At 71.0% G+C, this 57,671-nt stretch carries 41 protein-coding genes (1 of these 41 running past the window's edge); 10 read left to right on the top strand and 31 right to left on the bottom strand.

What is annotated here, in order from left to right:
- Window positions 1-264: 264 nt before the first annotated feature.
- The 3 genes from ACIQRL_RS28945 to thyX all read right to left on the bottom strand — a co-directional run bounded on the left by ACIQRL_RS28945 (window position 265) and on the right by thyX (window position 3,952).
- Window positions 265-1,950, bottom strand: coding sequence for a ribonuclease J (locus ACIQRL_RS28945; protein ID WP_355842070.1), 1,686 nt, complete (start codon window positions 1,948-1,950; stop codon window positions 265-267).
- Between the two features lie 153 nt (window positions 1,951-2,103).
- Window positions 2,104-3,003 (bottom strand): 4-hydroxy-tetrahydrodipicolinate synthase, encoded by a 900-nt coding sequence (dapA, locus tag ACIQRL_RS28950; RefSeq protein WP_401337062.1) that lies wholly within the window; start codon window positions 3,001-3,003, stop codon window positions 2,104-2,106.
- A gap of 211 nt (window positions 3,004-3,214) precedes the next feature.
- On the bottom strand, window positions 3,215-3,952 hold the full coding sequence (thyX, locus tag ACIQRL_RS28955; protein ID WP_401337064.1) for an FAD-dependent thymidylate synthase: 738 nt from the start codon (window positions 3,950-3,952) through the stop codon (window positions 3,215-3,217).
- A 241-nt stretch (window positions 3,953-4,193) separates the two neighbouring features.
- Between thyX and ACIQRL_RS28960 the strand changes: the two genes are divergently transcribed.
- Window positions 4,194-4,433 carry a hypothetical protein gene (locus ACIQRL_RS28960; RefSeq protein WP_401337065.1) on the top strand — a complete coding sequence of 80 codons (240 nt, stop codon included), beginning with the start codon at window positions 4,194-4,196 and terminating at the stop codon, window positions 4,431-4,433.
- Window positions 4,434-4,522: 89 nt separating this feature from the next.
- Window positions 4,523-5,080 carry a hypothetical protein gene (locus ACIQRL_RS28965; RefSeq protein ID WP_401337067.1) on the top strand — a complete coding sequence of 186 codons (558 nt, stop codon included), beginning with the start codon at window positions 4,523-4,525 and terminating at the stop codon, window positions 5,078-5,080.
- A gap of 383 nt (window positions 5,081-5,463) precedes the next feature.
- Here the strand turns inward: ACIQRL_RS28965 and ACIQRL_RS28970 are convergent, their stop codons facing one another.
- The 5 genes from ACIQRL_RS28970 to rpsO all read right to left on the bottom strand — a co-directional run bounded on the left by ACIQRL_RS28970 (window position 5,464) and on the right by rpsO (window position 10,972).
- Window positions 5,464-5,916: a hypothetical protein gene (locus ACIQRL_RS28970; RefSeq protein WP_401337068.1), complete on the bottom strand. Its 453-nt coding sequence runs from the start codon at window positions 5,914-5,916 to the stop codon at window positions 5,464-5,466.
- A 32-nt stretch (window positions 5,917-5,948) separates the two neighbouring features.
- Window positions 5,949-6,701, bottom strand: coding sequence for a 4-hydroxy-tetrahydrodipicolinate reductase (gene dapB, locus ACIQRL_RS28975; RefSeq protein ID WP_401337070.1), 753 nt, complete (start codon window positions 6,699-6,701; stop codon window positions 5,949-5,951).
- A 26-nt stretch (window positions 6,702-6,727) separates the two neighbouring features.
- Window positions 6,728-8,107, bottom strand: coding sequence for a M16 family metallopeptidase (locus ACIQRL_RS28980; RefSeq protein ID WP_401337072.1), 1,380 nt, complete (start codon window positions 8,105-8,107; stop codon window positions 6,728-6,730).
- Window positions 8,104-10,320, bottom strand: a complete 2,217-nt coding sequence (locus ACIQRL_RS28985; protein ID WP_401337074.1) for a polyribonucleotide nucleotidyltransferase — start codon at window positions 10,318-10,320, stop codon at window positions 8,104-8,106. Before ACIQRL_RS28985 ends, ACIQRL_RS28980 begins: the two co-directional genes overlap by 4 nt.
- Window positions 10,321-10,681: 361 nt before the next feature.
- Window positions 10,682-10,972 carry a 30S ribosomal protein S15 gene (rpsO, locus tag ACIQRL_RS28990; protein WP_081219736.1) on the bottom strand — a complete coding sequence of 97 codons (291 nt, stop codon included), beginning with the start codon at window positions 10,970-10,972 and terminating at the stop codon, window positions 10,682-10,684.
- A 263-nt stretch (window positions 10,973-11,235) separates the two neighbouring features.
- Between rpsO and ACIQRL_RS28995 the strand changes: the two genes are divergently transcribed.
- A complete protein-coding gene (locus tag ACIQRL_RS28995) occupies window positions 11,236-11,532 on the top strand; it encodes a DUF397 domain-containing protein (protein ID WP_401337076.1) in 297 nt (98 codons plus the stop codon).
- 425 nt (window positions 11,533-11,957) lie between these two features.
- Window positions 11,958-16,076 carry an SCO5717 family growth-regulating ATPase gene (locus ACIQRL_RS29000; protein WP_401337078.1) on the top strand — a complete coding sequence of 1,373 codons (4,119 nt, stop codon included), beginning with the start codon at window positions 11,958-11,960 and terminating at the stop codon, window positions 16,074-16,076.
- Window positions 16,077-16,244: 168 nt separating this feature from the next.
- Here the strand turns inward: ACIQRL_RS29000 and ACIQRL_RS29005 are convergent, their stop codons facing one another.
- From ACIQRL_RS29005 to rimP, 9 genes are all read right to left on the bottom strand, one after another.
- Window positions 16,245-17,198 carry a bifunctional riboflavin kinase/FAD synthetase gene (locus ACIQRL_RS29005; RefSeq protein ID WP_401337079.1) on the bottom strand — a complete coding sequence of 318 codons (954 nt, stop codon included), beginning with the start codon at window positions 17,196-17,198 and terminating at the stop codon, window positions 16,245-16,247.
- Window positions 17,199-17,398: 200 nt separating this feature from the next.
- Window positions 17,399-21,559, bottom strand: coding sequence for a serine protease (locus ACIQRL_RS29010; protein ID WP_401337081.1), 4,161 nt, complete (start codon window positions 21,557-21,559; stop codon window positions 17,399-17,401).
- Between the two features lie 341 nt (window positions 21,560-21,900).
- On the bottom strand, window positions 21,901-22,806 hold the full coding sequence (gene truB / locus ACIQRL_RS29015; RefSeq protein WP_401337083.1) for a tRNA pseudouridine(55) synthase TruB: 906 nt from the start codon (window positions 22,804-22,806) through the stop codon (window positions 21,901-21,903).
- Complete coding sequence (gene rbfA, locus ACIQRL_RS29020) at window positions 22,803-23,252, bottom strand: 30S ribosome-binding factor RbfA (protein ID WP_261709639.1); 450 nt, start codon at window positions 23,250-23,252, stop codon at window positions 22,803-22,805. The genes truB and rbfA overlap by 4 nt, the downstream gene beginning before the upstream one ends.
- 33 nt (window positions 23,253-23,285) lie before the next feature.
- Complete coding sequence (locus ACIQRL_RS29025) at window positions 23,286-23,579, bottom strand: DUF503 domain-containing protein (protein WP_328553090.1); 294 nt, start codon at window positions 23,577-23,579, stop codon at window positions 23,286-23,288.
- 270 nt (window positions 23,580-23,849) lie between these two features.
- Window positions 23,850-27,014: a translation initiation factor IF-2 gene (infB, locus tag ACIQRL_RS29030; RefSeq protein WP_401337085.1), complete on the bottom strand. Its 3,165-nt coding sequence runs from the start codon at window positions 27,012-27,014 to the stop codon at window positions 23,850-23,852.
- A gap of 149 nt (window positions 27,015-27,163) precedes the next feature.
- Window positions 27,164-27,442 carry a YlxR family protein gene (locus tag ACIQRL_RS29035; RefSeq protein WP_401337087.1) on the bottom strand — a complete coding sequence of 93 codons (279 nt, stop codon included), beginning with the start codon at window positions 27,440-27,442 and terminating at the stop codon, window positions 27,164-27,166.
- Window positions 27,443-27,543: 101 nt separating this feature from the next.
- A complete protein-coding gene (gene nusA, locus ACIQRL_RS29040; protein WP_365873415.1) occupies window positions 27,544-28,542 on the bottom strand; it encodes a transcription termination factor NusA in 999 nt (332 codons plus the stop codon).
- A gap of 2 nt (window positions 28,543-28,544) precedes the next feature.
- Window positions 28,545-29,042, bottom strand: a complete 498-nt coding sequence (gene rimP / locus ACIQRL_RS29045) for a ribosome maturation factor RimP (protein ID WP_401337089.1) — start codon at window positions 29,040-29,042, stop codon at window positions 28,545-28,547.
- A 263-nt stretch (window positions 29,043-29,305) separates the two neighbouring features.
- Between rimP and ACIQRL_RS29050 the strand changes: the two genes are divergently transcribed.
- The 3 genes from ACIQRL_RS29050 to ACIQRL_RS29060 are packed head-to-tail and all read left to right on the top strand — an operon-like array spanning window position 29,306 to window position 31,371.
- Window positions 29,306-29,896 carry a hypothetical protein gene (locus ACIQRL_RS29050; protein WP_401337091.1) on the top strand — a complete coding sequence of 197 codons (591 nt, stop codon included), beginning with the start codon at window positions 29,306-29,308 and terminating at the stop codon, window positions 29,894-29,896.
- Window positions 29,893-30,375 carry a ferritin-like domain-containing protein gene (locus ACIQRL_RS29055; protein WP_401337093.1) on the top strand — a complete coding sequence of 161 codons (483 nt, stop codon included), beginning with the start codon at window positions 29,893-29,895 and terminating at the stop codon, window positions 30,373-30,375. Before ACIQRL_RS29050 ends, ACIQRL_RS29055 begins: the two co-directional genes overlap by 4 nt.
- A 39-nt stretch (window positions 30,376-30,414) precedes the next feature.
- Window positions 30,415-31,371, top strand: coding sequence for an aminoglycoside phosphotransferase family protein (locus ACIQRL_RS29060; protein WP_401337502.1), 957 nt, complete (start codon window positions 30,415-30,417; stop codon window positions 31,369-31,371).
- A gap of 368 nt (window positions 31,372-31,739) precedes the next feature.
- Here the strand turns inward: ACIQRL_RS29060 and ACIQRL_RS29065 are convergent, their stop codons facing one another.
- From ACIQRL_RS29065 to ACIQRL_RS29100, 8 genes are all read right to left on the bottom strand, one after another.
- The gene (locus ACIQRL_RS29065) at window positions 31,740-33,431 is read right to left on the bottom strand and encodes a proline--tRNA ligase (RefSeq protein ID WP_401337095.1); all 1,692 of its coding nucleotides are present in this window, start codon (window positions 33,429-33,431) and stop codon (window positions 31,740-31,742) included.
- A 71-nt stretch (window positions 33,432-33,502) separates the two neighbouring features.
- A complete protein-coding gene (locus ACIQRL_RS29070) occupies window positions 33,503-34,072 on the bottom strand; it encodes a GNAT family N-acetyltransferase (protein ID WP_401337096.1) in 570 nt (189 codons plus the stop codon).
- A gap of 61 nt (window positions 34,073-34,133) precedes the next feature.
- The gene (locus ACIQRL_RS29075) at window positions 34,134-34,982 is read right to left on the bottom strand and encodes a GNAT family N-acetyltransferase (RefSeq protein WP_401337098.1); all 849 of its coding nucleotides are present in this window, start codon (window positions 34,980-34,982) and stop codon (window positions 34,134-34,136) included.
- Between the two features lie 587 nt (window positions 34,983-35,569).
- Window positions 35,570-36,727 (bottom strand): flavodoxin-dependent (E)-4-hydroxy-3-methylbut-2-enyl-diphosphate synthase, encoded by a 1,158-nt coding sequence (gene ispG / locus ACIQRL_RS29080; protein WP_401337100.1) that lies wholly within the window; start codon window positions 36,725-36,727, stop codon window positions 35,570-35,572.
- Window positions 36,728-36,895: 168 nt separating this feature from the next.
- Window positions 36,896-38,200, bottom strand: a complete 1,305-nt coding sequence (locus tag ACIQRL_RS29085) for a M50 family metallopeptidase (RefSeq protein WP_401337102.1) — start codon at window positions 38,198-38,200, stop codon at window positions 36,896-36,898.
- A complete protein-coding gene (dxr, locus tag ACIQRL_RS29090; protein ID WP_401337103.1) occupies window positions 38,197-39,453 on the bottom strand; it encodes a 1-deoxy-D-xylulose-5-phosphate reductoisomerase in 1,257 nt (418 codons plus the stop codon). Before dxr ends, ACIQRL_RS29085 begins: the two co-directional genes overlap by 4 nt.
- 192 nt (window positions 39,454-39,645) lie before the next feature.
- A complete protein-coding gene (gene secA / locus ACIQRL_RS29095; protein WP_401337105.1) occupies window positions 39,646-42,420 on the bottom strand; it encodes a preprotein translocase subunit SecA in 2,775 nt (924 codons plus the stop codon).
- A 161-nt stretch (window positions 42,421-42,581) separates the two neighbouring features.
- Window positions 42,582-44,513, bottom strand: coding sequence for an acyl-CoA dehydrogenase family protein (locus ACIQRL_RS29100; protein ID WP_401337107.1), 1,932 nt, complete (start codon window positions 44,511-44,513; stop codon window positions 42,582-42,584).
- A gap of 452 nt (window positions 44,514-44,965) precedes the next feature.
- On the opposite strand from ACIQRL_RS29100, the gene ACIQRL_RS29105 reads away from it, so the two are divergent.
- Together ACIQRL_RS29105 and ACIQRL_RS29110 are read left to right on the top strand one after the other, a co-directional pair.
- Complete coding sequence (locus ACIQRL_RS29105) at window positions 44,966-45,979, top strand: LacI family DNA-binding transcriptional regulator (RefSeq protein ID WP_401337109.1); 1,014 nt, start codon at window positions 44,966-44,968, stop codon at window positions 45,977-45,979.
- 159 nt (window positions 45,980-46,138) lie between these two features.
- Window positions 46,139-48,181: a TIM-barrel domain-containing protein gene (locus ACIQRL_RS29110; RefSeq protein ID WP_401337111.1), complete on the top strand. Its 2,043-nt coding sequence runs from the start codon at window positions 46,139-46,141 to the stop codon at window positions 48,179-48,181.
- Window positions 48,182-48,277: 96 nt separating this feature from the next.
- Here ACIQRL_RS29110 and ACIQRL_RS29115 read toward each other — a convergent pair whose 3' ends face one another.
- The 6 genes from ACIQRL_RS29115 to ACIQRL_RS29140 form a co-directional block, all read right to left on the bottom strand.
- Entirely contained in the window at window positions 48,278-48,994 is a 717-nt protein-coding gene (locus ACIQRL_RS29115) for a hypothetical protein (RefSeq protein ID WP_401337113.1), read from the bottom strand.
- A 39-nt stretch (window positions 48,995-49,033) separates the two neighbouring features.
- Window positions 49,034-51,406 (bottom strand): glycosyl hydrolase family 95 catalytic domain-containing protein, encoded by a 2,373-nt coding sequence (locus ACIQRL_RS29120; RefSeq protein ID WP_401337115.1) that lies wholly within the window; start codon window positions 51,404-51,406, stop codon window positions 49,034-49,036.
- Window positions 51,403-53,409 carry a beta-galactosidase gene (locus ACIQRL_RS29125; RefSeq protein WP_401337116.1) on the bottom strand — a complete coding sequence of 669 codons (2,007 nt, stop codon included), beginning with the start codon at window positions 53,407-53,409 and terminating at the stop codon, window positions 51,403-51,405. Before ACIQRL_RS29125 ends, ACIQRL_RS29120 begins: the two co-directional genes overlap by 4 nt.
- 156 nt (window positions 53,410-53,565) lie before the next feature.
- Window positions 53,566-54,501, bottom strand: coding sequence for a carbohydrate ABC transporter permease (locus ACIQRL_RS29130; RefSeq protein WP_401337118.1), 936 nt, complete (start codon window positions 54,499-54,501; stop codon window positions 53,566-53,568).
- The gene (locus ACIQRL_RS29135) at window positions 54,498-55,562 is read right to left on the bottom strand and encodes an ABC transporter permease (RefSeq protein WP_401337120.1); all 1,065 of its coding nucleotides are present in this window, start codon (window positions 55,560-55,562) and stop codon (window positions 54,498-54,500) included. The genes ACIQRL_RS29130 and ACIQRL_RS29135 overlap by 4 nt, the downstream gene beginning before the upstream one ends.
- A 26-nt stretch (window positions 55,563-55,588) precedes the next feature.
- Window positions 55,589-57,268, bottom strand: coding sequence for a Tat pathway signal sequence domain protein (locus ACIQRL_RS29140; RefSeq protein ID WP_401337122.1), 1,680 nt, complete (start codon window positions 57,266-57,268; stop codon window positions 55,589-55,591).
- Window positions 57,269-57,630: 362 nt separating this feature from the next.
- Between ACIQRL_RS29140 and ACIQRL_RS29145 the strand changes: the two genes are divergently transcribed.
- A protein-coding gene (locus ACIQRL_RS29145) for a glycoside hydrolase family 3 C-terminal domain-containing protein (protein ID WP_401337124.1) crosses the window boundary here: on the top strand, window positions 57,631-57,671 show its beginning. Its footprint extends 2,872 nt past the window's final position; 41 of the gene's 2,913 nt are visible here — the first part of the coding sequence; it begins with the start codon at window positions 57,631-57,633; the stop codon falls past the right edge of the window.

Consider the following 57,671-nt stretch of genomic DNA (forward strand, 5'->3'; position numbering starts at 1 on the left):
TCCCTTTCCGGCGAGTCCGACTCTATCAGAACCTTTCGGGCCCGATTTCCTCGGTGCTTTCCAGGTAATCCGCTTTCGCGTTTCCCTTTCCAGCGACTCCGACTTTATCAGAATCTCTGAGTCGGAATTCCCGCCCCGTTCGGGGACTGGCTCCGGAGCACGAAGCTTCCGGGTTCCCGTTCAGGCGGAGACGCAAACGTACTGGAGCGGAGCGCCCCGATGCAAATCGAGGCGCCCCGCTCCTGGTTGGGGCTCTGCCGGACGTCAGACCTCGACGACGACCGGGAGGATCATCGGGCGCCGGCGGTAGGTGTCGGACACCCACTTGCCCAGCGTGCGGCGGATGAGTTGCTGCAGCTGGTGGGGCTCGACCACACCGTCCTGGGCCGAGCGCTCCAGGACTTCCCTGATCTTCGGGATGACATCGACGAAGACCGAGTCGTCGATACCGGAACCGCGTGCCTGCACGTGCGGGCCGGCCGTGAGCTTGCCGGTGCTGGCGTCCATCACCACGAAGACCGAGATGATGCCCTCGTCGCCGAGGATCTTCCGGTCCTTGAGCGCGGGCTCACCGACGTCACCGACCGAGAGGCCGTCGACGTACACGTATCCCGCCTGGACCTTGCCGGAGATCTTCGCCTTGCCCTCGATCAGGTCGACGACGACGCCGTCCTCGGCGATCACGATCCGGTCGTGCGGGACGCCGGTCAGGGCGCCGAGCTCGGCGTTGGCACGCAGGTGGCGCCATTCGCCGTGGACCGGCATCAGGTTGCGCGGCTTGCAGATGTTGTAGAAGTACAGCAGCTCGCCCGCGGAGGCGTGGCCGGAGACGTGCACCTTGGCGTTGCCCTTGTGGACGACGTTCGCGCCCCAGCGGGTCAGGCCGTTGATGACGCGGTAGACCGCGTTCTCGTTGCCCGGGATCAGCGAAGACGCCAGGATCACCGTGTCGCCCTGGACGATCCGGATCTGGTGGTCGCGGTTCGCCATCCGGGAGAGGGCGGCCATCGGCTCACCCTGGGAGCCCGTACAGACGAGGACGATCTCGTGGTCCGGGAGGTCGTCGAGCGTCTTGACGTCGACCACCAGGCCCGGCGGGACCTTCAGATAGCCGAGGTCCCGCGCGATACCCATGTTGCGGACCATCGAGCGGCCGACGAAGGCGACCCTGCGACCGTACTCGTGGGCGGTGTCGAGGATCTGCTGGATGCGGTGGACGTGGCTGGCGAAGCTCGCCACGATGATCCGCTTGCTGGCACCGGCGAAGACCTGGCGCAGCACGTTCGCGATGTCGCGCTCGGGCGGGACGAATCCCGGGACCTCGGCGTTCGTGGAGTCCGAGAGGAGGAGGTCGATGCCCTCCTCGCTCAGCCGGGCGAACGCGTGCAGGTCCGTGAGGCGGCCGTCCAGCGGGAGCTGGTCCATCTTGAAGTCGCCGGTGTGGACGACCATGCCCGCGGGGGTGCGGATGGCGACCGCGAGGGCGTCCGGGATGGAGTGGTTGACCGCGACGAACTCGCAGTCGAAGGGGCCGATCCGCTCGCGGTGGCCCTCGGCCACTTCGAGCGTGTAGGGCCGGATGCGGTGCTCCTGGAGCTTCGCCTCGATGAGCGCGAGGGTCAGCTTGGAGCCGATCAGCGGGATGTCCGGCTTCTCGCGCAGGAGGAACGGGACGCCGCCGATGTGGTCCTCGTGGCCGTGCGTGAGCACGATGCCCTCGATGTCGTCGAGGCGGTCCCTGATGGACGTGAAGTCCGGCAGGATCAGGTCGATTCCGGGCTGCTCCTCCTCGGGGAAGAGCACTCCGCAGTCGACGATCAGGAGGCGGCCGCCGTACTCGAAGACCGTCATGTTCCGGCCGATCTCGCCGAGGCCACCGAGCGGGGTGACCCGCAGGCCGCCCTTCGGGAGGACCGGCGGTGCGCCGAGTTCAGGATGCGGATGACTCAAAAGACTCTCCTCACCACGGACGCCACGTACCTGGCAAGGCACGTGGCGCGCGTGACGTTCGTGCAGTAGCTGTTGTGTGTGGGGTGCAGACCGATGGCCTGCGGATCATGCGTCTTCAGTTGTGTCGTACGTATTCGGTTGTGAAGTCTGTGGTTAGAGCTCTACCCCGCCGGCGCCAAGATCGATCTTGAGCTGGGTGGTCTCCTCGGGCGACAGTTCGACCATCGGGGCGCGCAGCGGACCGGCGGGCAGGCCCTGGAGGGCGAGCGCGGCCTTGGTCGTCATGACGCCCTGGGTGCGGAACATGCCGGTGAAGACGGGGAGCAGCTTCTGGTGGATCTCGGTGGCCTTGTGGACGTCGCCCGAGAGGTACGCGTCGAGCATCGCGCGCAGTTCCGGGGTGACCACGTGGCCGACTACGGAGACGAAGCCCACCGCGCCGACGGAGAGCAGCGGCAGGTTCAGCATGTCGTCGCCGGAGTACCAGGCGAGGCCGGAGCGGGCGATGGCCCAGCTGGCCCGGCCGAGGTCTCCCTTGGCGTCCTTGTTCGCGACGATACGCGGGTGCTCGGCGAGCCGCACCAGAGTTTCGGTGTTGATCGGGACGCCGCTGCGGCCGGGGATGTCGTAGAGCATGACCGGCAGTTCGGTCGCGTCGGCGATGGCCGAGAAGTGCCTGTACAGGCCCTCTTGCGGGGGCTTGTTGTAGTACGGCGTCACGGTGAGCAGGCCGTGCGCGCCGGTCTTCTCGGCGTCGCGGGCCAGCTCGATGCTGTGGCGGGTGTCGTTCGTGCCGACGCCGGCGACGATGTGGGCGCGGTCGCCCACCGCCTCGATCACGGCGCGTACGAGATCCGATTTCTCCGCGTTGCTGGTGGTCGGGGACTCACCGGTGGTGCCGTTGATGATCAGGCCGTCGTTGCCTGCGTCCACCAAGTGGGTGGCGAGCCGCTGAGCGCCGTCGAGGTCGAGTCCGCCGTCCGCCGTGAAGGGCGTGACCATGGCGGTGAGGACCCGCCCGAAGGGGGTCTGCGGAGTGGAGGTCGGAGCCATGGGTAACACGCTACTCGCTGCTCAACGCGTGGTCTGCCCTCGGGAGACACGACAAAGCCTGACAAAGGTGGAACCCGGCACTGCCTGCTCGGGGGTTCAAGCAGTGCCGGGTCCGTTTGATCAGGCTAGATGAACTTCGCGAAATGCCGCAATACGGACACTTCGCTCGGCTGATCCGTACATCTGTGCCGGGCCGGTGCGCGGAGGCGTGTTACGGCGCCACGCGCCCGTTGGCGTTGTAGGCCGCGTGTGTGAGCGGCATGAGCCTGGCCCACTCCGCCTCCATCTTCTCGCCGACCATCTCGATCTCCCGCTGCGGGAAGGACGGGACCTTGGCGAGCTCGTGCTGGGTGCGCAGGCCGAGGAAGTGCATCAGGGAACGGGCGTTGCACGTGGCGTACATCGAGGAGAAGAGCCCGACCGGAAGGGTGGCACGGGCGACCTCGCGGGCGACACCGGCAGCCAGCATCTCCTGGTACGCCGCGTACGACTGGCGGTAGGACTCCTCCATGGCGGCGGTGACGGTCCCGTACTGCTCGGGGGTGCCCTGGACGAACTCGTACTTGCCGGGGCGCCCCTGCTGGACCAGCTTGCGGTCCTCAGCGGGAACGTAGAAGACGGGCTCCAGCTCCCTGTAACGGCCCGACTCCTCGTTATAGGACCACCCGACACGGTGCCTCATGAACTCCCGGAAGACGAAGATCGGGGCGCTGATGAAGAAGGTCATCGAGTTGTGCTCGAAGGGGCTGCCGTGCCGGTCCCGCATCAGGTAGTTGATCAGGCCCTTGGAGCGCTCCGGGTCCTTCTGCAGCTCTTCCAGCGACTGCTCCCCGGCGGTTGAGACACGGGCGGCGAACAGCACGTCGGCGTCGGAGGCCGTGTGCTTGATCAGCTCGACGGTGACATCGCCGCGGAAGCTGGGCTTGAGGTCGGCTGGGGTGTCGGTCACGTGCGGAGGGTCCTTCCCATCACTGGCTCGGGCGGCGACCACTCTACGGCCCGGCACCGACAACTGGGCGTTCGCTACCGTGCCGCGACATCGGGCGGCGAAGTTCTGCGAATTCGGTGATTCCGGGCACCTCTTGGGGCGTTCGGCCGTCTGTATGAGTGAGACTGACCTGTTCGAGCATTTCGAGCCGCTTGTCACCGCATCACCGCATCCCGCGACCCCCAGAGGAGAAGCACCGCCCATGTTCCGTCGGCGCGAGCCCGTCCCGTTCGCCTTCACCGCCGAAGCCGACCAGTTCCGCAGCAATGTCGCTCCCCCGCCCCGGGAGCGGTCCTCCGCCGGGCAGATAGCCGGCCGGTGGCTCATCGGCCTCACCGTGATCGCCGGGCTCGCGGGGTCCCTGGTCCTCGGAATGCCCGCCCTGTCACAGGATGGGTCACCTGCGCAGACGCAGCATTCCGAGGCGTCGGACGGCCGCTGACCCTTCCGGACCCCCAAGGGTGGTGAGCCGGCAACCGGGTGGATAACCTCACCGGCACAGCCCATGCGTGGATTGAGTGAGGATCAGTCGTGCCCCTGCCCTTCCTGACGGCGGACCGCGCCTTTGACGAGGCGGCGGAGGATGTCGCGCTGCCCTTCGACGACCGCGACCGCTGGCGGCGCCCCTACCGGCCCGGCCCCTGGCGGGTGGGCGCGGCCGCGCTCGTCCTGCTGCTCGCCTCGTACGTGCTCGTCGCGGCCGTGATAATCGCCGTCGCCGGGACGCTGCCCGGCGCCGTGGCCTGCATGGCCGTGGCGACCGTCGTCATCGTGTGCGCGCTGCGGCTGCTGCGCATGGGGGTGTGGGTCAGCGCCCGAGGGCTGCGCCGGGTGGGTTTCTTCGTCACGCACACGACGCGGTGGGAGCAGGTCGTGGCGGTGCGCACGGTGCAGCAGCCGGTGCGCTGGCTGGGACTGCCGCGCACGGTTCAGGGCCAGGCCCTGACGCTCGTGAGCCGGAGCCGCGCGTCCGGAGACGTGCCGCCCCTGATGACCACGCACAACGCCGACTTCCTGGCGCGGACCGAGGCCTTCGACCGCGCGGCCGACGTCGTCGAGGTGTGGGCGGACGAGTACCGGCGGGCCTGAGCCCGTCGCCCCCGGGCACCTGGCCAGGTTCCGCGTCAGACTCGGCTCCGCGCCGGGCGCCGGCTCCACGTCAGTCCCCGGCTCCGTGTGCGGCCCTCGCTCCACGTCAGGCCCCGGCTCCGCGCAGGGCAGGTGCTCCCCAGCGCGGCGTCTGCTCCGCGCGTGCCCGCGGCGGGCGCGGGCCCCGGGTCGGGGGCTCCCGCTCCGCACATCGCCCCGGGCACGGGCACGGACACCGGCACCGGCACCAGCACCAGCACCAGCACCAGCACCAGCACGCTGCCTCGGCGCCCCGGTAGCCCCGGTAGCCCCGGGCGCACCTCTGTTCCATGACGAAGGGCCGGCCCGCGCACTGCGGGCCGGCCCTTCGTCGTACGACCTGGTCAGGCTTCCAGGGTGCGGCCCTCGTGCAGGGCGATGGCCCGCTGCATGGCCTTGCGGGCGCGCGGGGTGTCCCGGGCGTCGTGGTAGGCGACGGCGAGGCGGAACCAGTTGCGCCACTCGTCCGGGGCGTCCTCGGTCTCGGCCTTGCGGCGGGCGAAGACCTCGTCGGCCGAGTCCCGGTCGATGCGGCCGCCCTCGGTGCGCCGCAGCTCGTCGACGGGCAGCCCGCCCTCGGCGTCGAGCACGGCGGCGAGCCGGTTGGCCTTCCTGACGAACTGGGTGTTCATCCAGAGGAACCAGACGCCGATGACCGGCAGGATGAGCACCGCGACACCGAAGGTGACGGTGATCAGGGTGCCGTTCTGGATGAGCAGCACACCCCGGCTGCCGACCAGGACGAAATAGACGACCAGGACGGCGGCCGTGATGGCATAGGTGATCTTCGCGCGCATGTCTGCCGGCTAACTGTCGTACGTTCCCCGGCTCAGCCGAGGTCCAGGAAGTGTTCCAGGCCGAAGGTGAGGCCGGGAGTGGTCACCACGCGGCGCGCGCCGAGCAGGATGCCCGGCATGAAGCTGCTGTGGTGGAGGGAGTCGTGGCGGATGGTCAGGGTCTCGCCCTCGCCGCCCAGCAGGACCTCCTGGTGGGCGAGGAGACCGCGCAGCCGGATCGCGTGCACCGGCACGCCGTCGACGTCGGCGCCGCGGGCGCCGTCCAGGGCGGTCACCGTGGCGTCGGGCTGCGGGGCGCTGCCCGCGCGCTCCCGGGCCGCGGCGATGAGCTGAGCGGTGCGCGTGGCGGTGCCGCTGGGGGCGTCCACCTTGTTCGGGTGGTGCAGCTCGACGACCTCGACGGACTCGAAGTACGGCGCGGCGACCTCGGCGAACTTCATCGTCAGTACGGCCCCGATGGAGAAGTTGGGCGCGATGAGCACGCCGGTCTCCGGGGACGCGGCCAGCGAGGTGCCGAGCTGCGCGAGCCGCTCCTCGGTCCAGCCGGTCGTCCCGACCACGGCGTGGATGCCGTGCCGGACGCAGAAGTCGAGGTTGCCCATCACCGAGGCCGGAGTGGTCAGCTCGACCACGACCTGGGTACCCGCGTCGACGAGCGTCTCCAGCTTGTCGCCGCGGCCCAGCGCGGCCACCAGCTCCATGTCCTCGGCGGCCTCGACGGCTCGTACCGCCTCGGCTCCGATCCGGCCCTTGGCACCGAGGACCGCCACGCGCAGCTTGCTCATTGCTTCGTTCCTTACCGAGACGGGATTCAGGCGACGGCGTCGTGCAGCCGGGACGCCTGCTTGTCCTTGAGCGGGCCGATGACCGCCAGCGAGGGCCGCTGTCCCAGGACGTCCCTGGCGATCGAGCGGACCTCGTCCGGGGTGACCGACGCTATCCGGGCCAGCATGTCGTCGACCGACATCTGCTCGCCCCAGCACAGCTCACTCTTGCCGATCCGGTTCATCAGCGCGCCGGTGTCCTCCAGGCCGAGGACCGTGGAGCCCTGGAGCTGGCCGATGGCGCGGCCGATCTCGTCGTCCGAGAGACCGTGCTCGGCGACCTGGTCGAGTTCGTCGCGGCAGAGCTTGAGGACGTCGTGGACCTGGCTCGGGCGGCAGCCCGCGTAGACGCCGAAGAGGCCGCAGTCGGCGAAGCCCGAGGTGTACGAGTACACGCTGTAGGCCAGTCCGCGCTTCTCGCGGACCTCCTGGAACAGGCGCGAGGACATGCCGCCACCGAGGGCGGTGTTCAGCACGCCGAGAGCCCAGCGGCGCTCGTCGGTGCGGGCCAGGCCCGGCATGCCGAGGACGACATGCGCCTGCTCGGTCTTGCGGCCGAGCAGTTCGACGCGGCCCGCGGTGCGGATGCCGCGCCGGCCGTCGCGCGGGGCGATGGGGGCCGCCTCGGCGTTCTTGAAGGCGCCGGCCTTCTCGAAGGCGGCGCGGACCTGGCGTACGACCTTGTTGTGGTCGACGTTGCCCGCGCAGGCCACGACCAGGTGGGTCGGGTCGTAGTGCTTCTTGTAGAAGCGGCGGATGCGGTCCGCGGTGAGGGCGTTGACCGTGTCGACCGTGCCGAGGACCGGGCGGCCGAGGGGGGTGTCGCCGAGCATGGTGTGCGCGAACAGGTCGTGCACGCAGTCGCCCGGGTCGTCCTCGGTCATCGCGATCTCTTCGAGGATCGCGCCGCGCTCGACGTTGACGTCGTCCTCGAGGATGAGCGAGCCGGTCAGCATGTCGCAGACGACGTCGATGGCGAGCGGCAGGTCGGTGTCGAGCACGCGCGCGTAGTAGCACGTGTACTCCTTGGCGGTGAACGCGTTCATCTCGCCACCGACCGCGTCGATCGCCGAGGAGATGTCCAGGGCGGACCTGCGGTTCGTGCCCTTGAAGAGCAGGTGCTCCAGGTAGTGCGTCGCGCCGTTCAGGGTCGGCGTCTCGTCGCGGGAGCCCACGTGCGCCCAGATGCCGAACGTGGCGGAGCGCACGGAGGGAAGCGTCTCGGTGACGATGCGCAGGCCGCCGGGGAGGGTGGTCTTGCGGACCGTGCCGATTCCGTTCGCGCCCTTGATCAGGGTTTGGGTACGGGCGACGGCCCGCGCCTCCGAAGAGGTGCGGGCCGTCGTCGTGGAGCTACTCGACGTCACTGGTCGGTGTCGTCCTTCTTCTCATCGTCGCCTTCGCCCTCGATCACGGGGATCAGGGAGAGCTTGCCGCGGGAGTCGATCTCTGCGATCTCGACCTGGACCTTGGAGCCCACGCCGACGACGTCCTCGACGTTCTCCACGCGCTTGCCGCCGGCGAGCTTGCGGATCTGCGAGATGTGCAGCAGACCGTCCTTGCCCGGGAGCAGCGACACGAACGCACCGAAGGTCGTCGTCTTCACGACGGTTCCCAGGTAGCGCTCGCCGACCTCCGGCATGGTCGGGTTGGCGATCGCGTTGATCGTGGCGCGCGCGGCCTCGGCCTGCGAGCCCTGCTGGGCACCGATGTAGATGGTGCCGTCGTCCTCGATCGTGATGTCGGCGCCGGTGTCCTCCTGGATCTGGTTGATCATCTTGCCCTTGGGGCCGATGACCTCACCGATCTTGTCCACCGGGATCTTGACGGTGATGATCCGGGGGGCGTTCGGGGACATCTCGTCCGGCGTGTCGATCGCTTCCATCATCACGTCGAGGATGTGGAGGCGGGCGTCGCGGGCCTGCTTGAGGGCCGCGGCCAGGACGGAGGCGGGGATGCCGTCCAGCTTGGTGTCGAGCTGGAGGGCGGTCACGAACTCCTTGGTGCCGGCGACCTTGAAGTCCATGTCACCGAAGGCGTCCTCCGCACCGAGGATGTCGGTGAGGGCGACGTAGTGCGTCTGGCCGTCGATCTCCTGGGAGATCAGACCCATGGCGATACCCGCGACGGCGGCCTTCAGCGGCACGCCGGCGTTGAGCAGCGACATGGTGGAGGCGCAGACCGAGCCCATGGACGTCGAGCCGTTGGAGCCGAGGGCCTCGGACACCTGACGGATCGCGTAGGGGAACTCCTCGCGGGTCGGCAGGACCGGCACGATCGCGCGCTCGGCGAGCGCGCCGTGGCCGATCTCGCGGCGCTTCGGGGAGCCGACACGGCCCGTCTCACCGACGGAGTACGGCGGGAAGTTGTAGTTGTGCATGTAGCGCTTGCGGGTCACCGGGGAGAGGGTGTCCAGCTGCTGCTCCATGCGGAGCATGTTGAGGGTGGTGACGCCCAGGATCTGGGTCTCGCCACGCTCGAACAGCGCCGAGCCGTGCACGCGCGGGATGGCCTCGACCTCGGCGGCCAGCGTACGGATGTCCGTGACGCCGCGGCCGTCGATGCGGACCTTGTCCTTGATGACGCGCTCGCGGACCAGCTTCTTGGTGAGCGAGCGGTACGCGGCGGAGATCTCCTTCTCGCGACCCTCGAACTGCGGGAGCAGCTTCTCGGCGGCGATCTCCTTGACGCGGTCCAGCTCGGCCTCGCGGTCCTGCTTGCCGGCGATGGTGAGCGCCTGAGCGAGCTCGCTCGTGACCGCGGCGGTGAGGGCCTCGAAGACGTCGTCCTGGTAGTCCAGGAAGATCGGGAACTCGCCGGTCGGCTTGGCGGCCTTCGCGGCGAGGTCCGACTGCGCCTTGCACAGGACCTTGATGAAGGGCTTCGCGGCGTCGAGGCCGGCGGCCACGACCTCCTCGGTCGGCGCCTCGGCGCCACCCTGGACGAGCTGGATCGTCTTCTCGGTGGCCTCGGCCTCGACCATCATGATCGCGACGTCGCCGTCCTCGAGGACGCGACCGGCGACGACCATGTCGAAGACGGCGTCCTCGAGCTCGGTGTGCGTCGGGAACGCGACCCACTGGCCGTTGATCAGCGCGACGCGGACGCCGCCGACCGGGCCGGAGAAGGGCAGACCGGCCAGCTGGGTGGACGCGGAGGCGGCGTTGATCGCCACGACGTCGTACAGGTGGTCGGGGTTGAGCGCCATGATCGTCGCGACGACCTGGATCTCGTTGCGAAGGCCCTTCTTGAAGGACGGACGCAGCGGGCGGTCGATCAGACGGCAGGTGAGGATCGCGTCCTCGGAGGGACGGCCCTCACGGCGGAAGAAGCTGCCGGGGATCTTGCCGGCGGCGTACATCCGCTCCTCGACGTCCACCGTCAGGGGGAAGAAGTCGAGCTGGTCCTTGGGCTTCTTCGAAGCGGTGGTGGCCGACAGCACCATGGTGTCGTCGTCCAGGTACGCGACGGCGGAGCCGGCGGCCTGCCTGGCCAGCCTGCCCGTCTCGAAGCGGATGGTGCGGGTGCCGAAGGAACCGTTGTCGATAACGGCCTCGGCGTAGTGGGTCTCGTTCTCCACTAGCGTTTTCTCCTCGTCTTCGTCCCGACCTGCCCGTGTGGCAGGGGGACGGTGGCGGAGAAGCGTCCTTCTGGTGCGGGCCGGTCTTCGATCGAAGCACCCGGGGTTCTTTCGCCCGGGGGCCACTACCGAGGACCGGCGGCGGCGAGGCGCGCTTCTCCTCGTTCGTTGTCGTGAGATGCCCTACCCGGCGGGTACGGCGTCGTCACGCTGTGTTCGTACGTGCGGTTTCCTGCGTATTGCGTTGTGCTACCACACTACAAAGCGTCGGTGACACTCCGCACGTAGAGAGCACCTGAGGCAGCACATACAGCAAAAGGAGCGGCTCCCAAGAAGTGGGAACCGCTCCCTTCACGGCGTCTTACTTGGCGCCGCCGGCCGCACCGCGGCGGATGCCCAGGCGGTCGACCAGCGCACGGAAGCGCTGGATGTCCTTCTTGGCCAGGTACTGAAGCAGGCGGCGACGCTGGCCGACCAGGATCAGAAGACCACGGCGGGAGTGGTGGTCGTGCTTGTGGGTCTTGAGGTGCTCGGTCAGGTCCGAGATCCGGCGCGAAAGCATGGCGACCTGGACCTCGGGGGAGCCGGTGTCGCCCTCCTTCTGACCGAACTCGCTGATGAGCTGCTTCTTCGTAGCGGCGTCGAGCGGCACGCTTACTCCTTGTAGTCTCGTGTCTGCCACCGAGTGCCCCTGGTCGAATTCTCAGGGGAGCTTCCGTTACTCGGGAGGCGGGATCCGCTGGGCGCGGCCTCCAGAGCGGAGCTCCGGGGGTGCGTACACAAACGGCCGTTTCACAGGGTACCAGCCTGGCCGGATGCTTCCGTCCGGGTCTTCGAACCTTCCCGGACGGCGCGGACCAGGCCACTAGGGTGACGGCAGAGGTCATTCGTACGTGGGGAAGGGGCCGGCGGAACATGGCCGAGGAAGCGGACAAGGACGTCAAGGCGCGCAAGGAGCGGGAGAAGGACGAGCTCTACGCGCTCGACATCTCAGGTGTCGCATGGCAGAGCGCGCCGGGCACGGAGGAGCACGAGGAGCGCGTCGAGATCGCGTACCTCCCCGGGGGCGCGGTGGCCATGCGGTCCTCGCTCGACCCGGCGACGGTCCTCCGGTACACGGAGGCGGAATGGCGGGCCTTCGTGCTGGGCGCGCGGGACGGCGAGTTCGATCTGGAACCGGCGCCGCCGACGGCGGGTCTGCCGACGGAGTAGCCGGCCGTCGGGAACGCCGGGAAGCGAAGGGCCGCGCGGAGAGGTTTCCGTGGCGGCCCTTTTGGCTGTGCCACGGTCCGACGGTCCGTTCCTGAGAGGCAAGTGGCCTTCCTGATGCCGTTGTTTGTCTGGTTTCGGGGTCAATAGTGAGCGTGCGTACGCCACTTCTGGGCAGGGTGTGCCGTAGCGGGCTGCCGCGGTGAGGTGGACAGGCCTGCCCTACGGACAGTCATGGTGATTAGGCTGGGACGGGGCGCGACGCCTGAACCCGGGGACGGGTGGCTCGCGTTACCCGGGGGGCCGGTCAATTCGGACGACCTCCTACGGACTTCGGGCGGCCTCGGTCGTCCGTGAACGTCAACGGACGACAAGCAGACGGTCGCCCCGGCTCGACTTGAGGGTGCTCGACCACACCAGGAGGAATTGTGAACAGCGATCGGGACGGGATCCGCGGGGGCTGGGCCACGCCCGGCGATGACCAGTCCGACGCCGAGTCCGCCGTCGAGACGACGGGCGAGTTCACCATCGACTACGCGCCGCCGGCCTGGTACACGCAGAACGCCTCGGGTGGTTCCGGCGATTCGGGGGGTACGGGCGACGACGCGCAGGGACCGGGCGGTTCCGGGGACTCGAACGAGTCCGAGGAGTCCGAGGAGTCCGAGGAGACGTCGGAGGGCTCGGCGGAGTCGGAGGACTTGGCAGCCTCGGGTGCCTCGATGCCCTCGGGGAATCCGACGGCTTCTGGTGGTCCCGCGGCCACGGGCGTTCCGGAGTCGGCTCCGGTCGGCTCGGCGCCCGTCGTGGGCCCCGCGGCGGTCCCGGGCGTTCCGGAGTCGGCTCCGATCGACCCGGCGCCCGTCGTGAGCCCCGCGGCGGTCCGGCCGTCCGCCGCGCAGCCCCTTGCCGCGCAGTCCCAGGCTCCGGCCGTGGCGCCTGCCTCGGACGCTGGTGGCGTGACCGCTCTGCCCAGCAACCTTCCTTCGGGTGGATTCCAGGCGCCGTGGGCGCCCGTCGACTCCCCGGTGCACGTCACCGAGCCCGCCGCCCCTTCCAACACGGCTTCCGGCGAACCGGATTCCGGGAACGGGGACCTGGAGAGCGGCGCGACCATGCGGTTCTCCTCCGCCGCGCTGAAGCGGGAGATCGCGGAGCGGGCAATTTCCGAGACCGCCGAGTCCGAGGACGCGGAGCTGGACACGCCTGCGGCCGACTCCGGCAGTGAGGATGCGCCCACCGACGATGGCGCCGGGGGCGGCGCCGAGGCCGACGGCGGTGACAGCGGCCCTGCGGTGCAGGAGGGAACCGGGTCTGAGGCCCCGAGCGCGCCCGTCGCCGCGGAGGAGGCGGACGAGGCGGACGAGGCGGACGCCGTGGTCCAGCCCGAACACGTCCTCCAGCCCGAGCAGATGGCACCTCTCCAGCCCGCGACCGGCCCCACGCCCGCGCCCGCGCCCGCGCCCGTCATCGATCCCGTGCTCGCCTACCAGTCCCTGGAGGCGGCCTCCCAGCGCGCGGGTGTGACCGAGGTACCAGGCGCACCGGTGGCGGATCGCGCCGAAACGGCCGAGGCCGTCGTCGTCTCCCCGGGTGCCGAGGGCGCCGAGGAACCGAGCGCCGCCTCGGCCCAGGTCGAGAGCGAGGTTGCCGAGGCCGGGATCGCCGAGGTCGTGGAGCCGCGGTCCGCGGACGACGAGGTCGGCGATGCCCACATGGCCGACGGGTTCCAGCGACAAGACGCCTCCCCGCAGGATGTCGAGCCCCCGGACAGTGAGCCGCAGGACAGTGAGCCGCAGGACGCGGTGCCCGTGGTCCGGCCGGAGGAGCCCGCGGGCGTGCAGGACTCGCCGCCCGCCTGGGCTCCGCCGCCGCTGCCCCAGGGTGGGCTGCCGCCCCTGCCGCCCGCCTACCAGCCCGCCGCCCCCGCACCGGCCCCGCAGTGGCCCGCCGCCACGGAGCCCGCACCGGCCGCGCAGGACCGGGCGCACCAGGCACCGGTGCCGCAGCAGGCGCCCGCCGCACCAGCCCCGGGCCGACCGTTCCAGCCCCCGGCCGCGCCGGCGCCCGCGCCCGGTCAGCCCTTCCAGCCGCCCGCGCCGACACCCTCACCCGCTCCGGGCCGGCCCTTCCAGCCCCCGGCGCCACAGCCCGTGCCCACGGCGTGGTCCTCCCCCGGCACGCCCGGTTCGGCGGGTTCCCCGCAGGGGCCCGTGCCCGCGCAGTCGGCCGCCCTCCAGAACCCCGTGCCGGCTCCGCCGCAGGCCCAGCCCTCGGGGGCGCCGGCCCCACCGGCCGAGGCGCCCGCGCAGACTCCGCCGCCGCAGGGCAGTTACGGGTTCCCGCAGTCCGGCGCTCCGGACCCGGCATCCGCCCCGCAGGCCGGCTACGGCTTCCCGCAGCCCGGCGCGCCCGCCCCGGCTCCGTCCGCCCCGCCCACCGAGGCCCCGGGCTACGGGTTCCCCCAGCAGCACACCCCGTTCCAGGACCAGCGGGACGCCCACCCCGCCGCCCCACAGGCTCCGGGATACGGGTTCCCGCAGCAGCAGGCCCCGTTCCAGGACCAGCAGGTCGCCCACCTCGCGGCCCCACAGGCTCCCGGCTACGGGTTCCCGCAGCAGCACACCCCGTTCCAGGACCAGCAGGTCGCCCACCCCGCCGCCCCACAGGCTCCCGGCTACGGGTTCCCGCAGCAGCAGGCCCCCGCCCACCAGCCACAGGCCCCCGCCCCGGAACAGCACGCACCCGCTCCGGGCTACGGGTTCCCCCAGCAGCACACCCCGTTCCAGGACCAGCAGGTCGCCCACCCCGCCGCCCCACAGGCTCCCGGCTACGGGTTCCCGCAGCCCGCCGCGCCCGCGCCGGACGCCGTACCGCCGCACGCCCCGGCTCCGGCTCCGGCTCCGGCTTCCGATGCCGTCCCTCAGCAGGGCTACGGATTCCCGCAGCAAGCGGCCGACTCGCCTGTCCCGCAGCCCGGTTACGACCTCGCGCAGTCGCAGCGGCCCCCGGCCCAGGCGGCTCCGCCGTACCCGGCACCGGCCCAGCCGCAGAGCCCGCAGCCGCAGCCCCCGTACCAGCCGGGCCCCCCGCCCGTACAGCAGCAGCCCGCCGCCCCGGTCGACCCGCGGACCGGTACCGCCTGGCCGCAGCCCGTGCGGCACGATCAGCGGCAGCCGACCAATCCCGGTGCGGCCCCGCTCGGGTACACGGCGGCGGTGGAACTGTCCTCCGACCGGCTGCTCAACAACAAGAGGCAGAAGGCCAAGAGCGGTCGTCCGGCCGCCGCGTCGTCGCGGTTCAAGCTGGGCGGGAAGAAGGAAGACGCCGAGCGGCAGCGGAAGTTGGAGCTGATCCGGACCCCGGTGCTCTCCTGCTACCGGATCGCCGTCATCAGTCTCAAGGGCGGTGTGGGCAAGACGACCACGACCACCGCGCTCGGCTCCACGCTCGCCACCGAGCGGCAGGACAAGATCCTCGCCATCGACGCCAACCCGGACGCCGGTACGCTCGGCCGCCGGGTGCGCCGCGAGACCGGCGCCACCATTCGTGACCTCGTACAGGCGATCCCGTACATCAACTCGTACATGGACATCCGGCGGTTCACCTCCCAGGCGCCCTCCGGGCTGGAGATCATCGCCAACGACGTCGACCCCGCCGTGTCCACGGCCTTCAACGACGAGGACTACCGGCGCGCGATCGACGTCCTGGGCAAGCAGTACCCGATCATCCTGACCGACTCCGGTACGGGTCTGCTGTACAGCGCCATGCGCGGGGTGCTCGACCTCGCCGACCAGCTCATCATCATCTCGACGCCGTCGGTGGACGGGGCGAGCAGCGCCAGTACGACGCTGGACTGGCTCTCGGCGCACGGGTACGCGGACCTCGTCTCGCGGTCCGTCACCGTCATCTCAGGGGTGCGCGACACCGGCAAGATGATCAAGGTGGACGACATCGTCAGCCACTTCGAGACGCGCTGTCGCGGTGTCGTGGTCGTGCCGTTCGACGAGCACCTGTCCGCGGGCGCCGAGGTCGACCTCGACATGATGCGCCCCAAGGTGCGGGAGGCGTACTTCAACCTCTCCGCGATGGTCGCCGAGGACATCGCACGGCACCAGCAGTCGCACGGGCTGTGGACGAACGACGGCAACCCGCCGCCGGTGGCCGCGCCGCCGATGCCGGGCCAGTACGTTCCGGGACAGCAGGTTCCCGGACAGTACGTCCAGGGTCAGCAGGTTCCGGGACAACAGGTTCCGGGTCAGCCCGCGCCAGGTCAGGTTCCGCAGCAGCCCCAGCCCGGACAGCCGTACGCCCAGCCGGGACAGCCGTACCCGCAGCAGCCCGGTCAGCCCTATCCGCAGGGGCCGGAGCACGGTTACCAGCAGCCGCCGCAGCCGGGGCAGCAGTTCCAGCCCGGACAGCCCTACCAGCCGAACCAGGGGCAGACCCCGCCGCCGCCGGCACCGCCTCACCCCGGTCAGCCGGGCCAGCCGGGCCAGCCGGGCCAGCCGGGCCAGCCGGGCCAGCCGGGTCAGCCGGGTCAGCAGTAAAGGGTGACCGGCCCCGTCGAGGGGCCGGTTCCCGCTCGGGCCCGCACCGTTCACGGACGGTGCGGGCTTTCGCGCGTCCGGACCGCCGTTCATCGGCACAGAGACGTCCGCCCCTGTCAGCCGTACGGCGGACAGGGGCGGACGGACCGGGGAGGAGACCGGGGAGGACTACTCCCCGTCGTACGCCTCGATCAGTTCGCGCGAGCGCTTCACGTCGTCCGTGATGGCTTCGAGCAGTGCCTCGATGGAGTCGAACCGGGCCTGGCCGCGGACGAAGGCGAGGAAGTCGACGGCGACGTGCAGACCGTAGAGGTCGAGGCCGACACGGTCGATGGCGTACGCCTCCACCGTGCGCTCGGTGCCGTCGAACTGCGGGTTGGTGCCGACGGAGATCGCGGCGGGCATGGCCTCGCCCTGGGCGTGCAGCCAGCCGGCGTAGACGCCGTCGGCGGGGATCGCGGTGTGCGGGAGGGTCTCGACGTTCGCGGTGGGGAAGCCGAGTTCACGGCCGCGCTGGGCGCCGCGGACGACGATGCCCTCGACGCGGTGCGGCCGTCCGAGGATCTCGCGCGCGCCCTCGACATCGCCCTCGGCGACGAGGCGCCGCGTGAGGGTCGAGGAGAACGGCTCGCCGCCGCCCGCCTCACCGGTCACGTACAGGTCGACGACCTCGACCTCGAAGTCGTACGTCTCCCCCTGCTCGCGCAGGAAGTCGACGTTGCCCGCGGCCTTGTGGCCGAAGCGGAAGTTGGGGCCCTCGACGACGGCCTTGGCGTGCAGCTTGTCGACGAGCACCTTCACCACGAAGTCGGCGGGCGACAGCTTCGAGAACTCGGTCGTGAACGGCAGGATGAGCAGGGCGTCCACGCCCAGTTCGGCCATCAGTTCCGCGCGGCGGTGGTGCGGGGCGAGCAAGGGCGGGTGGCTGCCGGGGCGGACCACCTCACTGGGATGCGGGTCGAAGGTGACCACGACGGAGGGAACGCCCCGCTCACGGGCGCGGTCCACGGCATGCCGGATGATCAGCTGGTGTCCGCGGTGCACCCCGTCGTAGGAACCGATGGTGACGACGCTGCGCCCCCAGTCCTCGGGGATGTCCTCCAAGCCACGCCAGCGCTGCACTGTGACCGCTCCTTGTCGAACCCGTGTCCGTGATTGCCTCATTCGCAGCTCTAAGGGTGCCATGCCGTGTGCTCCCGGCTTGCATCGGCATCGGGCTGTGACCGATTGCTCAGCCCCGCCGACTCGGTGCGGTGGGGTGTGCGGTGCGCGATGGGGCGACGGTGCCGTCCGCTGTGCGGAGTTCGGTGCGTGGGCGTGGTTCAGGCGGGGACCCTCGCGCCGGCCAGGTTCTCGATCATGCGTCGGGTGCTCGGGCCGACCATGCCGGACCACTCCTCGGGGGTGCCGCTCAGCCAGCGGGCGACCGGGACGGCGAAGCCCGGGACGCACCGGGCCAGGTCGACGAGTGCGCGGTCGAAGCCGGTGGCCCCGGCCGGTGTCCGGACGAGGAGGAGGCCGACGCGGTGCACCAGTTCACGGGTGGGCTCCTCACCCCGCCGATGGAGGCCATCGGCGGCGGCCCGCAGGACGGCGTCGAGCACGGCCGGATCCCGCTCGTGCGCCAGCAGCAGATCGAGCAGCTCGCGCCGCAGCGGGGCGGACGCCGGGTCCCCGGGCGCCGCGAGGACCTGGGCGAGCGCCGTCCGGACCTGCGCATCGCACCCCTCCAGCAGGCCGCTGACCAGGGGGAACAACACGGTCTGGGCGGCGCTTGCGTGGTCGAGGCGCCGGTCCACGTGGGCCGCCAGGTACGCAGCGGCTCCGGGGCACAGCTCCACGATCTCCCGGACCAGCGCGGCGACTCGGCGGGCCAGGGGCGCTGTGGTGACGTCGGCCAGGCAGCTCAGCAGCTCGGCCGTGTCGGGGCCGAGGCGTCGCAGCCGGTCGCGGAAAGCGGCGAGCACAGGCTCCGGGTGAGTGGTGAGCGCGGTGGCCAAGGTGCTCGGGGGCAGCCGCGCGTCGCCGGCCGCGAAGCGTTCCAGTGCCTGCGGCAGGAACTGGGCACACGTGAGCGGATCCCGTACGAGGATGCCGAACGCCCCGCCGTGCAGCGCGCGGTCGGCGGGACGGGCGAGCAGGGCGAGGGCGGCGTGACGCAGGAGCTCGCGGTCGGCGGCGGTCCCCGCGAACGGCGCCGCCCGCAGCCCGTACGCGACCGCGGCCACCCGGCGCGCCGGCTGTTCGTCGTGCGCCCACCGGTGCACCGCCCGGCAGACGGCCGAGGGTTCCTCCTCGGCCAGCACGGCCAGCAGTTCGTCGCCGCGCGGGTGGGCGCGGGTCACCAGGGCCTCGGCCAGATCGTCCGGGGCCCGCCGCCGGTGGGCGTACAGCAGCGCCTGCGCGGCCGTCGCCACGGTCGCGTCGGGGGTCGCGGGCAGGGGCCGCTCGTCGTCGAACCAGCGGGTGAGGTGGCGGTGTACGGCGGTGGGGTCGGCGGCGAGGAGACGGGAGACGGTGTCGAGGTAGCGCGGGGTGGCAGAGGCCTCGCCGGGATGCGGGGGCTCGGGTGCCGGAGGCCGGCGGGGGTCTGCGGCCACCAGACGCCTGAGCAGATCGAAGCGTTCCGCGTCCGGTACGGGCAGCGCCGCCCAGAAGGCCGGGCCGAACTCCTCCGGCACGGTCCTGCCCTCCTTCCGCCACGCCACGATCCGCGCGGTGAGCGGTCGCAGTACACCGGTGTACGGGGTCGCGTCGGGCACCCGGAGCAGAACCGTGGCGCAGAGGCGGGTGGCCCACCAGAGGGGGTCACTCCGCGGTGCGCGCCGCGATCTGTCCTGCGGAGCGCCGTGCGGTGCGCTCTGCGGTGCGCCCGCCGGATCGTCGAGGCGGTCCGGCGCCTCGGGCAGCAGATCGTCGACCGCGTGGACCAGGTCCTCCAGACGGAGCGCCAGTTCGGCGGTGCCCTGTTGACGGGCCAGCAGGAGCAGGGTCTCGACGACGGGGCCGATCCTGTGTCGGGGGACGGGCGGGGTGTCCGCCCCGGGGTCGGGCTTGGCGCAGTCAGGAACACCGGAGTCAGGCGTGGCGGACCGGGCGCGGCGAGTGTGCCGGCGGCCGGGCTCCGTGCTCCCCGTACGCCCGGAGCGGGTGTCCGGTGCGGCGCGCCCGCGGTGGACGAGGCTGTCCAGCGCCGCGTCCAGGTCGAGGTGGGTGCCCTGGATCCAGTCGGCGAGCTCCTCGTGGGCGAAGCGGTAGCCGTCGCCGGCGGGGACGAGGAGCCCCTCGGTGAGTACCGCGGACGCCCAGCCTGTGATGCCCGCGAGGCGTCCCGGGGCGGACCCCCAGGGAAAGACGGCTTCGAAGGAAGCCCGGTCCAGTTGGCCCTGCCCGGGGCCCAGACAGCGTCGGGCGGCCTCGTGCGCCTGCCCGGAGACCCGGGCGGCGAGCCGGCGCACGGCGGTGCCGTGCAGCCCGTTCGCCACGGCGAGCCGGACCGCGACGCGCAGGCACATCAGGTCGAGGTGGGCGGCGAACACGTCGTCGCGGTCGAGCGGTCGGGCCGGCAGGTCCACCGGCGCGGCCCGCACCCCGAAGAGCAGCCTGAGCACCAGCGGATGGCGGGCGTCGGCCGGCACGAGGGTGCCCTCGGGAATCCCGGCACGCGACCGGGCCCGCAGAGCCTCCTCCTCGGTCAGATCACCGAGCGGCACACAAGCGGGCAGGGCCCCACCGACGCCCACCGCCACCTGCCCACCCGCACCCGTCGGCACCTGCCCGCCCGCACCCGCCGCGACCCGCCCGCCGACCTCCGCCAACGACTGCTCGCCCGAGTGCACCGCCGATCGGGCGCCCGGGGCAGGCAACGGCTGCCCCTCGACGATCGCCGACGGCTGCCCGCCCGGGGACGCCGACGGTTGGTCACCCGTGCACGCCGACGGTTGGTCACCCGCGAACACCGGTCGACCGCCGCCCAGGTGCCGCGGCAAGCCGCCGTCCGGGTACGGCGCCGACCGGTGCCCCGGGTACGTCGGTGGACGGTCGCCAGGACGGGCCGGTGGGTGTCCGGGCGGGTGGGCCGGTGGGTGGGTGGACGCTCGGTGCAGCAGTTCCGCCGGGAATTCCGACCCCGCGCGTTCCCAGTACTCCGCCCGGCAGCCGACCACCAGCCGTGTGCCGGTCTCCGTCAGCCAGGCGGCTGTTTCCCCGGTCCAGGCGGGGAGCCGGTGGGCGAGTTCGGGTGGCATCTCCTCGGGGCCGTCGAGCAGGAGCAGCAGCGGCCGGCCGGCGCCGTGGGCCAGTTGGGCGAGCCGGTCCGGCCCGATGTCGCCGAGTTCGCCGCCGTATCCCTCGGGAGGCAGCGCACTCGCGTCGGCCGCGGATCGCCGGGCGACCGTTGTCCGGGGCACCCCGGGGCTCCGCCGGGACGTGGCCACGATCCGCCCGGCGCGCTCCAGGGCGCGCGTCGCCGCGTCCGCCACCGAGGTGTCGTCGGCGCGGAGGTCGGCGCCGCGCAGCCAGAGCGTGGGCGCCGGTTCGGGGCCCCGCAGGCGGCGGGCGGCGAGGGCGGCCAGTTCCGTCGTACGACCGCTGCCGGGCGGTCCGACCAGTCCGAGGACGAGGGCTGGGCCCCTCTCGAAGGCCGCGAACTCCCTGATGACGTCGGCCCGTTCGACGATGCCGGGGTCCGTGCCCACGGCCCCGGACGGGACCGGTGGACGGGGTCCGTCCGAGCCCACCGAGGTCGTGGTGAGTTCGAGTGCGCCCGCGAGATTCAGATCGGCGCCGTACGCGGGCACGGTCGCCGCGTTGCGGGCCAGCAGGTCGGCGAGCGGCCCCGGTGCGTCCCGCAGGGGGACGGCGAAGCCGGGCGGGCGATGGCCGGCCGGGGTCTCCCCCGGCCCGCTGCCGTCCGGGTTCCGGGGAGACAGTGCGGTGCCGACGACCGCCACCACGGCGCCGGTCGAGGCGTCGAGGACCGGTCCCCCGGCCGCTCCGCCGCCCGGCCGGAGCGCGTCCGCGCCCGCCGTGCCGATCGCCAACTCCAGTACGTCACGCAGGAGATGGACGCGACCGGCGGCCGGGTACATCGCGGCGGAGGCGCCCAGCACCCGCGCCTCGCGCCAGCCGCCCGCCGCGATCCGGACGTACGTACCGGTCGCGACGCGGTCCCGCACGGTGACGGGGAGCGGGCCGAGGCCGAGACCTTCGGTGCGTACGAGAGCCAGACCGATGCCGGGCAGCGGCGTGACGGCGTCGGCGGTCACCAGGCAGGTGCGGCCGCCGGGGGCTCGCAGGACGAGTCGGTCCAGGCCGTCGACGGCCTCGTGGCCGGTGATCACGGTGCCGTGGTGGTCGGCCGCGAATCCCGTGCCGCGTGGCCGACCCGCCAGGTCGCAGACGCGTACGAGGACGTCGTCCCGCGCCTGTCCGGCGTCGTCCGCCGCCTCTTCGTTCCCGGTCCGCGGGCCTCGCCCCGCCATACTCCGACCTCCCCCGCCGCGCTCCTGCTCCGACGGTAGGGGCGAGGTGATCAGCGGGACAGATCGTGAGGCGAACGCGCCCCCTTCTACTCCCTCGGTTCACTCCGAGCGCCTGCCCGATGGGGTGAATACGCGGGAGTGGATGGATATACACCCATGGGTGGGGGAGCCGAGGGGGGACCGTGGAGCGGCGGGCACGAGACCCCGTGATCGCCGCTCCACGGGCGGATTGTCGACCCGGCCGCCCGTGGAGGGATCGTCCGCCTGGAGGCCGCGTGGACGGATCGTCCACGCGGGCATCGCGCCTGGCGTGCGCGCGGGGCACCGGCCGGAGGGAGCCCTCAGCCGAAGACGGCCAGCGACTTCGCCTTGCCCTTCTGTTCCTCCACCAGCGCGAGGAACTGCCCTTCGGCGTCGAAGACCGCGACGGTGCCCCTGCCCGTGTACTCGTCGGGCATCTCCAGGCGGACACCGTTCAGCAGCAGCCGGGCCCGCTTGGTGTCGACGTCCCAGCGTGGGAAGGCGGCCGCGGCCGCCTCCGCGATCGGCATCACCGTCAGCTCCTCCTGGAGCTGGTCGAGGGTGCGCGCGGAGTCCAGCTTGTAGGGGCCGACGCGGGTGCGGCGCAGGGCGGTGAGGTGACCGCCGACGCCGAGGTCCGCGCCGAGGTCGCGGGCGATCGCCCGGATGTACGTCCCTGAGGAGCAGACGACGGAGACGACGAGGTCGAGCACCGGGGTGCCGTCCTCGGCGACCGCGTCACGGATGTCGTACACCGCGAACGACGAGATGGTCACCGGGCGGGCCGGGATCTCGAATTCCTCGCCCTCGCGCGCCCTCTTGTACGAGCGCACTCCGTTGATCTTGATGGCGCTGACCTTGGACGGCACCTGCATGATGGCGCCGGTCAGCTTGGCGACCCCGGCGTCGATCGCGTCGCGTTCCACACCGGAGGCATCCGTCGAGGAGGTGATGTCGCCCTCGGCGTCGTCGGTCAGCGTGTTCTGGCCGAGCCGGATCGTGCCGAGGTACTCCTTCTCGGTGAGCGCGAGGTGCCCGAGGAGCTTGGTGGCCTTCTCGACGCCGAGGACGAGTACACCCGTCGCCATGGGGTCGAGGGTGCCCGCGTGGCCGACCCGGCGTGTCCGGGCGATCCCGCGCATCTTGGCGACCACGTCGTGCGAGGTGAAGCCCGACGGCTTGTCGACAATGACAAGCCCGTCGGGCGTGTTGGGCTTCTGCGTCATTCCGCCGCGTCGTCCTCGTCGTCCTCGCCCGGCTTCTTGTACGGGTCCGCGTCACCCGCGAAGGACGCGCCGGCCGAGACCTCGCGCACCTTCTCGTCCGAGGCCCGCGCCTTGTCGAGCAGGTCCTCGATGGTCTTGGCGGTGTCCGGCAGGGCGTCCGCGACGAACGTCAGCGTCGGCGTGAACTTCACGCCCGCCGCCGCGCCGACGGCCGAGCGGAGCACGCCCTTGGCGCTCTCCAGGCCCGCGGCCGCCTCGGCACGCTGCTCGTCGTCCCCGTACACCGTGTAGAAGACGGTGGCCTCCCGGAGGTCCCCGGTGACCCGGGTGTCCGTGATGGTGACGTGAGTGCCGAGCCGCGGGTCCTTGATCCCGCGCTGCAGCTTCTTGGCCACCACCTCTCGGATGAGGTCCGCCAGCCTCTTCGCCCGCGCGTTGTCGGCCACTGGTCCGTCTCCTTCTTCGCCTTGCTTGTTTCGTCAGTCTTCGTCTGTGTGGACTCTGCGCCGTACCGACAGCAGTTCCACCTCCGGTCGCGCCGCGACCAGCCGTTCGCACCGGTCCAGTACGTCGGTCAGGTGCATGGTGTCCCCGGAGACCACCGCCAGGCCGATCTCTGCCCTGCGGTGAAGGTCCTGGTTGCCCGTCTCGGCGGCACTCACCGCGTACTTCCGCTGGAGTTCGGCGACGATCGGCCGGACGAGAGAGCGTTTCTCCTTGAGCGAGTGGACGTCGCCGAGGAGCAGGTCGAAGGACAGCGTCCCCACATACATGTGTAACCGGATGTCCCGCCGGTACGGGATAGATGGCCTGCCAATGCACTTGGCAGGGACATCAGAACCGTACAACGAACCGTCGGCTCGCTCGACGGGGTTTCCGGGCCCCCGGGCCGTTCGCCGGCCGGATAGACCGGCCGTGTGACCGACCGGGGCCGGTCACACAGTTCCCCGCGCCCCGAAGAGGGACGCGGGGAATTGCGTGATCTGGCAAAAGCCAGGCTGGCCGGCGGTGACTGCTCACCGCCGGCCAGCCTGGGAACCGCTTTACGAGCGCGGCTTCTCGCGCATCTCGTACGTCGCGATGACGTCGTCGACCTTGATGTCGTTGAAGTTGCCGAGGTTGATACCGCCCTCGAACCCTTCGCGGATCTCGGTGACGTCGTCCTTGAAGCGACGCAGCCCGGAGATGTTGAGGCTCTCCGCGATGACCTTGCCGTCGCGGACGAGTCGCGCCTTGGTGTTGCGCTTGACCTCGCCCGAGCGGACCAGGACACCGGCGATGTTGCCGAGCTTGGACGACTTGAAGACCTCGCGGATCTCCGCCGTGCCGAGCTCGACCTCCTCGTACTCCGGCTTGAGCATGCCCTTGAGGGCCGCTTCGATCTCCTCGATGGCCTGGTAGATCACCGAGTAGTACCGGACGTCGACGCCCTCGCGCTCCGCCATCTGCGCCGCGCGGCCCGCAGCGCGGACGTTGAAGCCGATGACGATGGCGTCGGAGCCGGTCGCCAGGTTGATGTCGGACTCGGTGACCGCACCCACACCGCGGTGCAGGACACGGATGTCGACCTCGTCGCCGACGTCGAGCTGGAGCAGCGAGGACTCGAGAGCCTCCACCGAACCGGACGCGTCGCCCTTGATGATGAGGTTGAGCTCCTGCACCAGACCGGCCTTGAGGGCCTCGTCCAGGTTCTCCAGGGAGAACCGGACACCGCGGCGGGCGAAGTTGGCGTTGCGCTCGCGCGCCGCCCGCTTCTCGGCGATCTGACGCGCCGTGCGGTCCTCGTCGACGACCAGGAAGTTGTCGCCGGCGCCCGGGACGTTGGTGAGACCCAGGACCAGGACGGGGGTCGACGGACCCGCTTCCTCGACGTTGTTGCCGTTGTCGTCGAGCATCGCCCGGACACGGCCGTACGCGTCGCCGACCACCATGGTGTCGCCGATGCGCAGCGTGCCGCGCTGGACCAGGACCGTCGAAACGGCACCGCGGCCACGGTCGAGGTGGGACTCGATCGCAATACCCTGAGCGTCCTGCTCCGGGTTGGCCCGCAGGTCGAGCGAGGCGTCCGCGGTCAGGACCACGGCCTCCAGCAGGGCGTCGATGTTCAGACCCTGCTTGGCGGAGATGTCGACGAACATCGTGTCGCCGCCGTACTCCTCGGCCACCAGACCGAACTCGGTGAGCTGACCGCGCACCTTGGTCGGGTCGGCACCCTCGACGTCGATCTTGTTGACCGCGACCACGATCGGCACGTCGGCCGCCTTGGCGTGGTTCAGCGCCTCGATCGTCTGGGGCATCACGCCGTCGTTGGCCGCCACCACGAGGATCGCGATGTCGGTCGACTTGGCACCACGGGCACGCATGGCGGTGAACGCCTCGTGACCGGGGGTGTCGATGAAGGTGATCTTGCGCTCTTCACCGTTGACCTCGGTCGCGACCTGGTACGCACCGATGTGCTGCGTGATACCGCCGGCCTCGCCCGCGACGACGTTCGTCTTGCGGATGGTGTCGAGAAGGCGGGTCTTACCGTGGTCGACGTGACCCATGACGGTCACGACCGGCGGACGGACCACGAGGTCGTCCTCGTCGCCCTCGTCCTCGCCGAACTCGATGTCGAAGGACTCGAGCAGCTCGCGGTCCTCCTCCTCGGGGCTGACGATCTCGAGGACGAAGTTCATCTCGTCCGCGAGGAGCTTCAGCGTCTCGTCGGAGACGGACTGCGTGGCAGTGACCATCTCGCCGAGGTTCATCATCACGCCGACGAGCGACGCCGGGTTGGCGCCGATCTTCTCCGCGAAGTCGGTGAGGGACGCACCGCGCGACAGGCGGACGGACTGTCCGTTGCCGCGAGGCAGCATCACGCCGCCGACCGACGGGGCCTGCATGGCCTCGTACTCCTGGCGCCTCTGCCGCTTCGACTTGCGACCACGACGCGCCGGACCGCCGGGACGGCCGAACGCACCCTGTGTTCCACCACGGCCGCCGGGACCACCCGGACGACCGCCGAAGCCGGGACGACCGCCGCCACCGCCACCGGGACCACCCGGACGGCCGGCGAAACCGCCGCCACCGCCACCGGGACCACCCGGACGGCCGGCGAAACCGCCGCCACCGCCACCGGGACCGGCCGGACGGCCGGCGAAGCCGCCGCCACCCGGACGACCGCCGCCGCCACCGGGACCACCGGGACGACCGCCGCCGGCACCCGGACCACGGCCACCGGGGCCGCCGCCGGGACGCGGGGAGCCCGCGGCCGGACGCTGAGGCATCATGCCGGGGTTCGGACGGTTACCGCCCGGACCGCCGCCGGGACGCGGAGCCTGCGGACGGGGCATGCCGCCCGGAGTGGGACGGGCACCGCCCGGACCGCCCTGCGGACGCGGAGCGCCGCCGGGACCGCCCTGGGGACGGGGAGCACGGTCCTGGCCGCCGGCACCCTGCGGGCGCGGGCCGCCGGGGGCGCCGGCGCCACCGGGACGCGGGGCACCGCCGGGACGGGGCGCCTGCGGGCGCGCCATACCGGTGGAACCACCAGAGGTGAACGGGTTGTTGCCCGGACGGGGACCGGCCGGACGAGCACCCGGACGCGAGGTCTGGCCGCCGGGACGCGGAGCGCCTCCCTGACGGTCGCCGCGCTCGGGACGCTCGGGACGGTCACCACGACCCTGGCCACCCTGGCCGGGGGCACCGGCCGGACGGGCACCGGGACGCGGGGCCTGGCCCGCGGGACGCGGAGCGCCCGGACGGGGACCACCGGCGGCGGGAGCCGCCGAGGGGGTCGACGGCGCGACCGGAGCCGACGGGGGCGCGGTGAACTCGGCCGCGACCGGAGCCGGAGCCGCCGGAGCGGGCTTCGGGGCCGGCTTGGGACCGGGAGTCGGGCGCGGGCCCGGGGCTGCCGGGGTGACCGGAGCAGCCGCGGACGTCTCGGCCGCGGCCGGCTTCGGGGCCGGCGGGCGCGGGGCGGCCGGACGGGCCGCCTGCGCCGGAGAGGGGGCGCCCGGCTTGGCCGGGGCAGCCTTGCGGGGGGCGGGCTTGCCGCCACCGTTGCCCTGCTGGAGGGCATCTGTCAGTTTGCGTACGACGGGGGCCTCGATCGTCGAGGACGCCGAACGGACGAATTCACCGAGTTCTTGGAGCTTGGCCATGACGACCTTGCTCTCTACGCCGAACTCCTTGGCGAGTTCGTATACCCGGACCTTAGCCACTTCGCTCCTTTTAGGTCCGGGTCTGCGTCCGGACCGTCGCTACTTCATGGGCGTACTCATCGCGTGCTCATCGAGTGCTCATCGCAATCTCGACCTACTTCCAACTCGCGGAATACCAGGGCCGCACGGGGGTTCCGCACGACGCTTTCTTACGGGTTTGCCTGCTCGACGTAGAGGCGCAGCGCCTCGGTGTCGAGCGGTCCCGGGGCGCGCAGCGCCCGTGGGATCGCCCGGCGGCGGACCGCCAGATCGAGACAGACCGGAACGGGATGCACGTACGCACCCCGGCCGGGCAGCGTACCGCGATGATCGGGGGCGCATTCGCCCTCGACCGCCACGATGCGCAGCAAGTCTCTCTTGGCCGCTCGCTCCCGGCACCCCACACAGGTGCGTTCAGGGCATGCGCGGGCTCGCGTCCGGCCAGACACTCTTGAGTCTACCTCCCCGTACCGACCTCACCCCTTTGGGGCAAGAATCGAACGGTTGTTGTCGTGATGTAAGCGATCCGCGGGCCGGATCTATTCCCGGTCTATTCCCCGCGCTGCTCGGCGGGCTGCTCGGTGTCCGGACGGATGTCGATCCGCCAGCCGGTGAGACGGGCGGCGAGGCGGGCGTTCTGGCCCTCCTTGCCGATCGCCAGCGACAGCTGGTAGTCGGGAACCGTCACGCGCGCGGAGCGGGCCGCGAGGTCGACGACCTCGACCTTGGAGACACGGGCCGGGGAGAGCGCGTTCGCCACCATGTCGGCCGGGTCGTCCGACCAGTCGACGATGTCGATCTTCTCGCCGTTCAGTTCGGCCATCACGTTGCGCACCCGGCCGCCCATCGGGCCGATGCAGGCGCCCTTGGCGTTCAGGCCGCTGCGGTTGGACCGGACGGCGATCTTCGTGCGGTGGCCGGCCTCACGGGCGATGGCCGCGATCTCGACGGAACCGTCGGCGATCTCCGGCACCTCCAGCGCGAAGAGCTTCTTCACGAGGTTGGGGTGCGTACGGGACAGGGTCACGGACGGACCGCGGACTCCCTTGGCCACCCGTACGACGTACGAGCGCAGGCGCAGGCCGTGCTCGTAGTTCTCGCCGGGGACCTGCTCCTGCACCGGCAGGATGGCCTCCAACTTGCCGATGTCGACGAGCACGTTCTTCGGGTCACGGCCCTGCTGGACCACACCGGTGACGATGTCGCCCTCGCGGCCCGCGTACTCGCCGAGGGTCGCGTCGTCCTGGGCGTCCCGCAGGCGCTGAAGAATCACCTGCTTGGCGGTGGTCGCGGCGATCCGGCCGAACCCCGACGGGGTGTCGTCGAACTCGCGCGCCTCCTGCCCCTCCTCCAGGTCCTCCGGGTCCTCCTTCGCCCACACGGTCACATGGCCGGTCTCCCGGTCGAGTTTCACGCGCGCGCGCCGACGGCTTCCCTCGGTGCGGTGGTAGGCGATGAGGAGGGCCGACTCGATCGCCTCGACCAGCAGGTCGAAGGAGATCTCCTTCTCCCGCACCAAACCCCGCAGGGCACTCATGTCGATGTCCACGGCTACGCCTCCTCTTCCTTCTTGTCCTTGCGGCTGAACTCGACCTGGACGCGGGCCTTGACGATGTCCGCGAAGGCGAGCCGCTTGGCGGTGGGCTTGCGCCCCTTCACGCCCGGCACTTCGACATCAAGACCGTCGTCCTCGACCCGCAGGATCCTGGCGAGCAGTTCTTCGTCCTCCGAAAGCTGGAACTTCACCAGGCGGTCGGTGGCACGTACGTAGTGACGGTGCTCCTTGAGCTCGCGCTCGGCACCGGGGGTTCCGACTTCGAGGGTGTACTCCCCCGCGCCCATCGCGTCCGTCTCGTCGAGCTTCGCCGAGAGCGCACGGCTCACATCGGCGATCGCGTCCAGGTCGGCACCTTCGTCCGAGTCGACGACGACGCGCAGAACACGCTTGCGGCCTACGGTCTCCACTTCGATCTCTTCCAGATCGAGGCCCTGGAAGCTCACGAGCGGATCCAGGAGTTCTCGCAGCCTCTCGCTCTGGGTCGTGCTCATCCGGGTGACTCCTCGGCCGCGTGTGCTGTTGTGGGTTGGTCGCGTGTCAGCTCAAAGGGTATCCGGTCGCGGAGGGTGTTGCCGTCCACCGGGACGCGTGTGCTCGCGCGGACAGGTCCCGAGGAGCATCCGCGAAATCGCGCCGGAGACAGACCGGAGACAGATGGGAGAGAGCCGCTGGGCGGTGATCGGCCGATGCGCGGGTACCGTGATCGCGGGCAGCTCGCCCATACTTTCGTTCGAGCCCTCCGAGGACGTCTGCCGTGTCGTTCCCCCTGCCGTCGCGCACCCCGTCGGGTCCGCGCCGAAGGACCCTGCTCGCGGCCGCCGCGGGCGCCTTCGCGCTCGCGGGCTGTTCCGCTCCCGAGCCGTCCAGCGACACGACGGGCGGCAGCCCCTCGGCCGCGGACCGGGCCCGCGCGCGGGCGGCCCGCGACAGCCTGACGCTCTCCGACCGGTACACCGCGGTGATCGCCGCCCATCCGGGCCTGGCGGAGCGGCTCGGCCCGCTGCGGGCGGAGGTCGTGCGCCATGTGACGGCGTTCGGAGGCGGCAGCGCGGGGGCGTCGGCGTCCCCGTCGGGGTCGGCGTCTCCCTCCCCCTCGTCCGCGTCCGCGCCGGCTCAGAGTTCGGCTTCGAGTTCGGCTTCGGCTTCGGCTTCGGCCAGTGCCTCCCCCGGTGTGGCGGCCCGGCCCAAGGACGCGCTCGCCGACCTCGCCACCGCCGAACTGGCGCTCGCGGACGAACGGACGCAGGCCCTGGTGGAGGTTCCCGGCGAGCTCGCCCGACTGCTCGCCTCCGTGGCGGCGGCCGGTGCGGCCCACGCGTTTCTGCTGACGAAGGCGGCGAAGTGAGCAAGCGGAACGAGCGGAACAGGACCGAGGAAGCCGAGCTCAAGGCCCTGCAGGCCGCGCTGGGCGCCGAACACGCGGCCGTCTACGGCTACGGCGTCGTCGGCGGCCGGATCGGAGCCCCCCGGCAGGCGGACGCCCGGTCGGCGTACGACGCCCACCGGGCACGCCGGGACGAACTGGCGCGAGCGGTGAAGGACATGGGCGGCACACCCGACGCCGCCTCGGCCGCGTACATGCTGCCGTTCCCGGTGACGGACACCGCCACGGCCGTACGGTTCGCGGCCGAACTGGAGGAGCGGGTGGCCGACGTGTACTCCGACCTCGTGCGCGCCGCCACCGGCGACCGGCGGCGCATGGCGGCCGGGGCGCTGCGGGAGGCCGCGGTCCGTGCGGTGCGGTGGAGCGGCGAGAGCGTAGCCTTCCCTGGGCTCGCCGAGCGGGCGGGCGCCCCGTCCGCCACGGCGCCCTCACCGACGTAACGCGACCTGGAAGGGAACCTCTCGCGCATGGACTCGCGCATGGCCTTCGAACCGCCGCAGCGCCTCCTCCGGGCGCTCGGCGAGACCCGCCGGAGCGGGCCGGAGGGGGCCGACGAGGCCGACGTGTGGCTGGAACGGCTGCCCGGGACGGCCCAACAGGCCGCCGATCTACGCGAGTTGACCGTGGAGCGGGTGCAGGCGCCGGGTGGGCGCAGCAGTCTCGTCGTCCTGGTGCGGCAGGCCGACGGCACGCCCGCCGTGCTGAAGCTGGCGCCCGGGCGGGCGCGTCCGGAGAGCGAACGGGCCGCGCTCGCCCACTGGGACGGACGCGGCGCGGTCCGGCTTCTCGACCGGGACGACACCCGCGAAGCCCACGACACCCACGGCGTCCTGCTGCTGGAGCGGCTGCACCCGGACCTGTCCGTACGGTCGCTGCCCGAGGCGAAGGCCCTGCTGGAGGCGGCGGGGACGCTGCGACGGCTGTGGGTCGAGCCGCCTGCCGGCCAGGCCTTCGAGACCGTCGCGGAGCGCACCGGGCGTCAGGCCGAGGCCATGCGGGCCACGGCGACAGCCGAGGACGCCGCCGGGGCGGGTACCGAGGTGAGGGCCCTGGTCGACGCGGCGCTCGCGGCCCGCGAGGAGTTGCTGGCCGGGCCGCCCGAGGCACGGCTGCTGCACGGCACCTTCCGGCAGAGCAAGGTGCTCGCCGGGGAGCGCGCGCCCTGGCTGGCCGTGGGACCGGACCCGGTGGTCGGCGAGTGCGCGTTCGACCTGGCCCGGCTCGTCCGTGACCGGGTCGAGGACCTCATCGCGTCGCCTTCGGGGCCGTCGAACACCCGGCGCAGGGTCAAGCGGCTCGCCGAGTCCCTGGACGTGGACCAGGAGCGGCTGCGCGGCTGGACCCTGTTCCGCGCCGTCGAGTCGGGCGTCCGGGCGGGCCGGGTCGGCCGCCTGCGCGACGCCGAACTCCTCCTGGAGTTCGCGGGCTGGCTCTGAGGGCCGTCCCGACTCCCGCTCCACTGTGGCGAGTTCGAGGCCGTCGGACGACGACCGGAGACCCGGCCGGGGTCGCGGGCCGGTCCGGCGATGGGCCCGTTTCGAATCCCCGGCGCACCACCGTCGGCACCCGCTCGGCACCACCGTCGGCACCCGCTCGGGTCCCCGTCCGGCTTCGCCAGTTCACACGTGCGCACGGCACAAGACCCGTACGCCGCACGGCACATGGCGCATGACGGCCCGTCAACGTCCCGTGTGCACGGGAAGCAGTCGGGGAGAAATGGGCCGGCGGCGCCCCCGACCTCCTCTTCGAGGGGCGGCGCCCCCGCCCCTCGAAGAGGAGGTCGGGGGCGCCCCCGGGTGAATTGCTACGCCGTCAGGCGGGCGATCGCCTCTTCGACGGTCAGTTCCTCGCGCTCGCCGGTACGACGGTCCTTCAGCTCCACGACGCCCTCGGCCGAGCGGCGGCCGGCGACCAGGATCGTCGGTACGCCGATGAGTTCGGCGTCGGTGAACTTCACGCCCGGGGAGACGCCGGCACGGTCGTCGACCAGGACGCGGACACCCGCGGCGCCGAGCTTCTCGGACACGTCGAGCGCCAGCTCGGTCTGGAGGGCCTTGCCGGCGGCGACCACGTGCACATCGGCGGGCGCGACCTCCTTGGGCCAGCACAGGCCCTGCCCGTCCGCCGACTGCTCGGCCAGCGCTGCGACCGCGCGGGAGACGCCGATGCCGTACGAGCCCATGGTCACGCGGACCGGCTTGCCCTGCTGCCCCAGGACATCGAGGCCGAAGGTGTCGGCGTACTTGCGGCCGAGCTGGAAGATGTGACCGATCTCGATGGCACGGTCCATCTTGAGGCCGGTGCCGCAGGCCGGGCAGGGGTCGCCCTCTTCCACCACGACGACGTCGAGGTAGTCGTCGACCTCGAAGTCACGGCCGGCCACGACGTTCTTCGCATGCGTGTTGATCTTGTTGGCGCCGGTGATCCAGGCCGTGCCGGGCGCGACGCGCGGGTCGGCGATGTAGCGGACCTTCTCCAGACCCTGCGGGCCCACGTAGCCGCGTACGAGATCGCCCCGGCCCTCGAAGTCCTCGGCCGTGACGAGCTCGACGACGGCCGGTGCGAGGTGCTCGCCCAGCTTGCCGAGGTCGACCTCGCGGTCGCCGGGGACACCCACGGCCACGATCTCGCCGTCGACCTTGACCAGCAGGTTCTTCAGGGTCGCGGAGGCGGGCACGCCCAGGTGCTCGGCGAGCGTCTCGATGGTCGGGGTGTCGGGGGTGTCCAGCTCCTCGACCGGGCCGTGCTCCGCGGAGACGGGCGTGAGCGTGAAGGTCACGGCCTCCGTGTTGGCGGCGTAGTCGCAGGCCGGGCAGTCCACGAAGGTGTCCTCACCGGCGGCGGCGGGCGCGAGGAACTCCTCGGAGGCCGAGCCGCCCATGGCGCCGGAGACGGCGGACACGATGCGGTAGTCGAGACCGATGCGAGCGAAGATCTTCTGGTAGGCCTCGCGGTGCAGCCCGTAGGACTCGGCGAGACCCTCGTCCGTGATGTCGAAGGAGTACGAGTCCTTCATCTGGAACTCGCGGCCGCGCAGCACGCCGGAACGCGGGCGGGCCTCGTCGCGGTACTTCGTCTGGATCTGGTAGAGCATGACCGGCAGGTCCTTGTACGAGGCCACCTGGTCCTTCACGATCAACGTGAAGATCTCCTCGTGCGTCGGGCCGAGCAGGTACTCGGCGCCCTTGCGGTCCTTGAGGCGGAAGAGGAGGTCGCCGTACTCCTCCCAGCGGGCCGAGGCCTCATAGGGCTCCTTGGGCAGCAGGGCCGGGAGGAGGACCTCCTGCGCGCCGATCGCGTCCATCTCCTCGCGGACCACCCGGGAGATGTTGTCGAGGACCTTCTTGCCGAGCGGCAGCCAGGTCCAGATGCCCGCGGCGTTGCGCCGTACGTAGCCGGCACGGACGAGCAGCTTGTGGCTGAGCGTCTCGGCGTCCGCCGGGTCGTCACGCAATGTCTTGACCATCAAACGGGACATGCGCTGGACCTGGGCCATGATTCTCGACTCCTGCTGCGTGAGGGTGATGTCTGGAGGTTAGCCGGGCAGCGGCCGTCCCCGGAAATCCGTTATCTGTGTCGCAGCGGAAGCGGGGCGCCCATCACGGCGTACGGCTTGGGTGCGCTGGGGAACAGGACCTGCCGTGCGAGGTCCTCGTAGCCGAGCGAGCGGTACAGGCCGCGGGCCGGGCTGTCGAAGTCGATCGCGGAGAGGATCGAGCGGGGTTCGGCCGCGGTGTCCGTGATGGAGGTGATCAGGGCACGGCCCACACCCCGGTTCTGGAAGCGGGGGTGGACGTGCAGTTCGGTGATCACGAAGGAGTCGTCGAGCCAGCCGTCGTGGCCCCGGCCGCGCAGATACGGTTCGACGACGGTGGACCACCAGTGCGCCCGGTCGTTGGGCATGCCGTAGACGAAGCCGACGAGCCGTCCGTCGGGCGTGGTCGCGCCGAGCGCGTGGGCTCCCGGGTAGGTGAGGTGGCGCAGCACGATCTGACGTCGTACGGCGATCTCGTCGGCGCCGAGCCCGAAGGCCAGCGCCTGCACGGCGAGCGCCTCGTCGACGCGCGCGGTGAGATCCAGCGGGCCGATGACCACGTCGTGGGAGTCGCGGGGGCCCTGACCGGGGAAGCGCAGCATGCCGGGAGACTACCTGGCGAACAGTGGGACATGTGAGGTCCCGGTGGGCCCGCGCCAGGCGTCAGAACAGGACGCTCATGAACGCGCCGACCTCCTGGAACCCGACACGGCGGTACGTCGCCCGCGCCGCGGTGTTGAAGTCGTTGACGTAGAGGCTGACGACCGGGGCGACATCGGCGAGGGCGTAGCGCAGCACGGCCGCCATGCCCGGGGCCGCCACTCCCTGGCCGCGGTACTCGGGGGCCACCCACACGCCCTGGATCTGGCAGGCCTGGCCGGTCGCGGCGCCGATCTCCGCCTTGAAGACGACCTTGCCGTGCTGGTCGAGGCGGGCGAAGGACCGGCCGGAGCCGACGAGTTCGGCCACCCGGGCCTGGTAGAGCAGGCCGCCGTCGCCGGCCATCGGCGAGACGCCGACCTCCTCGGTGAACATGGCGACACAGGCCGGCATGATCGTCTCCATCTCGTCCTTGCGGATGCGGCGGACGAACGGATCCGGGGCGATGGCGGCGGGCAGCCGGTCGGTCACCATCAGCGGCTGGTGGGCGCGGACTTCGCGGGCGGGTCCCCAGCTCGGTTGGAGCAGCCGCCACAGCTGGGCGGTGGGTCCGGCGGGCCCGACGATCGAGGAGCAGCGGCGGCCGCCCCTGCGGGCCCGGTCGGCGAAACCGCGCACCGCGCGCTGGGTGGCGCAGATCGGGACGAGGTTGGCGCCCGCGTAGCAGAGGGACTGCAGCATGCCGTCCTCGTACCAGCCCCACATCTCGCCGCCGAGCCGCCATGGGTCCAGCCCGGCGACCTGTACACGGGAGGCGACGAAAGCGTTCGCCACCGGCTCGCGGCCGAGAACGGCGAGCGCGGCGTCCAGGTCACTCGGTTCGAGGACCCTGGTGGTGGTCTGGGTCAACACGTACGGAGGCCTCACCCTGGGGTCTGCTGATCTCCGCACTGTACCTGGCGAGGTTGTGCCCCGCCCGCCCTCTTGCACGGGCGGATCGGCCGGGGCAGGCGCGCCCGTGCCGGGCGGACCGGCCACCCGACACGCGGGGGCCGCTCGCCCGGGCCCCGCGCTCTCGGGGGCATGGGCCCGGTGCGAGCCGCGCGGGGAACCCGCCCGGCCCGGATCCACCCGGGAACCGGTGCCGGACCCGGGGTCACCGAGCCCGGCCCTGGCCCCCGGAAGCGTCGGCCGAACCCGAGTTCGCCAGGAACCTCAGCCCGTCCGCGGTTCACCGGGAGTCCAGGCCGGTCGGTCGGGAGTTCACAGGGAACGCCTGCCGGACCCGATCGACCGGGAGTCAGGACCGGACCGGAGCTCGCCAGGGACCTGGTCGTCGTACTCGTAGGGGATGCCCGATGAGCAGACCTCGGCCGGACCCGGGGGCACCGGGAACCCCCGCCGGACCGGGATTCGGCGGGGGTTCGGCTTGTTTCGGGGTTCTCCGTGAAGGTGGGGTCGTCCAAGGGCGGGCGTGGGGAGCGGAGTCCGGGGGGAGGTCAGCCGGCGACGGATACGGACGGCTCGCCGGAGGCGATGCCCTCGGCCTCCATCTGCTCGGCGAGCTTCATCGCCTCCTCGATCAGGGTCTCCACGATCTTCGACTCGGGGACGGTCTTGATGACCTCGCCCTTGACGAAGATCTGGCCCTTGCCGTTGCCGGAGGCGACGCCGAGGTCGGCCTCGCGGGCCTCGCCCGGACCGTTCACGACACAGCCCATGACGGCGACGCGCAGCGGGACCTCCATGCCGGTGAGGCCCGCGGTGACTTCCTCGGCCAGCTTGTAGACGTCGACCTGGGCGCGGCCGCAGGACGGGCAGGAGACGATCTCCAGGCCGCGCTGCTTGAGGTTCAGCGACTCCAGGATCTGCAGGCCGACCTTGACCTCCTCCACCGGCGGGGCCGACAGGGAGACGCGGATGGTGTCACCGATGCCCTCGGAGAGCAGGGCACCGAACGCGACGGCCGACTTGATGGTGCCCTGGAAGGCGGGGCCGGCCTCGGTCACGCCGAGGTGCAGCGGGTAGTCGCAGGCGGCGGAGAGCTGACGGTAGGCGTTGACCATGACGACCGGGTCGTTGTGCTTGACCGAGATCTTGATGTCCCGGAAGTCGTGCTCCTCGAAGAGGGAGGCCTCCCAGAGCGCGGACTCGACCAGCGCCTCGGGCGTGGCCTTGCCGTACTTCTGGAGCAGGCGCCTGTCGAGCGAGCCCGCGTTGACGCCGATGCGGATCGGGGTGCCGGTGTCCTTCGCGGCCCGCGCGATCTCCTTGACCTGGTCGTCGAACTGCTTGATGTTGCCGGGGTTGACGCGGACGGCCGCGCAGCCGGCGTCGATCGCGGCGAAGACGTACTTCGGCTGGAAGTGGATGTCCGCGATGACCGGGATCTGGGACTTCTTGGCGATCGTGGCGAGCGCGTCGGCGTCGTCCTGGGTGGGACAGGCGACGCGCACGATCTGACAGCCGGAGGCGGTCAGCTCGGCGATCTGCTGAAGCGTGGCGCCGACGTCCGACGTACGCGTGGTCGTCATCGACTGCACCGAGACGGGTGCGTCTCCGCCCACGGCCACGGTTCCGACCTGGATCTGCCGGGTCTTCCGGCGCTCGGCCAGCTTGGTCGGAACGGACGGCATGCCGAGAGAAATCGCAGTCATCTGCTGTGCAACCCCAAGTTGTGGATCAAGGTCCCGGAATCGTGGGCTCCAGGCTTCGAGATTACGGTACGGGCGCGCCACCGAGCACATCACGCCCCCGCCCCTAAACCCACTCAATGGAAGGCGGCCGGACACCCAGGGTGCCCGGCCGCCGCCAACGCAGGCTTACTAGGAGATTTTGACCGGGTTAACCACGTCCGCCACGAGGACCAGAAGCGTGAAGCAGACGAAGATTCCGGCCACCACGTAGGCCACCGGCATCAGCTTCGCCACGTCGAAGGGGCCCGGGTCGGGTCGCTTGAGGACCTTCGCCGTGTTGCGGCGCAGGGCCTCCCACAGTGCGCCCGCGATGTGCCCGCCGTCTAGCGGGAGCAGCGGGAGCATGTTGAACAGGAACAGCGAGAGGTTGAAGCCGGCGACCAGCAGGAGCATCATCGCGACCTGCTGCGACGCGGGGATGTCCAGGGTGAAGACGTCGCCGCCGATGCGGGCCGCGCCGACCACGCCCATCGGGGAGTCGGCCTTGCGCGGGCCGTCGCCGAAGGCCGCGTTCCACAGGTCGGGGACCTTGCCGGGCAGCGAGACCAGGGACTCGACGCCGTTCTGCATCATGTCGCCCATGCGGTTCACGGACTCGCCGAGGGACTGCTGGACGATGCCGGAGGCGGGCGTGAAGCCGAGGAAGCCGGCGTACACGTACTTGCCCTCGACATAGCCGCCGTTGCCGTCGGTCTTGCTCACCTGGTTCTTGATCAGGTGGGCCTTCAGGGCGAGCTGCTGCCCCTTGCGCTCGACGGTGATCATGACGTCCTTGCCGGGGTTGGCCCGGATGTCGGACTGGAGCGCCGACCAGTCACCGACCGGCTTGCCGTCGAACGCGACGATCTTGTCGCCGCCCTTGAGGCCCGCGGCCTTGGCGGGCGCCGCCTCGTCGTTGTTCGCGCACTTCGTACGGTTCTCGCTCTGCTGGATGACGCAGTCCGACACCTTGCCGACCGTGGTGGTCTGGGTCTGGACGCCGAACGTCATCATCACGCCGAGGAAGATCGCGACGGCCAGGATCAGGTTCATGAAGGGACCGGCGAACATCACGATCACGCGCTTCCACGGCTTGCGCGTGTAGAAGAGGCGGGTCTCGTCGCCGGGCTGCAGTTCCTCGAAGGCCGCCGACCGGGCGTCCTCGATCATGCCCCGGAAGGGGGAGGTCGAGCGCGCCTCGATCCGGCCGTCCGGGCCGGGCGGGAACATGCCGATCATGCGGATGTAGCCGCCGAGCGGGACGGCCTTGATGCCGTACTCGGTGTCACCCTTCTTGCGCGACCAGATGGTCGGGCCGAAGCCGACCATGTACTGCGGCACCCGGATGCCGAAGAGCTTGGCCGTCGACAGATGTCCCAGCTCGTGCCACGCGATCGAGATCAGCAGCCCGAGCACGAAGACGACTATGCCGAGGATCATCATCAGGGTCGTCATGCACGAGCCTCCGCGATTGTCGTCTGTGCCGTCAGTTCACGGGCCCGGGCGCGCGCCCAGGTCTCCGCTTCGAGGACGTCCGCGAGGGTCAGGGAAGTTCCCGTACGCGGTGTGCCGTGTTCCTCGACGACCCGGGTGACGGTCTCCATGATCCCGTTGAACGGCAGTGTGCCGTTCAGGAACGCGTCCACGCACTCCTCGTTGGCGGCATTGAACACCGCCGGGGCCGTACCCGCGAGCTGCCCCACGTGCCGGGCGAGCCCCACGGCCGGGAAGGCGTCGTTGTCGAGCGGGAAGAACTCCCAGCTCGACGCCTTCGTCCAGTCGAACGCGGGAGCCGCGTCGGGGACGCGCTCGGGCCAGCCGATGCCGATGGCGATGGGCCCCCGCATGTCGGGGGGCGTCGCCTGGGCGATCGTCGAGCCGTCCGTGAATTCCACCATCGAGTGGACATACGACTGAGGGTGCACGACCACCTCAATCCGATCGAAGGGAATGTCGTAGAGGAGGTGCGCCTCGATGACTTCCAGTCCCTTGTTGACCAGGGTCGCGGAGTTGACCGTGATGACCGGGCCCATGGCCCAGGTGGGGTGCGCGAGCGCGTCGGCCGGTGCGACGTCCGCCAGCTCGGCCTTCGTACGGCCGCGGAACGGACCCCCGGAGGCGGTCACGACGAGCTTGCGCACGTCCGCGCGGGTACCGGAGGCCAGCGCCTGGAACAGGGCGGCGTGCTCGGAGTCGACCGGGATGATCTGGCCCGGCTTGGCCAGCGCCTTGACGAGCGGGCCGCCGACGATGAGCGACTCCTTGTTGGCGAGCGCGAGGGTGCGGCCCGCCTCCAGGGCGGCGAGGGTGGGCGCGAGGCCGATGGAACCGGTGATGCCGTTGAGGACGGTGTGGCAGTCGGAGGCGGCGACCTGTGTGGCCGCCTCGGGTCCGGCGAGGATGTCGGGAAGGGTCTCACCGGGGGCGTAGTGGGCCGCGAGGGCCTCCCTGAGCGCCGGGACGGCGTCCTCGCGCGCGACGGCGACCGTCCGTACCCGCAGTCGGTGGGCCTGCTCGGCGAGCAGGGCGACCCTGCCTCCGGCGGCGGACAGCGCGGTGACCCGGAAGCGGTCGGGGTTGCGCAGCACGAGGTCGATGGCCTGGGTGCCGATCGAGCCGGTGGATCCGAGGATCACGACATCGCGGACTCCGTCCACGGGGTCGAAGACGTGATGCGGATCAGCGAGGGGGGCTGGACTGTCGCTCATCCCCCCATTGTGGCCGCATCGGGTCCGCCGAAGGACAGCGCGTCCCTCATTCACGCCGTCTCCCCCTCGTTTCCCGGTGCCCGGCCGCGTCGAGGGGCCTCCGCGGGGCGGGGAGGCCCTGTACGGGCGCCGGTGGGCGCGTGCCGGTCCGCTGGGATTCCGGCCTGCCCCGCCGCCGTACTGAACCGCAGGTCAGCGCTTACGACGGCGTCCGGATCCGGACCTCGGCCGCTTGGGACGGTTCCGCGCGGGCGGTCCGTCGGCGGTGTCGTCGGCGGGTCCGGGTGCCGTCGGCACGGTCCCGGGCGGCCGTGTCCGGGCGAACGCGCCTTCGATCACCCCGTCGGCCGTGTCGAGCGTCGGTGCGGTGAACAGGAGGCCGTCGGTGCGGTCGCGCCGGTCCAGGGTCTCGGTGGCCGGGCCGGTGGTGTCGAGGTTGAAGACGTATCCGACGGATTCCTCCTTGATGGCGTCGGTCATGGCTCCGTACATGTCGAAGCCCTCGCGCTCGTACTCGATGATCGGTTCGCGGCCGAGCGTCCAGCGCAGACCGATGCCGTCGCGCAGGTAGTCCATCTCGTACAGGTGCTCGCGCCACTTGCGGTCGAGGACGGAGAGGACGACCAGGCGTTCCAGGTCACGCAGGGTGTCGGGGCCGAGTTCCGTCTCACGGTCCTCGTAGCGGGTGCGGATGTCCTCGGTCACCGCCTCGACGATCCGTTCGGTGGTGAGGTCGTCACGGCCGCCGTGGCGGTCCTCCAGCTCCCCGACGGTGATCCCCACGGGGTAGAGCTGCCCGAGCGCGCCCCACAGGCGATCGAGGTCCCACTCCTCGCCGAAGCCCTCGCCGGTCTCCTGCTCGACGTACGCCCGGACGGTGTCCTCCATGAAGTGGACGATCTGTTCGCGCAGGTCCTCGCCGGCCAGGACACGGCGGCGTTCGGCGTAGATGAGCGTGCGCTGCCTGTTGAGGACCTCGTCGAACTTCAGGACGTCCTTGCGGGACTCGAAGTGCTGCTGTTCGAGCTGTGCCTGGGCGGAGGCGATGGCGCGGGTGACCATCTTGTTCTCGATGGGTACGTCGTCGGGGACGTTCGCCATGGACATCACACGGTCCACGACGTTGGCCCGGAAGAGCCGCATCAGGTCGTCCTCCAGCGAGAGGTAGAAGCGGGAGGCGCCGGGGTCGCCCTGACGGCCTGAGCGGCCGCGGAGCTGGTTGTCGATGCGCCGTGACTCGTGGCGTTCGGTGCCGAGTACGTAGAGGCCGCCGAGTTCCTTGACCTCGTCGTGCTCGGCCGCGACCGCGGAGGTGATCCGGTCGAGCACCCTCCGCCGTTCCTCCGGGTCCGCGTCCTCGCCCGTCTCGGCCAGTGCCATGGCCTCGGGGTTGCCGCCGAGCATGATGTCGGTGCCGCGGCCCGCCATGTTGGTGGCGACGGTGACGGCGCCCCAGCGTCCCGCCTGGGCGACGATCTGGGCCTCGCGCCGGTGGTTCTTGGCGTTGAGGACCTCGTGCCGGATGCCCTGTCCGCGCAGCAGGGCGGAGAGCAGCTCGGATTTCTCGACGGAGGTGGTGCCGACCAGGACGGGCTGGCCGAGGTCGTGCTTCTCGGCGATGTCGGTGAGGATCGCGGCGTACTTCGCCTCCTCGGTGCGGTAGATCTGGTCGGGGTCGTCGCGCCGGACCATGGGCCGGTTGGTGGGGATCGGGACGACGTGGAGCTGGTAGATCTGGTGGAACTCGGCGGCCTCGGTCATGGCGGTGCCGGTCATGCCGGCGAGCTTGTCGTAGAGGCGGAAGAAGTTCTGCAGGGTGATCGTGGCGAGGGTCTGGTTCTCGTCCTTGATCGTGACGCCTTCCTTGGCCTCGATGGCCTGGTGCAGGCCCTCGTTGTACCGGCGGCCGTCGAGGATGCGGCCGGTGTGCTCGTCGACGATCAGCACCTCGCCGTCCACGACGACGTAGTCCTTGTCCTTCTTGAAGTGCTCCTTGGCCTTGAGGGCGTTGTTGAGGTGGCCGATCAGCGGGGTGTGGTCGGACTCGTAGAGGCTGTCGATGCCGAGCTGGTCCTGGAGGAAATCGACGCCGGAGTCGAGGATCGAGACCGTGCGCTTCTTGGGGTCGTACTCGTAGTCGTGCCGCATCCGCAGTTCGGCGAGGCGGTCCTTGTCGGCCTGCGTGGTGAACTGCTCCTCCTGCACCCGTACGCCCTTCATGTGCTGGGCGAACGCGGCGAAGGCCTCGTACCAGTGGGTGGGCTGGTCGGCCGGGCCGGAGATGATCAGCGGGGTGCGGGCCTCGTCGATGAGGATCGAGTCGGCCTCGTCGACGATCGCGAAGTGGTGGCCGCGCTGGACGAGTTCGTCCCGCGACCAGGCCATGTTGTCGCGCAGATAGTCGAAGCCGAACTCGGTGTTGGTGCCGTAGGTGACGTCGCAGGCGTACTGGGCACGGCGTTCGGCGGGGGTCGACTCCGCCTTGACGACGCCGACGGTCAGGCCCAGGTAGCGGTACGCGCGCCCCATCCACTCGGCGTCGCGCCGGGCCAGGTAGTCGTTGACGGTGACGAGGTGGACTCCCTCTCCGGCGAGGGCGTTCAGATACACCGGCAGGGTGCCGACGAGGGTCTTTCCCTCACCGGTCTGCATCTCGGCGACGTTGCCGAGGTGCAGTGCCGCTCCGCCCATGATCTGTACGTCGAAGTGGCGCATGCCGAGGACGCGGCGGGACGCCTCGCGCATCGCGGCGAAGGCTTCCGGCAGCAGGTCGTCGAGGCTCTCGCCGGCGGCGTGACGTTCCTTGAACTCCGGTGTGAGCGACTGGAGTTCCTCGTCGGTCAGGGCCCTGAACTCCTCCTCCAGGGAGCCCACCTGCGCGGCGAGCCGTTCGAGGCGGTGCAGCACCCGGCCCTCGCCCGCCCGCATGATCCTGCCGGTGATGGCGTCGAGACCTTTTCCTGACATGGGAATTCCCTCGCAGTCCGGCGCGGTCGATGCCGGGGAGAACCGCCAGGGCGTCGTGGTGGAGGTCCCCGTTCGCCGTTGCGTTCATTGTCGGCGCCCTGGTGCGGCGCGGCAAGCAGCGCGGTGGCGGACGGGGTCCTCGGGCGTCACCGGGACGGTCGTCAGCGGATGGGCCGGTGGACGTTCTCCCGGGTGCTCGGGCCGGGTGTCGCGTCGGCGATCCAGGGACCTTCGCCGGACGGATCGAGGACGCCTTCCTCCAGCCAGGTGTAGGTGCCCGACAGGACGCCCTTGACGACCTTGCGGTCGACGTCGTCGGTGTTGGTCCACAGGCGTCCGAAGAGTTCGTCGACGCGGACGCGGGACTGGCGGCAGAAGGCGTCGGCGAGCTGGTAGGCCTCGCGGCCGTGCTCCCCTGTGGTGCGCAGGAGTTCGGCCCGTACGCAGGCCGCGCTCATCGCGAAGAGTTCGGCGCCGATGTCGACGATCCGGCCCAGGAAGCCCTGTTTGGTCTCCATGCGGCCCTGCCAGCGCGACATCGCGTAGAAGGTGGACCGGGCGAGCTTGCGGGCGCTGCGCTCGACGTAGCGCAGATGCGTCGAGAGGTGCACGTCGTGGTCGAACTCGTTGTACGAGCGCGGGAGTTGACCGGCGCCCGCGATGAGCTTCGGCAGCCACTTGGCGTAGAAGACCCCGGCGTTCGCGCCCGCCTTCGCCTTGTCCGAGAGGGACTTGTCGGGGTCGATGAGGTCGCCCGCCACCTTGAGATGGGCGTCGACGGCCTCGCGGGCGATCAGCAGGTGCATGATCTCCGTGGAGCCCTCGAAGATGCGGTTGATGCGCAGGTCGCGCAGGACCTGCTCGGCGGGGACGGCGCGTTCGCCGCGGGCGGCCAGCGACGCGGCCGTCTCGAAGCCCCGGCCACCGCGGATCTGGACCAGTTCGTCGGCCATCAGGCAGGCCATCTCGGAGCCGTACAGCTTGGCGAGGGCGGCCTCGATGCGGATGTCGTTGCGGTTCTCGTCGGCCATCTGCGACGACAGGTCGAGCACGGCTTCGAGCGCGAAGGTGGTGGCCGCGATGAAGGAGATCTTGGAGCCGACGGCCTCGTGGAAGGCGACCGGCTTGCCCCACTGCTCGCGCACCGCCGACCACTCACGGGCGATCTTCAGGCACCACTTGCCGGCGCCCACGCACATGGCGGGCAGCGAGAGGCGGCCGGTGTTGAGAGTGGTGAGGGCGATCTTCAGGCCCGCGCCCTCGGGGCCGATGCGGTTGGCGGCCGGCACCCGCACCCGGTGGAAGCGGGTGACGCCGTTCTCCAGGCCGCGCAGGCCCATGAACGCGTTGCGGTTCTCGACCGTGACGCCCTCCGAGGCGGCTTCCACCACGAAGGCCGTGATGCCGCCCTTGCGGTCCTCGGACTTCGGGACGCGCGCCATGACGACGAGGAGATCCGCGACGACGCCGTTGGTCGTCCACAGCTTCACCCCGTCGAGGATGTAGTCGTCGCCCTCCGGTACGGCGGTCGTGGCGAGCCGCGCCGGGTCGGAGCCGACGTCCGGCTCGGTGAGCAGGAAGGCGGAGATGTCGGTGCGGGCGCAGCGCGGCAGGAAGGTGTCCCGCTGCTCCTGGGTGCCGAAGAGTTTCAGCGGCTGCGGTACGCCGATCGACTGATGGGCGGAGAGCAGCGCGCCGAGCGCCGGGTTCACGGAGCCGACCAGCGCGAGGGCCTTGTTGTAGTACACCTGGGTGAGGCCGAGACCGCCGTACTTGGTGTCGATCTTCATGCCGAGGGCGCCGATCTCCTTGAGCCCGGTGATCGTCTCGTCCGGGATCCGCGCCTCGCGTTCGATCCGGGCGGAGTCGATCTTCGTCTCGCAGAAGTCGCGCAGTTTGGCCAGGAACTCCTCGCCGCGCTGGGTGTCCTCGTCGGCGGGGAGCGGGTGGGGGTGGATCAGGTCGAGCCGGAGGCGGCCGAGGAAGAGTTCCTTGGCGAAGCTGGGCTTTCGCCAGTCCTGTTCGCGCGCGGCCTCGGCGACCTGTCGGGCCTCACGTTCGGTGACTGTGGGCTGGTGGGGTGTTGCGGACATGAGGCTCACCTCGCCGCGAAGAGGGATCTTGGGACTGTTCGTTACCGATCGGTTCTACTCGATCGTATTTACCTGATTCCGGTTGACCCCACCAGTCCTGGCGCAGCGTTCGGCCCAATGGCCGCCCCCGGAACCCCGGCCGGCACCACCCCCTCGCCCGGGCGCCCACCCGGCCGCTCACCCGCCGGGACGGGCCCGGTCGACGGTGTTGCACCGGAGACGCCTTCCGGGGGACGGTCTGGGTGCGCCGGTCAGGGGGCCGCCGCGCGTTTCACGAGGGTGCTGAACCAGGTTCAGGGATGCCGTGGTCGAAGTTCAGGAATTTCGCTGTCGAAGCGCTTCGACAACCTATGGACACGATTCCTCCACCGGGCTAGTGTCGAGCCACCCTCACTCGCCCCTATCCGTATCGCGCGCACTGTCGAAGCGCTTCACAAAGCTTGGAGAGCTGGATGGTCACCCTCGCCGAGGTCGCCCAGCACGCCGGAGTCTCGGCGAGCACGGTGAGCTATGTCCTCAGCGGCAAGCGGTCCATCTCCGCGGGCACCCGGCAGCGGGTCGAGCGGAGCATCCAGGAGCTCGGCTACCACCCGAACGCGGGCGCCCGCGCCCTGGCGAGCAGCCGGTCCAACATCATCGCGCTGATGGTTCCGCTCCGGACCGACATGTACGTACCCGTGATGATGGAGATCGCCATCGCGGTGGCCACGAACGCCCGGACACACGGCTACGACGTCCTGCTGCTCACCGGCGAGGAGGGTCCCGACGCGGTGCGCCGGGTCACCGGCAGCGGGCTCGCCGACGCGATGATCCTGATGGACGTCGAACTCGACGACGAGCGGCTGCCGTTGCTGCGTGAGACGGACCAGCCGTCCGTGCTCATCGGCCTGCCCGCCGACACCACGGGCCTGACCTGCGTCGACCTCGACTTCGGGGCGACGGGCGCGCTGTGCGCCGAGCATCTGGCACTGCTCGGCCACCGTGACATCGCTGTCATCGGCGAGGCGCCCGCCGTCTACGAGCGGCACACCGGCTTCGCCGAGCGCACGCTCGACGGACTCCGATCCCGCTCGCGGGAGTTGGGCCTGCGCGTCCTGCACCGGCCCTGCGAGGGCGGCTATGACGCGATGGCCCTCACCCTCGCCCGCATCCTCGACGAGCGTCCGGGCACCACGGGCTTCGTCGTGCAGAACGAGTCCGCGGTCGAACCGCTGCTCGCGCTGCTGCGCCGGGAGGGCCGCGCCGTGCCCGAGGACGTTTCGGTGATCGCGATCTGCCCGGACCAGGTCGCCACCCAGGCCTCGGTGCGGCTGACCTCGGTCGCCATCCCGGCGCAGGACATGGGACGGCACGCCGTCGAGCATCTGATCGCCAAGCTCGAAGGGCGCGGCAAGGACGAAGTCGTCCTCATCGCACCGGAGTTGACGGTCCGGGCGAGCACGGGCCCGGCGCCTGCCGCTCCCTGACCTCACCGGGGACCGTTCCCGGCGCGCCGCTTCCGGGCCGGTCCCCTCCCGGACCTCGTGTCCCTGTGCCGGGGCACCCCTCTGTCCGCACTCCTTCTCGCTCTGCACTCCTTCGTGTCTGCACTCCTTCATGTCTGCACTCCTTCAGGAGCACTCAACGTGAATCAGCCTGCCGAAACCCAGCCCCAGGTCAGCCTCGCGCAGTCCTCCCCGACCGTCGGCACGTTCCGCGAGCGGGACGGCGCGCTGGAGTGGAGCGGCCGTACCGAGACCGTCCGGATCGAGCCCTGGGGCCCCGACGCGGTCCGGGTCCGCGCGCGGCTCGGCGGTCCCGTGCTCGAAGGCCTGCCGGGAGCCCTGCTCGACGAGCGGGAGGCCACCGCGAGCACGGTCGAACTCACGCGAGGCGAGGCCCGGTTGACGGTCGGGGCGCTGACCGTCGAGGTGAGCGCCGAGGGAATGCTCCGCTTCACCCGCACCGCGGACGGCGGCGAACTCCTCGCCGAGGAGCGCGCCCACTTCTGGTGGCCCGGCTCACGGCTCTACACTCCCACCGGGAACGGCCACCACCGTCTGGAGCAGCGCTTCGCCGCGTACGAGGGCGAGAGGCTGTACGGCCTCGGGCAGCACCAGCACGGCCTGTTCGACCAGAAGGGCGCGGTCCTGGACCTGATCCAGCGCAACGCCGAGGTCACCATTCCCGTCCTCACCTCCAGCCGCGGCTACACGCTCCTGTGGAACAGTCCGGCCATCGGCCGGGTGGAGCTCGCGGGCAACGGCACCCGCTGGGTGGCCGACTCGGCCCGCCAGATCGACTACTGGATCACCGCGGGCACTCCGGCCGACGCCCAGCGCCGCTACAGCGCGGCGACCGGCCGGACGCCGATGCTGCCCGAGTGGGCGGCCGGATTCTGGCAGTGCAAGCTGCGCTACCGCACGCAGGACGAACTCCTCGAGGTGGCACGGGAGTACAGGCGCAGAGGCCTGCCGCTGTCGGTCATCGTCTGCGACTTCTTCCACTGGACCCATCTCGGCGACTGGAAGTTCGACCCGGCCGAGTGGCCCGACCCGGCGGCGATGCAGGCCGAACTCGCGGGCCTCGGCGTCAAGCTGGTGGTGTCGGTCTGGCCGTCGGTCTCCCCGCTGTCCGAGAACCACCGGCTCATGGAGCAACGGGGCTACTTCATCGGCACCGAGTACGGACCGATGGCGCACGCCGACTGGCCGGACAAGGAGGTCGCGTCGACCGTCCAGGTGGCCTTCTACGACGCCACGAATCCCGAGGCGCGCGAATTCCTGTGGTCGCGGGTGAAGGACAACTACCTGGACCCGTACGGCATCTCGGCCTTCTGGCTGGACGCCTGCGAGCCGGAGCTCAAGCCGGGCTTCTCCGCGAACCTGCGCTACCACGCGGGCCCGGGTCTCGAAGTGGGCAACCTCTACCCGCGCGAGAACGCCCGTACCTTCTACGAGGGGCTGGTCGCCGCCGGGGAGACCGAGATCGTCTCCCTCAACCGTTCGGCCTGGGCGGGCAGCCAGCGCTACGGGGCCGCGCTGTGGTCGGGCGACATCGGAACCGACTTCGCGACCCTGCGCCGCCAGATCGCCGCGGGTCTCAACACCGCGCTGTCCGGCATCCCCTGGTGGAACACCGACATCGGCGGCTTCCACGGCGGAGACCCGGACGACCCCGCGTACCGCGAGGTCATGGTCCGCTGGTTCCAGTTCGGCGCGCTGTCCCCGTTGATGCGGCTGCACGGCTTCCGTGACCCCGGGCTGCCGCTCGGCCCCGACATGACCGGCGGCCCGAACGAGGTCTGGTCGTACGGCGAGGAGGCCGGGGCCGTCATGGAGAAGTACCTGCGGCTGCGTGAGCGTCTGAAGCCGTATCTCCTGGACGTCATGCGGGAGGCCCACGAGGAGGGGCTGCCGGTGATGCGTCCGCTGCTCCTGGAGTTCCCGGACGACCCGGCGGCCTGGTCGGTGGACGACGCGTATCTCCTCGGCCCGGACCTGCTGGTCGCGCCGGTGCTCACCGCGGGCGCGACGGCCCGTACGGCGTACCTCCCGGCGGGTGCGCGCTGGACGGACGCGTGGACCGGGACGACGTACGAGGGGGGCGCGGCCGTGACGGTCGACGCGCCGCTGGACCGGATCCCGCTGTTCCTGCGGGACGGTGCGCGGCTGCCGGTGGCCGGGTAGGGCCTGCCCGGGACGGGTGCGGCCGGCCGGGGCAGGCCCTGTCCGGCCGGGTGCGGCCGGCCCCCGCCAGGGACCGGCCGCACGCTCAGGTACAGGTCAACTGCTGCTCACCGTCAGGTTGTTGGTGGTGAAGTCGAGACCGCCCGCGGACGAGGTGATCTCGAAGCCGAACTGCACGTCTCCGATGGTCGCGCCGCTCGACATCCAGCCCTTGGTGTTCGCGATCCACTTCAGGATCGGGAGGATGTTGAGGGTGCCGGAGGTGGAGTCCGAGGTGCGCAGGAAAGAGAAGACGTCGTTCGCGCCGTTGTTGCCCTTGTAGACGGTCCAGGTGTTGCCGTTCAGGGTGAGCGTGCCCTGCGAGGTGCCGAGCGCGCCGACGGCGCCGTTGTAGTTGACCCAGAGCATGATCTCGTGGGCGTAGCCGGTGTCCCAGATGTCGTACGAGGTGTCGTACGCGCCGGAGGACGGGACGGTGACGTTGTAGGTGCTGGTGAGGGTGGAGAGCCCCGCGATCGTCTTGCCCACGTACTTCTTGGAGTTGGGGTAGGACTTGATGCCGCCGGTGTTGGGGTGGTCGGCCCAGACTCCCCAGTTGGTGCCGGAGTTGGCCCAGATGCACTGGCTGCCCGCTCCGGAGCCCCAGATGTCGTTGTAGAGCGTGTACCCGTTGAGGGTGGTACTGCCCCACTGGTCGCAGGAGGACCAGACGGCGGCCTGGGCGGGGGCCGAGGCGAGGCCGATCGTCGCGCCGAGCGCGAGCGCGGGGGCGACGAGGGCCTTGGTGATCCTGTTCAGCGTGCGAAGTGCCATGGGAGTCCCTTCCATGGGTGGGGGGGGAAGTGCGGGGGTCTACCGCGGCCCCAGGGTGAGGACGCCGTCTTCTCCGGCGCTCAGTGAGAGCGGTCGCGCGCCGGTGGAAGTCTGGAGTTCGACGCGGCAGGTGCGGCCCGGCCGCAGCACGGCCCTGGCACCCTCGGGGGTCCAGGTGAGGTCGGCCGTAGCGCCGAACCTCGTGCGGATGCCCCGGAGTTCGCCGCTCGAAAGGCCTGCGGGGAGGGCGGGGAGCAGGACGAGCCGGTCCGGTGTGGACTGGATCAGCGCCTCGATGAGCACGGCGGGCAGGGTGTGGGCGGCGTCGGCGTTGTAGACGTGCCGGTTCGGGTAGTGGCCGCTCATCAGGGAGACGTGGAAGTAGTCCCCGGCCAGGACGTTGTCGAGGGCCGCGGCCACACGCTCCGCGTCCCGCAGCCGGGCGGCCACCAGGGCGTGATGGAGGTGGCCGTGCGCCGAGTCGTTCTCGGCGCCGCGCAGTTCGAGGGCGCGATGGGCCGCCGCGGCGAGTCCGGGGGTGTCGTACGGGTTGATCTCGTCGAGCGGCCACACGCCGTAGAGGTGGCTGAGGTGCCGGTGGTCGTAGGTGTCGATGAGTCCGGGCCGGGCCCATTCGGCGAGCGCGCCCTCGGCGTTGACGCGGTGCGGCGGCAGCCGGTCGGCGAGTGCGAGCCAGCGCTCGGCGTCGGGTCCCGGGTGGTATGCGGCGGCCGTGCGCAGGGCGTGCCGGGCCGCCGAGAGGTCCATGGCGGCGTTGACGGTGACCCAGCCGGCGTTCGCGGGGCGGTTCTCCGGGGAGTAGGACGGCACGATCACCAGGTGGCCGTCGTCGTCGGTCCGGGTGAGGAAGTCCTCGTAGAAACGGGCCACTTCGGCGAGCGCGACGGCCAGCCTCGGGTCGCGCTCGCCGCGGGTCTCGTCGTGGTCCACCAGGGGCTTGAGGAGCCAGTCGGCGCCGGCGGTCCATACGTGCAGCGGGTACTCACGGCTGAGGTGGTGGATGTGGCCGGACTCGCCGTCGGTGTGGGCGGGGGCCACGACGCCGCGTGCGCCGAAGACGGCTCGGGCGTTGTCCCGCCAGTGCGGCAACTGGCCGTGGATCAGGGCCGCCTGCGCCTCGGTGACCTCGGGGAGCGCGGCGGCGGCGGCCGACGCGGTCTGCAGATTGAGGTTGGCGTCCGTGGTGAACGCCCCGGACCAGGCGGTGTCCCAGTCGCCGGTCCAGAGCCCGGTCAGCCGGGGCGGCAGGGTCCCGGCCGCGGAGAGCAGGTGATAACGGCCGGCGGCGAACAGCCGCTCCAGGAGAGCGGGGCTCTTCGGTCGCCGGGCCAACTCCGATCCGGGAAGGGCCCGTTCGGCGGGATCGGCGTGCAGGTCGAGGGTGACGCGGAGGTAGGCGGCCCGGTGCAGGGCGGTGTGGCGGGCGAGCAGGTGGGCGTAGGCGCGCTCGATGTCCTCGGCGCCGCGGCCGGCCTCGGGCAGCAGCTCGCGCAGCGCGCGGACCTCGGCGAGGACGTCCGTCTCGCCCGGGTGCCGGCGTACCCGGGTGAGCAGCAGCAGGGAGCGGGCGCCGTCGACCCGTACGCCGGGAAGAGCGGGACGGGTCCGGCCGTCGGTGACCAGGAGCGTGACCCCCGTGTACGCGAGATCGCTGCCCGGATAGCGGGCGCGCAGGGTGAGGAGGGCGCCCTCGGGGGTGCGGACGGCTCCGTGGCCCACCGCGAGGCCGGCGGGCGCTCCCGGCAGCCGGTGGTCGAGCGTCACCTCGGCCGCGAGGCCGGGGGCGGTCACGTACTGCGCGATCACGTCGTCGGCGCGGGAGACGAAGACCTCGCTGCGCCGGTCGGCGCACACGGCGCGGACGACCCCGGTGGTGAAGTCGGCCTCGCGCCGGTAGGCGTGCCACTCCTCGGCGGGGCGCCGCACACCCTCCGGATGGGCGAGGTCACCGGGGCGGCGCAGCCGCACCTGGAAGGCCGGGTGGAAGGGCTGCACCCACAGCAGCGGGCGTCCGTCGGTGAAGTCCTCCCCGGCGTTCACGTCTCCGGTCAGCAGCCGGTCCTGTACGTCGGCGAGGCGCTCGGCGAGCTCGGGCGGGCGGGCGTCCGCGCTGCCGTTCGGGCGGACCAGGCGGTGATGATTGACGATCACCCGGTCATCGTTCGGATCACCGAACACCAGGGCGCCGTGGGTGCCGTTCCCGCTCAGGAAGGCGTCCTCCCAGCGGGCGGCGGGCAGGGGCTCCCAGGTGCCGTGGACGGGGGCGGCGCCACGGCCGCCATGCGTTCGGGTGCCGGGGGTGGGCGCGCCGTCACCCGGGGCGGCCTCGCCTCCGGTGCCGTCGACGTCGGTGCGGAGGGAGCGGGCGTCGGCGCGATCCTTGTCCGTCATGGGGCGAGCACCACCGCTCCGTAGCGCTCCAGTCGTACGGAGTCGAGCACGGGCGCGCCGCCGAGCAGGTCGCGGTGGCGGCCCGGGACCTCGACGGTCACCGGGTCGCGCCCGTGGTTGAGCAGGAAGAGCAGGTCGCCGCGCCGGACGGCCTCGACACCGTCGGGCAGCCCGTCGAGCACCGGCCGGACGCCCGCACCGTCCGCCGCCTTCGCCAGCAGTACGCGCAGGGCGGCCGGTTCGGGAAGGGTGGAGAGGTAGCGGGCGCCGCCCTTGCGGAGCACGGCGGGCAGTCCGTCCAGTTCGCCGCCCCGGTACCGCGTCTCGACGGTCGCGGTGCCGTCGGGCTCGATCTCCTCGGACCAGAGCGTGCCCCGGAAGCCGTCGCATCCGACGGTCTCCCCCGCGTCCAGCGGCCACCATTCGTGCAGCGTGCGGATGCCGAACAGTTCCCGCAGCCGCTCGTCCATGCCGCCCGGCCGCACCCGGTCGTCCTCGTCGGCGACGCCGGTGAGGAAGCCGCACACGAGCGTGCCGCCGGCTCGTACGTGGGCGAGGATGTTCTCGATCGCCGCGTCCGTGAGCAGATAGAGCTGGGGCACGACGACCATCCGGTAGGCGGAGAGGTCGTGCTCGGGATGCGCGAACGCGGTGCTGAGGTGGGCCTCCCACAGGGCGCGGTGCCAGGCCCGTACCAGCTCGGCGTAGTCGGTCTCCGAGGACAGACGGCCGTCCTGCGCTCCCGCCCACCAGGAGTTCCAGTCGTGCAGGATCGCGATGTCCGACACGACATGACGATCTGTCACATGACTGCCGAGGAGCGCGATTTCGGCGCCGATCTGCTTGATCTCCTGGAAGGTGCGGCCCCGCTCCCCCGCGTGGCCGATCATGCCCGAGTGGAACTTCTCGGCGCCCTGCCGTGACGGGCGCCACTGGAAATAGCAGACGGCGTCGGCGCCGCGCGCCACGGCCTGCAGCGACCACAGCCGGTTCAGCCCGCGCGGCTTGGGGTGGTTCACACCGCGCCAGTTGACCGCTCCGGCCGCCTGTTCCATGAGCATCCAGGGACCGCCCCCGGCCTGGGAGCGCGTCATGTCCTGGATGAGCGCGCCGTTCTGCGCGCCGAGGGGGTCACGCGGATCCGGATAGAGGTCGACGGAGACGACGTCCTCCTCCGCGGCCCACCGCCAGGCGTCCTGGCCGACCCACATCGGCATGAAGTTGCTGGTCACCGGGGTGTGCGGGCTGTGGCGGCGCACGATGTCCCGCTCGGCGGTGTAACACTCCAGAAGCATGTCGGAGGTGAACCGTTTGAAGTCGAGCACATGCGTCGGGTTCTTCATGTAATGCGCGTGACGCGGTGGGATCACCTCGTGCCAGCCGTCGTACCCCTGGCCCCAGAAGGCCGTTCCCCAGGCCGTGTTGAGGGCCTCGACGCTGCCGTACCTGTCCTGGAGCCAGCGGCGGAAGGCGGCGGCGGCCTCGTCGCCGTAGTCGAAGGTGCAGTACTCGTTGTTGATGTGCCACATCGTGAGCGCGGGGTGGCTCCCGTAGCGGGCGGCCAGGTCCTCGGTGATGGCGGCGGCGCGGGCCCGGTAGACGGCGCTGGAGTGCGAGAAGTGCTGCCGCGATCCCCACCATTCGATGCGGCCGTCCTCGTCCCGGGGCAGCGTCTCGGGGTGCAGCCGTCCCATCCAGGGGGGCGGCGAGGAGGTGGGGGTGGCGAGCACGACGCCGATGCCGTGCTCGTGCATCAGGTCCATCAGCCGGTCCAGCCAGCCGAACTCCCTTGCTCCTGGGCGTGGTTCCAGCCTGGCCCAGGAGAAGACCCCGAGGGTGACGGAGTTGACGCCGGCCTCCTTCATGAGGCGGACGTCCTCGTGCCAGGTCTCCTCGGGCCACTGCTCGGGGTTGTAGTCGCCGCCGAAGAGGACGCGGCCCCGGGTGGCGTCGCTCAGACTCGGCCGACCGGACTCGGGACCGGTTCCGCGGGGCGTGCGCATGACCTACCTCGATCGGGGTGAGGAGAGTGGATCGCCGCGGCCGACCGCTGGTCAGGAGCAGGTCGGCCGCGGCGGGCTGGGGGCGGCGGAGCAGGGGCCGTACGGAGGAACACGGAGGTACGGAGAGGTGCGGGGTGCGCGGAGGGCCGGCCGGGGTCAGCCCTTCACGGCGCCGGTGAGCATGCCCTTCTTGAAGTGCCGCTGGACGAAGGGCGAGAGGACCGCGACCGGCAGCAGCGCCATCACCATGACGGCCATCTGGACGGCGAGCGGCGACAGTTGACCGGTATTGATCTGCGTGGCGAGTCCGACCGGGCGCTCCTGCTTCTGCACGAGCTGGATCATGACGTTCTGCAGCGGCATCATGTTCTGGTCGGTCAGGTAGATGGAGGCGTTGAACCAGGCGCTCCAGTAACCGACCGCGTAGAACAGTGAGATGACCGCGAGGACCGCCCGGGAGAGCGGCATCACGATCTGCCACAGGATGCGCCAGTCGCCCGCCCCGTCGATGCGGGCGCTGTCGATCAGTTCGGGCGAGATGCCCATGAAGAACGCGCGCAGCACCAGGATGTTGAAGACGCTCACCGCGCTGGGGAGGATCAGCGCGAGATAGCTGTCGGTGAGGCCGAGCGCCTGCACCAGCAGATAGGTGGGGATGAGTCCGGCGCCGAAGAACATCGTGGCGAGCAGCAGCATCAGCAGCCAGCGATGGCCCAGCGATCCGGTGCGCGAGAGGCCGTAGGCGCACAGGACCGAGACCGCCATGCTGAACAGGGTGCCGGCCAGGGTCACGCCGACGCTGACGAGCGCGGCGCGCTGCACCTGGCCGCCGGTGAGCAGCTCCTGGTAGGCGACGAGGGTGAAGCTCCTGGGGATGACGACCAGCCCGCCGGCCGCGTCGATGGTCTTCTTCGACTGGAGGCTGGTGACGACCACGATCCAGAGCGGGAAGAGGATCGCGAAGGCGGCGAGGGTCAGGGTGAACCCCTTGGCCGTGAGGCCGGCCTTCGACGGTTCCTCCTCCCAGGCCGGCCGGGGCGGCGCCGTCCAGCGGCCGGGCTTGTCGCGCGGTTCGTAGGTGACGGCGGTCATTTCTCGTACACCCCCTGCTCACCCATGAGATGGGCGACCTTGTTGGCGGTCAGGACGAGCCCCAGGCCGACCACGCCCTTGATCAGTCCGGCGGCCGCGGCGTAGCCGAAGTCCTGGTTGCGGATGCCGTTCCACCACACGTAGGTGTCCAGGACGTCGGAGGCGCCGGGGCCCACCGAGTCGCGCTGGAGCAGCAGTTGCTCGAAGCCGACGGTGAGCGCGTCGCCGACGCGCAGCACCAGGAGCAGGGCGATCACCGGGCGCAGGGCGGGCAGGGTGATGTGCCACATGCGGCGCCAGCGTCCGGCCCCGTCCATGGCGGCGGCCTCGTAGAGATCGGGCGAGACGGACGACAGGGCCGCGAGGAACACGATGATGCCCCAGCCCGCGTCCTTCCAGACGCCCTCGGCCGTCACCAGGAACTTGAAGATCCCCGGATCGGTCATCAGGTCGATGCCCTGGTGGCCGTGTTGGCGCAGGGTCTGCGCGATGATGCCGGCCCCGCCGAAGATCTGCTGGAAGACGGTGACGACGAGGACCCAGGAGAAGAAGTGCGGGAGGTACATGACCGCCTGGGCGACCGCCCGGACCCGCGGCCTGACCACGCTGTTGATGAGCAGCGCGAGACCGACCGGGATCGGGAAGTACAGCACGAGCTGGAGGAAGAACAGCACGAACGTGTTCTGCACGGCGTGCCAGAACTCCGAGTCGGCGAAGATCCGCTGGAAGTTCTCCAGGCCGATCCACGGGCTCTCGAAGATCGCGACGAAGCCGTTGTCGCTCAGATAGGGGTCGTAGTCCTGGAAGGCGACGACATTGCCCAGCACCGGTATGTAGGTGAAGACGAGGACGAGCGCGACCGCCGGGAGGGTCATCAGGATCAGGGTGCGGTCGCGTCCGAACCGCAGCCGGAAGCCCGGCTTTCCGGCGTCCTGTCCGGCGTTCCTCCGGGCCCGCCGTCCGGTGGATCGCCGGGCGTCGCCGTCCGGTGGACTCCCGTCCGGGGTCCTCTTGCCCGTCTTGGCCCCGGCCCCGCTCCGAGGCACCGTGCTGTGCGACACGGCCTTCTCCTTGCCTCAGCCCTGGGTCACTTGGCCGCGGAGCCGTTGTCGTCGAGCAGCTTCTTGTACCAGGCCCGCAGGTCGTCGCCGCCCTTCTGCTTCCAGTCCGCGACGGCCTGCTGCATGTCGCTGATCTTCTTGCGGCCGCGGACGATGTCGTCCTCCAACTGCTCGAAGTCGTTGGCGAGGTTGGTCCAGCGGTTGGGCTCGGTGATGGTCAGCCCGTAGAAGGAGGACTTCTTGGTGAAGGCGCCCATACGCTGCTGCCACTCGACCTGGAGCTTGGCGATGTCCGGGAGATCGGGGTGGGCGAGGTAGGCAGCCGGGTCGCCGGTGTAGTCGTAGGCGCCGTTGACCTCGTTCGTGCCCTTGGTGGTCTTGGTGGGCAGGCCGTCCTTGACCGTGTAGTCGGTGCCCTCGACGCCGTACGCCGTGAGCATGTACTCCTTGGTGCCGTACGGCGCCGCGCAGAAGTCGGCGAGCGCGAGGAAGTCCTTGATCTGCTGCTTGGACGCCTTCTTGCTGACGAAGGTGAAGATGCCCGCGGGCTGGGTCGCCCAGAGCGCGGGGTCGCCGCCGTCGGGGCCGAAGATGTCGAACGCGCCCATCTCGAAGTCCGTCTTCTGGGTGCGCTGTTCGGCCGTCAGGCCGTACCAGTAGGACAGGTCGCCGTTGAAGACGAGGGACTGGCCCGCGGTGAAGCGGTTGGAGGCGTCGCCCTTGACGGCCTTGGCGTCGGGGTGGACGACGCCCGCCGCGTACAGCTTGCGCGTCCACTCCAGGGCTTCCAGGTACTCGGCGGTCTCGATCCGGTTGACCAGTTTGCCGTCCCGCAGGTCCCACCACAGCGCCTTGTCGCTGCCGTTGAGGACGCCGTAGATGTTGAGCGCGGTCCACTTGAGGTCGTCGCAGGCCCACACCTTCGCCTTGGCGTCGGTGGCTTCCTTCGCCCAGGACAGGAACTCGTCGGGCGACTTGGGCAGCGTGTAGCCCTTCTTGGCGAAGATGTCCTTGCGGTAGAAGGCCGCGATGTTCGTGACGTACGAGGCCGGCATCGGGATCGCGCGGAGCAGGCCGCCGAAGATGGAGCGCTGCCAGGCGTCGGTCGGTACGGCCGCGAGGTTCGGGTAGTCCTTGACCTTGTCGCCGGACAGGTACGGGCCGAGGTCGGCGAACTTGGCGTTGATGGCGGTCGGTATCTTGCCGTTCAGGTTCCAGCCGGGGACGACCACCACGTCCGGGATGTCGCTGGAGGCGAGGATCGCGCCCAGCTTCTCGTCATAGGTGTTGCCGTCCTGGTTCTGCCAGGTCGCCTTGATGCCGATGGCCGCGTTCATGGCCGTGTAGTACGCGTTGTCGTCGGCCGGCGGTGTGCCCCAGAACGGCGACATGATCTTCAGGCCGCTGCCGCCGCCCAGCTTCTTCGGGACGGCGGTCTTCAGCGCGTTCAGGTCGATCGGCTGGGTGAAGCCCGCCGCTGATCCGTTCTTCGAGGGGATGTCGGGCGTGACGACGCTCGACGCCACGAACGTCGGAAGGATCTTCTGCGCGTCCTTCCCCGAGGTGGTGCCGTCCTTGTTGCCGTCCTGTCCACCGCCGCAGGCGGCGAGCAGGGGCATTCCGCCGGCCACGGCGGCCGCTGCGACCGCCGTGGAGGCGAGGAAGCTTCTCCGGCTGGGGGCGGAGGTGGCGGAGTTCGGCGTCATTGCGTCAACCCTTCATGGCGCACAGCAGGACACCCGGCGGTGGAGCCGTCGGCTGCGGTGTCTTGAGTGGATCTGCCTGAGCTGAAGCGGACCTCGGAGGACTGTGCCCTCCGAGGAGGAAAGCCCATCAGTCGAAGCGCTTCGATGTTGCTGCGAGGTTAAGTGAACGCCTGGGGGTGCACAAGGGTCGATCCCAAGATTCCTCGGTGGGGTCACGCAACAGGCTTGCTCCGCCTGGCACTTGAGATCCATGGCGGGAAAAGGAGTTGTTGCCTCGGGGTGTCTTGACACCTGCCCTCGGTCGAACGAGCATCGAAGCGCTTCGAAAGTATGTCGCCGCTCCACCGCAAAGGGATCACCACGTGACCGCAGAGACGCCACCCATGCCGCCCTTCCGTGACGC

Source organism: Streptomyces sp. NPDC091209 (assembly GCF_044757755.1).
In the GTDB taxonomy this organism is placed as follows: domain Bacteria; phylum Actinomycetota; class Actinomycetes; order Streptomycetales; family Streptomycetaceae; genus Streptomyces.

Excerpts from the sequence above, each read along its gene's own strand:
- secA (WP_401337105.1), bottom strand. The coding sequence starts at position 42,420 with ATGTCAGGAAAAGGTCTCGACGCCATCACCGGCAGGATCATGCGGGCG.
- ispG (WP_401337100.1), bottom strand. The coding sequence starts at position 36,727 with ATGACTGCGATTTCTCTCGGCATGCCGTCCGTTCCGACCAAGCTGGCC.
- ACIQRL_RS29115 (WP_401337113.1), bottom strand. The coding sequence starts at position 48,994 with ATGGCACTTCGCACGCTGAACAGGATCACCAAGGCCCTCGTCGCCCCC.
- rimP (WP_401337089.1), bottom strand. The coding sequence starts at position 29,042 with ATGAGCACGACCCAGAGCGAGAGGCTGCGAGAACTCCTGGATCCGCTC.
- ACIQRL_RS29130 (WP_401337118.1), bottom strand. The coding sequence starts at position 54,501 with ATGACCGCCGTCACCTACGAACCGCGCGACAAGCCCGGCCGCTGGACG.
- ACIQRL_RS29025 (WP_328553090.1), bottom strand. The coding sequence starts at position 23,579 with ATGTATGTGGGGACGCTGTCCTTCGACCTGCTCCTCGGCGACGTCCAC.
- ACIQRL_RS29070 (WP_401337096.1), bottom strand. The coding sequence starts at position 34,072 with ATGCTGCGCTTCCCCGGTCAGGGCCCCCGCGACTCCCACGACGTGGTC.
- ACIQRL_RS29120 (WP_401337115.1), bottom strand. The coding sequence starts at position 51,406 with ATGACGGACAAGGATCGCGCCGACGCCCGCTCCCTCCGCACCGACGTC.
- ACIQRL_RS29085 (WP_401337102.1), bottom strand. The coding sequence starts at position 38,200 with ATGACGACCCTGATGATGATCCTCGGCATAGTCGTCTTCGTGCTCGGG.
- dxr (WP_401337103.1), bottom strand. The coding sequence starts at position 39,453 with ATGAGCGACAGTCCAGCCCCCCTCGCTGATCCGCATCACGTCTTCGAC.
- ACIQRL_RS28995 (WP_401337076.1), top strand. The coding sequence starts at position 11,236 with ATGGCCGAGGAAGCGGACAAGGACGTCAAGGCGCGCAAGGAGCGGGAG.
- ACIQRL_RS29065 (WP_401337095.1), bottom strand. The coding sequence starts at position 33,431 with ATGGCCCAGGTCCAGCGCATGTCCCGTTTGATGGTCAAGACATTGCGT.
- dapA (WP_401337062.1), bottom strand. The coding sequence starts at position 3,003 with ATGGCTCCGACCTCCACTCCGCAGACCCCCTTCGGGCGGGTCCTCACC.
- ACIQRL_RS29105 (WP_401337109.1), top strand. The coding sequence starts at position 44,966 with ATGGTCACCCTCGCCGAGGTCGCCCAGCACGCCGGAGTCTCGGCGAGC.
- ACIQRL_RS29100 (WP_401337107.1), bottom strand. The coding sequence starts at position 44,513 with ATGTCCGCAACACCCCACCAGCCCACAGTCACCGAACGTGAGGCCCGA.
- ACIQRL_RS29010 (WP_401337081.1), bottom strand. The coding sequence starts at position 21,559 with ATGGCGGGGCGAGGCCCGCGGACCGGGAACGAAGAGGCGGCGGACGAC.
- truB (WP_401337083.1), bottom strand. The coding sequence starts at position 22,806 with ATGACGCAGAAGCCCAACACGCCCGACGGGCTTGTCATTGTCGACAAG.
- ACIQRL_RS29125 (WP_401337116.1), bottom strand. The coding sequence starts at position 53,409 with ATGCGCACGCCCCGCGGAACCGGTCCCGAGTCCGGTCGGCCGAGTCTG.
- dapB (WP_401337070.1), bottom strand. The coding sequence starts at position 6,701 with ATGAGCAAGCTGCGCGTGGCGGTCCTCGGTGCCAAGGGCCGGATCGGA.
- ACIQRL_RS28960 (WP_401337065.1), top strand. The coding sequence starts at position 4,194 with ATGTTCCGTCGGCGCGAGCCCGTCCCGTTCGCCTTCACCGCCGAAGCC.
- ACIQRL_RS29060 (WP_401337502.1), top strand. The coding sequence starts at position 30,415 with ATGGCCTTCGAACCGCCGCAGCGCCTCCTCCGGGCGCTCGGCGAGACC.
- ACIQRL_RS28970 (WP_401337068.1), bottom strand. The coding sequence starts at position 5,916 with ATGCGCGCGAAGATCACCTATGCCATCACGGCCGCCGTCCTGGTCGTC.
- ACIQRL_RS29140 (WP_401337122.1), bottom strand. The coding sequence starts at position 57,268 with ATGACGCCGAACTCCGCCACCTCCGCCCCCAGCCGGAGAAGCTTCCTC.